The sequence below is a fragment of the Flavobacteriales bacterium genome, assembly GCA_020635795.1.
Classification (GTDB): domain Bacteria; phylum Bacteroidota; class Bacteroidia; order Flavobacteriales_E; family Vicingaceae; genus Vicingus.
Genome location: JACJZD010000004.1, coordinates 1 through 57671, shown reverse-complemented (window position 1 = coordinate 57671; position 57671 = coordinate 1). Strand labels below are relative to the sequence as shown.

Here is a 57671-nt window from a genome sequence, read left to right as displayed (position 1 = left end):
AGTGGTCTTGGTTTCTTCACCATTTTCAAGTTTCAAATAACCCCTGGAAGATACCAATACTTGTTGAAGTTTTTCATTAGTCATATTAATCAAGTAAACATTCCACTCATCTTGATTAAGTTCATTCACTTCCTTTACAACGGTAATAGCAACGTCTTTTATTTGGGAAGGATTAATATCTTTCTTCATTATTTATTGGTAATATTAAAAGTAGAAATTGCCTCTTGCACGGTATTATCTTCATCGTTGATGATAACGTAGTAACCAAAATTACCGAACAAATCCTTACTTATCGATGCTCTCAAAGCTCTAACGATGATTTCTTTCGACAACTTAATTTCGCCTAAATTCCTAGGCAATTCGTTTTTCTCTGCAAATTTAATTAAGCTATTAAACAAGTCGTTTGAAACTCTAAATTGCTTCTTAAACTCAATAGCATTTTTGTATTGGTCTTTGAGTTTTTTTCTATTGTTATCTACATACTGTAAAGAAAAATCTTGTAAAATTCCTCGATAACGTAACTCGTAAAAATAATTAGTGTTTCCAACAGTATCAATTGGCACAAAAACATCAGGCATAATACCTCCTCCTCCGTAAACAATTTTTCCAAGTGGGGTGTAAAATTTTAATGAATCAGGAAAATGAATACTATCGGCACTTAACAACTCTCCATTTAAATAGCGATTGTACGATTCCATATTATAGTTATCCATCCCATCATCATAAGGTTTTTGAATACATCTACCTGATGGGGTATAATAACGAGCAACTGTTAAACGAAGTGCCGATCCATCTGGCCACATTACTTGCTCCTGTACTAACCCTTTACCAAAAGAACGACGACCAATAATTGTCCCTCGGTCGTTATCCTGAACAGCTCCAGCTAATATCTCACTTGCTGAAGCTGAATTCTCATTAATTAAAATGATGATATTCGTTTTTTCCAATATTCCTCTATCAGTAGCATAAAATGCTTCTTTATTTCTTGATTTACCTTGGGTGTAAACAATCATTTTATCTTTAGCCAAAAACTCATCGGCAATGCTTGTAGCGGCTCCCATCACACCACCACCATTGCCTCTTAAATCAATAATAAGGTCTTTCATTCCTGATTTTAAGAGTTTTTTAGTTGCCGACATAAACTCTCCATAAGTGGTTTTAGCAAACCTATTTATTTTAATAAAACCAATTTCGTCATCAATCATATAAGGTGATTCAATACTAAAAATTGGAATTTCATCTCGGGTAATGGTATAATCAATCAGTTTTTTTATGCCTTTTCGAGCAACACTAACATTTACTTTTGTTCCTTTAGGTCCTTTAAGTAATTTAATCACATTTTCGTTAGTTATACCATTTCCTGCAATTGTTTTCTTACCTACTTTTATAATTCGATCACCTGCTTCTAAACCAACTTTTTCTGATGGTCCGTTTGCGATAACAGAAAGAATCATAACCGTATCATTATTTATTCTAAACTCCACACCTATCCCTTGAAAATTCCCTTCCAATGGATCGTTCATTTCATTAAATTCTTTTGCAGGAATATAATAAGAATGAGGGTCTAACTTTGATAAAATACTTGCAATAGATATCTCGGTTAATTCTCCTTTATTAACAGTGTCTACATACATGTCTTCAATGAAATTTAAAATCTCATTGAGTTTGTTTGAATTTTTGAGTTTAGCATTTACTGGAAAAATGATGGTTTTATCAACCGAATTTTGAGATAGATATGCACCTAAATAAACCCCTATAACCACACAAAATGCAATTACTGTTGGCAATATAAAATAGAGAAAGGTTTTATTCTTATTCATTCCTTAGTAATTGTTAGGGCTAATCTAAATTTGAAATTTGGTCAACTTGTATTCCTGATTCTTTCAAAAAATGGATACCAGCATCGTCTTTGTAAGAATTATAATAAACTACTCTTATAATACCCGCTTGTAGTATTAATTTACTACATTCTTTACATGGAGATAAGGTAATATAAAGTGTTGCTCCATCAGCATTATGTGTAGATTTTGCTACTTTTAATATTGCGTTAGCTTCGGCATGTAAAACATACCAATGCGTTTTTTCATTTTCATCTTCGCAACAATTATCAAATCCTGTTGGTGTGCCATTGTAGCCATCTGAAATAATCATTCTATCTTTTACGATAATAGAACCAACCTGCTTTCTTTTACAATGCGATAGTTTTCCCCACTCTAAAGCCATTTTTAAATAAGCCTTATCATAGCGTAATTGTTTTTGCTGATCGTATTTTATGTCCATGCTTTTTATTAGAGTGACAAAAGTATGAAATTGGCAACAAAATACACTATAAAAAAAGAGGCGGTAAAATAACCGCCTCTTTTTTATTGATGTTTAACTACTGAATAATAGTAACATGTCCTATGCGTTCGTGTTTTTTATTGTTGTAATCTTTAAAGAAGAGTTTCCATACATACACTCCCTCTTGTACTCTGGTGCCTTTGTAAAATCCATCCCATGGCTTAAACAATACATCTGTATCAAACAGTTTCTCTCCCCATCTATCAAATATCATAAAGTGATAATCCTCTGGTGAGATACCAAATCCTGTGGGCCCAAACATATCGTTCTTAAAGTCAAAATCTGGGGTAAAGGCATTGGGTATATAAATTCCATATTCTGCTGTTATCGTTACTAATTTTGTAATGTCATCTGTACAGCCATTCATGTCTATTACTGTTAAGGTTACTGGGTACACGCCATTGGTGTCGTCTGGAAATATATATATTGGATTGGGGTAGTTGCTTGTATCTAGTCCTCCAAAATCCCAATGATAATTATCTATAGCACTTCCACTTTGGTCGGCAAACTGAACCTCTGTTTCAAACATGCTTGTTGGGTTGGGTGTTGAACTAAAGTCTGCTACTGGCAATGCGTTGATGTCTATCTGATTCACCACCACATTTGTTTTTGAGCATCCTCCTCGTGGCGCTTGACTGTATACGGTCATGCTTACTGTATATGTTCCTACTTGATTGTAGGTGTGTTGTATCGTATCCCATGGCTGTGTTGCTGTTGTACCATCTCCAAAATTCCATGTCACTCTATTGGTATCTAACATCCCATTTGTGGTATCGGTTAAGTTATAAAATGTTATCGCTTCTCTTGGTTCTATACATAAACTCAAGGTATCTGCACTTGCTTGTGGGTTTGGTAAGTTATACAGGTAGATTCTTATTGTGTCTGTTACTGATGGTGAACAGCCATCATTTAATGTTACTGTATAGGTAGTAGCTCCTGTTGGGGTTACTGTTGGGTTTGATGTGTTTGACCCTGTCATGTTGGTTGTTGGTGACCAACTATAGGTGTATGGTCCTCCATTACCAAAGCTTGCTAGTGCATTTAGGGTTGTGCTTACTCCTGGACAAACAGTGTCCTTCGTAGTGGATGCTATTACACTTAATGATGGGTGTACTATCACCGTTACTCGTCCTGTATCTGATGGACAGCCATTGGCATCTACTGCTGTTACTTCATAATTCGTGGTCGTGTTTGGTAATGGACTCACTGTATGATTTTGTCCTACTCCCAATCCATTGTTCCATGTGTATACATATCCTGCTCCAGAACCGCCTGTGGCTGTGGATGTGATGTTTGTTGTTTGTCCTGCACATATCGTAACATTTGGACTTACACTGCTTATGGTTACTCGTGTTGGCTCGGTTATTATTACACTATCACTTGCTGAACATCCTGTTGCTTGATCTGTAATGGTAACATAATATGTGCCTGCTGACAGTCCTGTTGCTGTTTGTGTCAGCTGTGCAGGTACGGTTGACCAACTGTAATCGTAGGTAGTTAATGGGTCTGAACCTGTTACTGTTGCTGTACCATCTGCTCCTCCTTTACAGGTCGCATTAGTACTACTTGTTACGTCTGCTGTAATGCCTGGGTTATTACCTATTGTTAGTGTAAAGGTAGTATCGCATGTATTTCCATCTCTTACTGTTACTGAATAGCTACCTGGAACTTGATTAAAAAGGGTATCGTTTGATGTTGGTCCAGCTCCCCAATCGTATGTGTATGCTCCTGTTCCTCCCGCAAAATTTAATACTGCTGTCCATCCATCTGGCTGATTACAGTTCGCATTTTGTGTAGCTGTTGTATAAGTAAATGCCGCTGGTTCGGTTAAGGTAAAGGTTGAGTCTAGTGTACATCCCTTTGCATCTGTAACGGTTACTGTTGTACTTCCTGTTGGCAAGTTATTCTCTACTGGTGTTGTGTTTGTTGATGTTGTCCAACTGTAAGTGTATGGCGATGTGCCGCCTTGTGGGGCAACCACTACTTGTCCATTTGTTCCTCCTGAACAACTCACATGGGTTAATACATTCGGTATGCTTAAAGCCAATGGCTCTGTTAAAACTCTTTGATCAGTTAATGAACAACCATTTGCATCCCGAATCTCTATATCATACGTTCCAGCAGTAAGGTTAGAGAATAAAGATGTTGTTACAAATGACACTCCATTATCAATACTATAATTCAATTGACCTGTTCCTCCATTTGCATATATAGAAATTGAAGCATTATCACTTTCATTACAAGTTTCATTTGTTGTTACTATTGAATCTAAAACCATTAATGGTGGGTCGGTCAAAATAGTGTCTTTTGTAACCTGACAACCTAAATTATCTTCAACTAAAATGGTATAAGGTGTTGCAGCACACAATCCCGTAAAATTATTACCTAACTGTAATGCTCCTCCATTAATACTATATTGTAATGGGTTGATACCTTGAGAGGCATAAACTAAAATTTCACCATTACAATCTCCATTACAAAGAGGTGCAGTTAACACCAAACTATCTATAATAGGTGAATTTGAATTATTTACATTTTCAACATTCGAAAATTGACAACCAACAGCATCCTGGATTACAACATCATATGGACCAGATACTAAATTTACAAATGAGTCTAATACTTGAAAAGTAATTCCATTATCATTACTATACGTATAAGGTGAAACTCCATTTGAAGCATTAACTGTTATTGACCCGTTAGTTTGACCACAAGTTGCATCAACTATAGTAGTTGTAAATGATGGGTCAGAAAACGTAATTGTAACAGTATCTACATCTGTGCAACCCAAGGTATTATCTTCAGTCCAAAATAAATTATAAGTACCCGAAGTAGTAGCTGTAACTGTTGCCGTTGGAGAGTTTGCTGGTGCAAAAGTAATTCCAACTGGTCCAGTCCAAGTACCTGTACCAAAACTCGGTACTGCATTTAAATTATAAGTTAATGTACAAGTTGTGTCATCTACACCAGCATTTGCTTGAGGTAATCCAATAAAAGGCCCTCCTGAAATGGTTAGTGGACACCCATTGGTATCAGCCACATCAAAACTATACATATCTCCGTTTTGCAAGCCATTTATTTGTATTGTTCCACCATTAGTAGTAGTTGTATTTACAAAGCTTGCAGTTGCAGGTAATAAATTTGAAGCAGTGTATAGAGACCCATCTATTTGAGGTGCTCCACCGTTAATAGTAATAGTAAAACTACTATCTTGGCAATTTGGAGTAGGGTTTGAACTTACCAATTCAGGTAAATATTGGACTGATACAGGTACTCCCATTGAATAACAATTACTTACTGTATTAGTAAAACTGTAATAACCTTGAATCGTATCATAAAAAGTAATTGGAACAAAATACAATGTACTGTTTGTAAATGGAGCTCCAATTGCACCTGTATTCAAATCACTAAAACTATTTCCATACCCAACTAACCCTAATAAACATGGATCTATAGGGTTACCCATAGCATCCCATAAATCATTTTGAGGAAACACTGCTGGTAAACAGCTATAAACTAGGTATCCAATTCCGGGATTGTACCCTGCAGCAGGATCGTATGTTGTAATTGGTGGTGAAGTTGCTTCTGCTGGAGGAATCATATCTCCATTTGTAGTCATTGTGAAACTTTCTCCAAAACACAACTTTACATTATTTGTTGCAGGAGTCCCATCCACATCATTAGTAAATGTTCCAACATTAGCTGAGCAATCACAATTCGGTGGAGCAGTATCTCCAATACTTATAGTACAAGCTAAATCATCTGAAAAAGTAGATGTAACGGTATATGCACCTCCACCTGTTGGTATATCAGTAGTCCAACTTGCTGGCGAACTAAATGGAGCATTAATTATTGTGTCGTAGGTAGTTGTTCCATCATCAATTGTTATTGTTAATGTTCCTGTAGTAGGTGGATCAGTAAAATATGTATTAGATGTAACACTAAACAAGTTATTGATACAAAATCCTCGTGATATTATTATCGAATCCATGTTACATGGAACTGAACAGCTCGGTCCTGTAGACAATACAATATTTTCAACTGTATTACCGCATACTGCATCTGTTACAGTAACTGAATAATTATTAGCACACTGACCTGAAATTGAAGGAGTTGTTTCTCCTCCTGGAGCCCACAAATACGAATATTGTCCACTTCCTCCAGAAGTAGTTAATGAGATTGAACCATCGCAATCTCCAGCACATGTTTCTGTCACCGTATCAGGAACAGTAGTAACCGGGCCAAACAACTGAACAAATTCAGTTTGAAAATCTGAGCAAGCTCCTGCAATTGTTGCAGTAATAGCATATGTACCAGGAGTTGTATAATTATGAGCTGGAGGATTATTTCCTGTAAAAGTAGATCCATCTCCAAAGTCCCAATCAGGAATACCTGTAGAGTTATCTGTAATGGTAACTAAAACAGAGGCTCCACATGTAACAGTCGTAGGGCTAATCGTAAAATCAACATCTGGAGAAATCTCTGCTGTCATCCCTGGTCCAAAAGAAAAATCTAATCCTGTTACAACAGTATTGGTATAGTTATCAATTTGAATAGCATAAGTTTGACCTGCAGTAACTACAATTGGGTCACAATATTCTAAAGCAGGATCATTTGAAATAGCACTCTCAGGACAATTACCTGCAGCTCCAGTCAACATCCCTGCAAGGCTCGCTTCATTTCCATAATTATAATTACAAGCAACCTCAACTTCATTCCCAGTTCCTACACACCCATTCGTTATATCATAGATTGTCCAATCCCACTCAACACCAGACCCACCTATTGTTGCAGCTGCCTCCCATTCTAATGTTCCTGTTTGAGTTACAGTAAATTGAAACCAAACATCTTGATTTCCCCCACCAGGAAAACAAGATGGAGCAGCTCCTGAAGAGGTAAAAATTGACATATCAGGAATATTTGTTGTAGCATTTTTATCACATAAAGGGATAGCTCCTGCACAAGCGTTACCTCCACCAGCTGGAGGATTATACGAATTTACACATAAGTCAAACCCACCATCATTACCAGCATTAGACATAACTCCAACCCATACTTGAGTACCAACAGTAAAACCCCAACTTAAATTCAACGTATTTGATCCTGTAACAACACCACATGTTACTAATGAGCCTGTTGTTGAAGGGCAACCACCTGTATAAAGAACAATTTCTGAGTTTGTTAAACCAGAAGGAGTTAAAGTAAAATCATTTTGTGAGCCAGATACCACATAAGTATACCAAACTTCATTTGCTGGAGCAGCATTACAAGCTCCAAACATTATATTTTCAGAAGTTGACCCTGTAGTAGTTCCTGTTGCACAACCATTACCTGTGGCATCTAAATTTAAAATGGTACCAGTCACACAATTATCTGACTGAGAAAATCCATTTATAATCAATAATAGTAAGGGCAGAATTATTAATTTCTTCATAAGTTACTGTCTATGTATATTTTATAGTCGATTTTTTATGCAACAAGGTTGCCTTAATATTAAAAATCAATTAAAATTGAACATTATTAGTGAAATTTAATTTTACTTTTTGTGAAATTAGTTGTTTTTTGTTTTAGTAACCAAGCAATATTCAATCTAATATTATAATCTTAACAAGTAGATTTCTTAAATACTTTATTAAAACATACTTGTTAATTGTTTCTTATAATTTACTTCTAGACCGCTTTATTTACATGTAATTTTATTACATAAAATTGAAATAAAATGACTAAAAAAATTCTAGTTATACTACTGGTTTTGTTGTTGATAGTAATATCAATATTTTCCTATAATTTTTATAAAAATGTTAAACAACCACTTAACACTAACTCATTAGTGGCTGTTCCACTTAATGCTTCAATTATTGTTCAAGGAAAAAACTTTAAAGATTTAGTTAAAAAATTAACCTCATCAAATATTATTTGGGAAGAATTGGTTGCTAATACCGAAAGCATTAATGAATACAATAAAAAAATCCAATTTTTAGATTCGTTATCTAACGATCAGCTAATCCATCAACTCATTTTAAACCAACCAGTACTAGCATCCGTTCATCAGCTTGGAGCGACAGGTTTTGACGCTATTTATTATTTTTCCACCTCATCATCAATTGAAGAAGAACAACTAATTAATCATTTAAAAACGATAACAAAACGTAATCCTGAGTCGAGAATTTATGACGAAGTCTCGATTTACAATTTTAAAATTGATGAAACATCAAAACTGGCATTAGTTTACCACAAAGGAATAATTGCCATTAGTTTTAGTGCTATTTTAATTGAAGATGTAGTTCGACAACTTAATACTTCTACTTCATTATTAGACGATGTTTCTTTCGGAAAAGTACTAAGCACATCTGGAGAATCTGACTTTGGAAATATTTTTGTAAACCCTTCCAATTTCAGTAAAATACTCAACTCTATATCCAACAAAACATCTAAATCTGCTTTAAAAAGTATAGAATTATTTAGTAGTTGGATGGCTCTTGATGCTTCAATAAAAAGCAACGCTTTAATGTTAAACGGTTTTTCTTTAGCAGAAGATTCGGCTAGTTTTTATCTTAGTTTATTCAACAATCAAAAGCCACAGGAGATGGATTTGGTTAATATTTTACCAAGCAACACTGCTTATATTTATTACAACAGCTTCAGCGATTTAAAAAGTTTTTGGAAAAAGAAAAAAACAATATTAACCATTCAAAATCAAGCAACGGCATTCGAAAATTTAGTGAATGATTTTTCAATAAATAATCAACTAGATATTGAAGAGGAATGGCGTGGTTTTTTAGGTAATGAAATGGCATCCATTATTACCGAACCTTTTGCTGATTTGGATTATACAGATAATCAATTTCTAGTTTTTAAAGTAGTAAATAGCGAAAAAGCACTTGTTTCTTTAAATAATATTGCTTCAAAAATTAACGAAGAAAATCATCCTACTACAACTTTTAATGATTTCACCATTTCCAAAATAGATTTTAATAATTTCTTCTCTACTTTTTTTGGAAAACCTTTCTTGAACATTAACAACCCTTACTACACCATTATTGATGATTATTTAGTTTTTGGAAATTCTGAAAGTGCTGTACAACAATTTATTGCCGACAATAAAAATCAAAAAACATTGCAATACGATTTAAATTATCAGGCATTTAAAGAAAATTTATCTTCTAGCTCAAACATTTTTATCTATAACAACATTGCCCGTTCGGTTAAATTGTATCCAAATTTTATTGAAGAAACTCACCATAAAACCATTGAAAGTAAAGTTGAGTTGTTAAGAAAATTTGAAGCTATTGCCATTCAAATAAACAGCCAGAAAAACAATTTGTATTACAACAACATCTATTTAAAATACAACCCTGTTTATAAACAAGATACCAGAACGGTTTGGGAAACTGCACTTGAAGCTACTGTAAGCAGCAAACCCGAAATTGTATTAAACCACAATGATAATACTAAAGAAATTTTTGTTCAAGACGACAACAACAAAATATATCTTATCAGTAATACTGGTAAAATACTTTGGTCTAAACAATTAAGCTCAAAAATTATTGGCAAAACTCATCAGGTAGATGCATTAAAAAATAACAAACTACAATTGTTGTTTAACACCTCCGAAAAACTTTATTTGTTAGACAGAAATGGTAAAGATGTTGGAAAATTCCCTATACAACTTACTACTCTAGCCTCAAATGGAGTAGCACCAATGGACTATGAAAAAAATAGAAATTACAGGCTGCTAATTGGTTGTCAAAACAATATGGTTTACAACTACGACATAGAAGGAAACTTAGTTAAAGGTTGGGAATACCAAATGGGCGAAGCTCCTGCTCATAGTAGCATCTCTCATTTTCAACTTGCTGGTAAAGATTACATTGTTATTCCACTAAAAAATGGTAAACTAAAAATTATTGAACGTAGCGGAAAAGACCGGTTAATATTAAAAAACAAGCTGCCAAAAACAAACAATCCTATCTTTATAAAAGTAAATGCAGATTTGAAAAAAATATATGCTTCAACTTTAGATTCGTTGGGGAATGTAGTGAAGCTTTATTTTAATGACGTTATCGAAAATAGCCCAATAAACAATACTGAACCAACGTCCTATTTCGATTATTTTGATGTAAACAACGACAATACCAATGAATATGTTTTTGCCAATAAACAATCGGTAAAAGTAATTGATGCCGAAAAAAATGAATTGTTTAAACTTGATATCAGCAGTGAAATCTCGAGTTTTCCTTTGTTTTTTAAAATGCCAGATAAAACCAATAGAATTGGTATTGTGGCTTCAAACTCTATTTATTTGATTAATCATACAGGTGAAATTGAACGAGGCTTCCCTTTAACTGGTTCTACTCCATTTAGTATTACACATCTTTCTAACGACAAAACACTTAATTTAATAGTTGGCGACAAAAACCTTATTTACATGTACAACTTGGAATGAAGATTATGTTTTTTTAACATCTTCTTTAACTATTAAGTATACGCTTTCCGTTATATTTCATTCCTTTGTTATATAATTAATAGAAGTGATTGCAAATTACAACCTCATATCTACTCGAAGTTCGTTTCTCAAACCAACATTTTTAGTTGCACTATTCTTCATTTTTTTAAATGGATTTAGCCAAATAAAAAAAGAAAACAAGTTGTTGATTGGACGTATTGAAATGTCGAATAAAAACTACCAAGAAGCTATTGAAAGCTTTAATATTGCCTCAAACAACGACCCTTTAAATTACGAACCTTATTATTTTCGGTCGATAGCAAAAATAGAACTAGGTGATGTAATTGGTGCTGCAAACGACATAAACAAAGCCATTGAATTAGAGCCTAGAAATGTTGATTTGTATATTTTACGTGGCTCAATAAACGACAGACAATCGAATTATCAAAAGGCATTTGAGGACTTCAACAAAGCTCTTTCAATTGACGCAAGAAACCCTGATATTTATATTAATCGTGCTATAACTTATAGCAATTTAGATGATTTTACCAATGCGGTTAAAGATTGTGAGAGCGCGTTGAGGTATCGTTCAAAAAAAGAAATCATCTACATTGTAAGAGGAATGGCTGAAATTGGTTTAAAAAACTTCGACAAAGCTATTAGCGATTTTAATGTAGTTATTGAAAATAGTCCGTACAACTCTACCAATTATGTGAGAAGAGCAACCGCTTATTATTTTTTAGAAGATTATGAATTGGCATTAAATGACATTCAAAAATCGTTGTATTTAGATTCCAAAAATAGCTATGCGTATTTCCAACGATCAATGATTTACAATAAACAAAACAAACAAAACGAAGCTTTAGCTGATTTAAACAAGTTGATTGAATTATCTCCAAACTCAGCTTCAGGATATTACAATAGAGCATTATTACATACTGAAAAAGGAAACACGAAAACCGCAATTAAAGATTACGATAAAGTTTTAGAAATTAACAATACTAACATTTTGGCTTATTACAATAGAGCTATCTTACATCAAAAATTAAAAAACAACAAAGCTGCTAATGCAGATATTGAAAAAGCCATTGAACTGTACCCTGATTTTGTTGATGCCTACAAATTAAGAGCAACCATAAGATATGCCATGGGTAATTACAAAGGTGGAGATGCCGACAATCAAACGGCTGAAATTATAAACAAATCAAAACTTAACATCACTGACAGCTTAAAACAAGCTGAAGAACTTTTAATTGCTAAAATAACTTCGTTTAATAGTGGCAATAACTCCAATAATGCTGAGAACTTCAAAACCAATAGTATATCACTATTACCGAGCTATTCTATCCAACTATTTTCCAATTTAAAAGAAAAAAGAATTATTGATTCTTGGAATAAAACAAAGAAGAGTTTTACTTCCTATTTCTTAATTCATAGCGATGAATCTGAAACTTCATTAGAACAATTTAACTTATCTGAAATAGCCGATTTAAATACAACAATAGCGCAAAACAACGATGATGCTGAATTGTATTTAAAAAGAGCCATATTATACGCCTCTATTAACGAATATAGCAAGGCATTAGCCGACTTTGATAAATCATTAAAACTAGATTCTACCAATTACATTAGTTATTTTAGTAGAGCAAACCTACTTTACAAACTAATTGAAGAAACGGAAAAAGAAACTGTTCAGTATACTTTAAAAATGGTTTTATCCGACTACGCAAAGTGTATTAAAGAAAACCCAAATTTTAGTTTTGTTTACTTTAATCGAGGTAATTTAAAGTTTAAAGATGGAAAATATCTTGAAGCGATTGACGATTATACTGCATCAATTAAAGTAAATCCAAATTTTGCAGAAGCTTATTTTAATAGAGGATTGATTCTATTGGTTTTAGACAACAGAGAACAAGCTTGTAAAGATTTTAGTAAAGCTGGGGAATTAGGTTTTTTAACTTCTTATGATTTGATTGCGAGGTATTGTAATTAAGAAGTGTAAGTTTGAAGTTGGAAGTCAGAAGATGGAAGTTGGAAGACAGAAATTTAGAGGCAGAACTTTGAACTGAGAATTGAAAACTGTGAACTGAAGACTAAATCTTCACGCACATCACAAGCACATCATCAATCTGTTCATTATCACCCATCCACTTAACTAATTCATTTTTTAATAATTCTTTTTGGTGAACTGGTTCTTTTTTATAAATCTTCATAAACACATCTTTTAATTGTTTGTTCATGAATTTTTTTCCTTTAGGTCCACCAAACTGATCAGGGAATCCATCGGAGAACATATAATAAACATCATCTTTTAAATATTCAAACTCACTCAATTCATACTCAAAATCGATAGGAGCACTACCCCCAATTGGCTGACGACTACCTTTAAGCTCATGTAACTCATTATCTCTAATATATAAAAGAGGTCTGAAAGCACCAGCATAAGAAATTATTTTTTTATCTAAATCGAAACAAGAAATAGAAATATCCATACCATCTCTACTTTCACTATCCTCGTCTTCTTGCTTTAATACTTTTTTAATTGCAATATTTAACTCTTTTAAAATTTTATCGGGGCTGGTAATTTTATTTTCGACAATGATTTGATTCAAATTGTTAACACCTATCATACTCATAAAAGCTCCAGGAACACCATGACCAGTACAATCGGCTGTTGCAAAAATTAATTTGTTACCTACTTTTTCATACCAATAAAAATCACCACTAACCACATCTTTAGGCAAGTATAATATAGCTACACTATCCTTTAATTCTTCTAATTTGGTAGGTTTAGGCAAAATCGCTTCTTGTATCTTTTTTGCATAATTGATGCTGTCGGTAATGTTTTTATTAACCACCTCAACTACTTTTTTCTGCTCAGCCAATTCTGAATTAACACTTTCAACTTTTTCTTTTTCCTCGCGTAATTCTTTTGTTCTCTCTTCAACCTTAGTAGTTAAAATAATTTGTGTTTTTTTAAGATTTCTTGTTCTAACAACTAAAATAGTATAACCTAATAACAGCACTGTTAAAACTACAGTAATATAAAACCAAGTAGTTTTATACCAAGGAGGAGAAATTGAAAAGCTAAATACTTGTTCAGCTTCAGTCCAAACTCCATCACTATTTCTTGCTTTAAGTTTAAATGAATAATTACCATGTGGTATTGCAGTGTATACCGCTTTTCTATCTTTTGTTAATGGCAACCAGTTTTCATCTAATCCTTCCAATTTGTATTGGTAATAAACCTCATTTGGATTGGTTAAAGAAACCCCTACAAATTCAAATATTAAATTATTCTTGTTGTATTGTAATTCTAGATTTGTTGGTAATCCATTATTATCATCTATACTTGAAGAATAGTTATTCCAATCAACATCTTCAAAATTCAGTTTAATCGTTTTAAATGATACAATTGGTGCCTGATGATTGATTTCATCATTTTCAGAATGATACTTATAAACACCGTTAATAGTACCGAAATAAAGTTGATTTTTTTTATTTCTATAAACAGCATTCAGGTTACATTCTACACCATTAAAGCCTTCATTCTTACCATAATTCCTTATTTCAATCTTATTATTTGAATTATTCCAATATTGATAAACACTCTCAATATTTATTCTATCTAAACCTTTATTAGTTCCTATCCAAATATTCCCTTTCCCATCCAATTCCATTAAATAAATATTTTCGGAAGTTAACCCACTAGATTCATCAATTTTTTTAAAGCTTTTACCATTGTATACATAAGCTCCCTCACTAGTTCCAATCCACAAATTATATTTAGAATCTATTCTAAAACACTTCACCCTATCACATACCAATCCTTGTTCGCTCGACAAAAATTCAAAACTATTTTTATTGTATTTATAAATCCCTTTATTTGAAGCTAAATAAATTGCCCCTTTGTACTCTACAATATTATAAACAAACTCTTTTGGTGAATTTAATACACTATGTAAAGTGTCATCTTTCAACACATAAAACCCAGTTTTACCACCTACGTAAAAATTATTCTTATGCCTATAAGTATGGTAGATATTTTCGTCTTTAATCTCCTTATCAGAAAATGGTATTGGTTTGGTTTTATCTCCAAGTAACTTAAACAATCCATTATTAGTTCCTAATAGAAGTTCATTTTTAAACTCATTAATATGATAAACACTACTAAATCCTAATTCTTTAAGCGTTTGAAATGTTTTTATAGAATTGTTCTTTTCAATAATATTAAACCCACCATTGATTCCTACAAAAATTTCGCCTTGATTATTTTCATAAACAGCATTAATATAATTGCTTAACAAACCATTTTGGATATTATAAAAGGTGAAAATTGGATTAAACTTTACTAAACCCTCACCTATAGAACCTAACCATAAGTTTTCTTCCTTATCTGTAAAAACCGACCATATTTTTTTATAGATAAATCCATTATTTTGGGTCATCCAAATAGGTGCATAAGTATCTTTGTTTAAAACATATAATTGATTGTTTAACGCCCCAAAAATGATTTGATTTTTATAGTTGGTTGACGATGTAAACGTCAAGCTAATACCAGGTAATTTTGGCAAATCGATAATAGATACTTCTTCTTTCTTTATTAAGTTAAGTCCATCAATTGTACCAACAATAATTTCTCCCGTTTTACCCTCTATTATTGTTTTAATATAGTTATTGGACAAACCTTCATTGACAGAATAATTAGTTACACCTCCAGATGGATTTAAAACGAATACACCCGCATTTTTTGTTCCTATCCAAACATTATTGCTACTATCGGTATAAATACAATTGATGAATGATGTGTTTAAAACCTCATTAATTGTTTTGATTGATTCAACAGAATCTAGTTTTGGAAAATACTTATACAAACCTTTGGCAGAACCAAACCAAACTTCTTCAGTTGATTTATTCACATGAACCCAATAAAATGAAATATCCTTCGCAAAGTTTTTTGAAACTTTAGTTACCTCATGATTAAGTAAACTTATCCCTTCTCTAGTTGCTGCCCAAACTCCCCCATCATTTGCAACGTCAATTGAAAAAACAACATTATTAGCTAAGCCATGCTTTTCTTTTATTGACTTGAAAGAATAGCCATCATAAATACCTAATCCACCACCATTTGTTCCATAAAGTAAAAATCCATTTTTAGATTGTGATATGGTTAAAACATCTGATTGTTCTAACCCTTCTGCAACGTTATAATTTGTATAATTATAGGTTTGTGAATAGGATAAATTATACCCTATTAACACACACAACAATATAAAAATGATATGCTTTTTCACCTTGGTAAATATAAAAAAAAGCCTCGCAAAAACGAGGCTTTTTTTTTATTGCTTAACTATTTTCTTTATAAAATGTTGGTTTTCATAGTTTATTGAAAGGAAATAGATTCCTGCTGGTTGATTTTGGAGTTCAAAGCTTATTCTATTCAATCCTATATTAATATTTGGAGACTTAGTTAATACAACTTCTCCTATACTATTCATTAATTTAACTTCTATTTTAGAATTGCTTATAGAATTTATTTCTAAATTAAAAGATGATGCGGTTGGATTTGGTCTAATACTTACGTCAATATCCTCTGAATTAATCAAATCAATACCTGTAAATATATATTCTGGTAAAATATAAACTCCAACAGTATCTACATAGAAATTTAACGAATCTAGCGGACCATCTCCTGGGTTAACCGTAAACGTATAAATAGAATCATTAGGTAACCCTGGTATATCAGCTCTTACAACAAACGTGGCATTATTGTTTAATCCTGTAAATTGAAAAAATCCATTTTGATCAGTAGTAGCTGAATTTATTGAACCCCCTGGAGATTGATCAATTGTAATATCAATATCTGGTATTGGTTCTCCAGGAGCTCTTCTCAACCCAGAATTATATCCATAATACTCTAAAACATAACCATTACATTGCCATGAACCTGTTTGAGGTAATTTTGGTATTAAGCTTATATCGACAGCTATTGTATTGTTACCACATGCTAAGTTTAAAACAAATGCACTATCCCATTGAGTTGTTGGTGTTGAAAAATCAAAATAGGATGGTAAATAGTTGGGGTATTTAATTGTTGATGGAACTGCCTTTACAACATAAGCACCATCAGGTAAATAATTAAATTGATAATATCCTGCAACGTCTGTTTCTACTGAATCTCTTTTTACGTATTTACCTGTTTCGGTTATTTGGTAAAGAAAAACCATCACACTATCAGCAAAAGTACTAGAGTAATCAATGTTTCCGTAAACATTCAATTCGCAAGAACAATAATTGTCATTTATACTTTCTATAGAATTAGAAGGCGTTAGTACGGTGGTAGATAATTCATTAACTACTACATCATAAACTGTATCAATAAAAGAATAATTTACAAAACCCAAAGTATCTTCTATTGGCAATGAAAAACTCATGGTTTCTGGGCAGTTTGTATTTAAATACCCATCCGTTTTAAACAACATAACACCACTACCGCTGTTCCGATTTGCAGAAGTTATTACTCCACCATCACTCGTATTTGCAATTGAAACATAATAAGTATTTCCATTTCCTATTGGCAATTCTTGGTTGGTTCTCATTTCTAAAAATTGACCAGTTGTGTTTAGTTTAAAAAGTACACTTCCATACGTATCGCTATTGAAATACCCGGCTAAATGTCCTGTAGTAGTTTGGATTATTTTTTCTACGTTAAAATTTCCTTCTCCTGCATTCAGATAATATGATTTTTTCCAATTTGTATTCCCATTTAAAGGGTCTACATTTAAAAGAACCAATCTTCTTGTAAATAAAGAAGTATCAGATATTGTAGCTGAAATTATTACATTATTGCTATCAATAACATTTACTGATACTATACCTGCACCACCATCCATATTTTCATAAGGAGCATCAAAACTCAAAGCATTGCTCCAAACAATATTTCCAAGTTCATCAATTTTAGTTAATTTCATTAAAGATGCTCCCACCTCGAAGAAATCACTATACTCCGATGAGGCAAATAAAAATCCACCATCTTTAGTTTGTTCTAAAGTTTTTATGTCATTTTTAAAATCAACATCACCAGCATTTTTACTTCCATAAAATTTTGACCAAATAACACCTCCAGAACCATCTGTTTTAATGATGTAAGACATGTTCATCGTAGTCCAATTAGATGCAAAGCCATAAATAACATAACCCCCATCATCAGTTCTTATCCCACCCCTAACTTCAAAATTTAAGGTATCTATTTCATAATATTTATTCCAATTGTGGTTTCCATATAAATCAAAATTGGCTATAAATGGCTGATTTTTATAGTTTGTATTCTCATAATTAGAAAAAATAGTAAAGTCTATATCTGATGCTACTGTAGCATTTAAGTAAGGGTAAGGCATTGATGAAACGGTGGAAAATTCAATTACTGTATCAAAAATTACAGCACCTTGATAATCCAGATTAGCAATATAATAATTCATCCCGTAACTTAAATTATCATAAGTACCAGCTAAAAAATAGTCGTTTGAATTTGGAACAGCATTAATTCTATAATTATTTACATACCCAAATCCATTAACATCAACCTTTATTGAATCGGTAAAAGTGATGTGTTTTATCTGACTAAATCCAAAAAAACTAGTAAAAACAATGCAAAAGAGTAATAATATTTTTTTCATAACTATTAATTTAAGTTGTTCATTTAAAGGTATAAAACTAAATAAAAAAGTAAATACGAAACAAAAAAAATTAAAGATATAGTTTTATCTATTATGTTAATAAACATATTATTTCAATTGCTAAAAGGGATATTACTTGAAGGATGTTCTAAAATTCTATTTTTAAAGTAACATTCCCTTAATCCCTCTAGATTGCGGATACGTAAAAGATTAATTGTTAGAACTCCCTTTTATAATCAACTTTTGATTATAGATTTGATTTTCTGAAGATGCTGTAACTAAATAAATTCCTGAAGGAATAGTTTTATCAATTGGTATCGCAATTAAGGATTTATCTTCATAATTTAAAACTACCTTTGAGAAAAACTCTTCTCCCTTTGTATCTCGCAATACGATTAAAACTTCGCTTTCAATTATTTCAGAGAACTGAATTTTTAAATGCTCACCTGATTGTAATGGATTTGGAAATAAACTAAACTCACCACTTTGTTTTTTTTCAACCCTAACAGGAACTATATTAGAATAAGTAAAAGCCCCATCAAAATCTGTTTGTTTTAATCGGTAATAAGATATACCTTGAAAAGGGGAATAATCTACATCTAAATATTCTATTGTAGTATTACTATTTCCAGCTCCGCTAACATTAGAAACAATTTCCCAATTTTTTAAGTCTTTACTTTTTTCAATAGTAAAGTAATCGTTGTTTATTTCTGATGCTGTAATCCATTTCAAATCAACTTTATCTACATTAAAATTAGCTTCAAAACTTAAAAGTTTTATTGGCAAAGGACTTGAGGGATTAGATAAAATAAATTCAGCTCTATTATTATTTCCAGTCTTGGTTAATGTGTTTAATCCTGTATTCAAAGTTGCTGATGCATCAGCCCAAGTTGTTATTGAATTGTCAATCCTCGAATTTAATATCAAAGTAGCTTCATTTGTATTGGCATCTGGATAATTACTATAATCAAAAACACTTGTGTATGTAGGAGATGTTCCTCCAACAATAAAAACTCCAAAATAAGTATTGTTATTTCCTAATCCACTTAATCCTGTTGTATAATTTGGAACATTATCAACCCTATAAATGTGCACTGAAACTGGTGTTCCTGATACTGTCTTAACCTCCATATTACCTTTAGAAGTAGAACCTAGTGTTAAACTAAATCCCGCCCAAGAAACAGGGTAAGAGTAAGCACTTGCAGTACCAAGTGGAATAGAAGAAACAACAATCTCTGTTGCATTCATATTTTTCATTGTTCCGGTCAACCCATTACTCGATAAATCAGGAACATTGTTCACTCCCATTCCAGCACCATCAAAATTCCAATAACCATAAAGATTAGGTTCACTACCTATTAATGATTTACACATTAAATCACGAATTTCGGTTTGAGACAATGCTTTATTCCAGTAGCTTACTTCATCTATTTGTCCTTGAAATCTATTTGTTGATTCTGCCGAACCATCGGATTCTCCTCCAATAGTAACAGGTCCAGCATCAACTTCACTACTTGTCCATTCACCCACTCCATGAGTATGAGAAGCTGCTACTACACCATTTACATAAATATATCTAGTTCTAGAACTTTGATCCATAAACCGCTGCAACATGATACCAAATATTATTAGATAATTGGTTAGCACCAGAGGGAACATCAAGACTAACAGTTGAAAGTCCTCTTACATAAAACCTTAACAATCCAGAACCAGGATCTCCTAATGATAAAGCATATCCTTTTGTATTATTTTCATCATCACACAATACTCTTTGACCAGCTTTTCCAACATTGGTAGATTTAATCCATGCACAAAAACTAAAACTTTTGGTTCCATCTTGATTTTGAAAAGTGGATTTCAACTCTACATTATTGTTGGTGCCATCAAAAACTAATAATTTTCCACCTCCCTGGCCAAAACTATTGGACAAATAAAATACAAATACTAAGGTAATAACAATTGTAAATTGCTTCATATAATGTAATTAATATTAAAATTTAAGAAATTAAGTTTGTAGAGATTACGTAAGTTTAGTGTTTATGGTTGCGTATTTGTACTTAGATTTTTCTAAAATATTAAAGTATTATCCTAATAGATATTAATTAAATTTGGAAATTAATGAGTCTGAACACTTTTATAAAAAACCTACCGAACAAACCAGGTGTCTATCAATATTACAATACTGATGGAGAAATTTTATATGTAGGCAAGGCTAAAAATCTCAAAAAAAGAGTTACATCTTATTTTTCCAAGAACCATGAAAATAATAAAACTGCCATTTTAGTTAAACAAATTGCAGATATTAAAACAATTGTAGTTGAAACTGAAATTGAAGCGTTGTTGCTAGAAAATAATCTGATTAAAAAATATCAACCCAAATACAATATTTTATTAAAAGACGATAAAACTTACCCTTGGATTTGTATAAAAAACGAACCTTTTCCACGAATATTTTCCACTCGAAATTTAATTAAAGATGGCTCCGAATATTTTGGTCCGTATGCCTCTGGGAAAATGATGACTACCATTTTAGATTTAATTAGGGAACTTTTTCCTTTACGAAATTGTAGTTTCAGTTTAACTCCTGAAAATATAAAATCCCAAAAATTCAAGGTGTGTTTAGAGTATCATATTGGAAACTGTAAAGCACCATGTGTTGGATATCAGCAAGAAGATGAGTATCAACAATACATTACCGATATAAAAAATATTATAAAAGGAAACATTCATAGCGTTACCAAGCATTTAAAAAAAATGATGGCTGAAAGTGCTGAGAAATTAGACTTTGAAAAAGCTCATTTGTTAAAGGAAAAGATTAAAACCTTAGAAAACTACCAGAGCAAATCAGTTGTAGTAAGCCCAACCATTAACGATGTTGATGTTTTCTCCATTATATCAGACGAAACACATGCTTTTATCAACTACTTAAAAGTAATAAATGGAGCAATTATACAGGGGCATACTATTGAATTAAAAAAGAAATTAGATGAGACTGATGATGAACTTTTGCAAATTGGAATTATTGAACTCCGCTTACGTTTCGATAGTCAATCGAAAGAGGTTATTGTTCCTTTTATTCCTGACATAGCAGACAAAAATCTAAAGTTTATTGTACCAGCTATTGGTGATAAAAAACATTTACTGGATTTATCAGAACGAAATGCAAAATATTATCGATTAGAACGGAAAAAACAAAAGGAAAATGTAAATCCTACCAAACATAGCGACCGTATTTTAGAACAACTACAAAAGGATTTACGAATGCCCGAAAAACCCATTTATATTGAGTGTTTTGACAATTCAAACATACAAGGGACAAACCCTGTTGCAGCATGCGTAGTTTTTAAAGATGCCAAACCAAGCAAAAAAGATTATCGTCATTTTAATATTAAAACGGTTGAAGGTCCTGATGATTTTGCAAGTATGGAAGAGGTTATTTTAAGGCGCTACAAAAGATTGTTGGAAGAAAAGCAGCCGTTACCCCAATTGATTATTATTGATGGAGGAAAAGGTCAGTTGAGTTCAGCATTAAAGAGTATTGACGAATTAGGTTTAAGAGGTAAAATTACCATAATAGGTATCGCTAAAAAATTAGAAGAAATCTATTTTCCAAACGATTCCATTCCTTTGTATCTAAATAAAAAATCAGAATCGTTAAAGCTAATTCAGTATTTAAGAAACGAAGCACATCGATTTGGAATTACACACCATAGAAACCGCAGGTCAAAAGAATTAATAAAATCAGAATTATCAGAAATTGAAGGCATTGGATTTAAAACTTCACAGGAGTTATTGTGGAAATTTAAATCGGTTGCCAGAATAAAACAGGCTTCGTTAACAGAATTAGAAAAAGTAATCAGTAAAACAAGAGCTAAACTAGTATTTGAACATTTTAAAAAAGAAGTTTAAAAGTTTGGTTAAACCATAAATACAGCCTCTAAACTTCTAAACCAATAATCTTATAAACTAAAAGAAATGAAAATTTACCACAATCCAAGATGTAGCAAAAGCAGACAAACATTAGAATTGCTTCAGCAAAACACTAAAGAAAAAATAGAAATTGTTGAATATTTAAATAATGTTCCGACAGTAAAAGAACTTACCGAAATAATAACACTATTAAAGATTAAACCAGAAGAATTGGTAAGAAAAGGTGAAGATGTTTACAAAGAAAAATTTAAGGGAAAAACGCTGAAAGATTCAGAATGGATAAAAGCAATGGTTGAAAATCCAAAATTAATTGAACGACCAATAGTAGTAGCCAATAATAAAGCTATTATTGGACGACCACCAGAAAAAGTTTTAGAACTACTTTGATTTTTCGTCCTCTAAACCAGCCAACTCTCTAATAAACTTAGGAGCCATTTTGTTTAGCATAAATAACTTAATAGAACCTGGAACAACAACTGTGAATAGGAAAATCAACATCCACAAAGCCATTAAGAAAATTACAAAGAAAAATATCCAACCTAGAGAAACCATTTGTTTGAGTTTTAATTATTCACTGTAAAAGTAAAAAAAACAAGTCAACTTACAATGTTTTTTATCATAAAAAGAATCCATCATTGATGGATTCTTTTTTTACATATTTTCAAAAAAATCATTCCCTTTATCATCACAAATAATAAAAGCTGGGAAGTTTTCTACTTCAATTTTACGCACTGCTTCCATGCCTAATTCAGGAAAATCAACTACTTCAACCGATTTAATATTTTGTTTTGCCAAAATTGCAGCCGGACCACCAATTGAGCCTAAATAAAATCCTCCGAATTTTTTACAAGCCTCTCGAACTTGTGGTGATCGATTTCCTTTAGCTAACATAATCATTGAACCACCTTGTGCTTGAAATTCTGCAACATAAGAATCCATTCGCCCAGCAGTTGTAGGTCCAAAACTACCTGAAGGCATTCCTTCTGGCGTTTTTGCTGGACCAGCATAATAAATAGGATGATTTTTAAAATATTCTGGCATTGGTTTTCCGCTTTCTAACAATTCTTTGATTTTAGCGTGAGCGATATCTCTAGCAACAATCAAGGTTCCTCTCAAATTCAACCGTGTTTTTATCGGGTATTTAGAAAGTATTTTCAACTGTTCAGCCATTGGCATATTTAAATCTATTTCAACTGCTGGTTGTAAATGTGGTGCTTTTTCCGGAACAAATCTTCCAGGATTAGTCTCCAATTGTTCTAAGAAAATACCTTTTTCGGTAATTTTTCCTTTAATGTTTCTATCCGCCGAGCAACTTACTCCAATACCTACTGGGCAAGATGCTGCATGTCGTGGCAACCGAATTACTTTAACATCGTGCGTAAAATATTTACCTCCAAACTGAGCCCCTATTTGACTTTCTTGACAAATTTTATGAATTTTTTCTTCCCATTCTAAATCACGAAATGCTTGCCCTCCGATATTTCCTTCGGTTGGTAAATCATCATAATAGCCAGTAGAAGCTAACTTTACTGCTTTTAAATTAGCTTCGGCAGATGTTCCACCAACTACAAAAGCTAAATGATAAGGTGGGCAAGCAGCAGTACCTAAATCTTTTATTTTATTGATAACAAATTCAGTCATACTTTTCTCGTTCAACACTGCTTTAGTTTGTTGGTATAAGTATGTTTTGTTTGCAGAACCTCCACCTTTCGCCAAAAACAAAAATTTATATTCGTTACCTTGAGTCGAATATATATCAATTTGTGCGGGCAAGTTGTTTCCTGAATTTTTTTCTTCAAACATCGTAATCGGAACAACTTGAGAATAGCGTAAATTTTTATCTTGATAAGTTTGATAAATACCTTTTGACAAATATTCCACATCATTAACACCGGTATAAACATCCTCTCCTTTTTTTGCCATCACTATAGCCGTTCCAGTATCCTGACAAGAAGGCAATTGTCCTTCAGCAGCAATTTGAGCATTCACCAGTAACGTATAAGCAACAAATCTATCATTATCGGTAGACTCTGGGTCGTCCAAAATTTTGGCTACTTTTTCTAAATGTGCAGTTCTCAACATAAATGAGACATCAACCATGGCTTGTTGTGCTAATAACTCAATAGCTTTAGGGTCAACTTTTAAGATTTTTCGACCATCAACTTCAACAGTAGAAACAAATTCACTAGAAATTAATTTGTAATTGGTTTTATCCTTGCTTAACGGATATGGATCTTGATAATTAAATGTTGACATGGTATTTAAAATTGATGTTTTACAAAATTATACAAATAAAAAAGCCTCATTAAAAATGAGGCTTTTAAATATATTAATAGAATTTATATCTTTCGTCTTTCACTCCAAATTTGCTTTGTAGAGCTTCGTATGCTTTACTAGCATTATTAGAATACATTTGTTCTAATTGAACTTTATAAGGAGCAAAATCTTTTATTTCTGGAGCTGGAACAACTTCTTCTACAAAAACAACAAACACTCCAGCTTTTCCTTCAATTGGAACACTTAACTGTCCTTTTTGTAAAGTAGGTATAACTCCCAAAATTCTTGGTTCATTTCCTAAAAACGGAACTGAAAAACTAGCAAAAGTAACATCAGCTGTAGATTCTACTTGTCCACCAATTTTAGCAGCCAATTCATCTAACGATTTAAATCCTGACATTTCTTTGGTAAACATTTCTACTTTTTTCATTTTCTTAGCACCCAATTCTACTTGAATCTCAACTTGTTCCATTGGAGCTATTCCTTCTTCTTTTACTTCGGCTAAATGAGCTACAACAAAACTTTGTCCGAATTGAAATGGTGCAGAAACTTCACCTTTTTCATTTTTGTAAGCCCATCTAATTAATTCTCTAGGAGAATCTAATCCGGCAATTGTTTTATCACTTGCTTTAACTTCAGCAATTCGTTTCATAAACTCACCATCTTCAGTTGATTTAGTAAAGTTCTCTGAGGAACTATTTGCTGAATAAAAGCCACTAGCTTTTGCGAAAACCTCATCAAATGTCGCGTTACTAGGCTCAATAGCTCTATACAATTTAGCAACTTGAACTTTTTTCACTTTATCTCCTTGGCCAGTAATTTCAATTAAGTGAAATCCAAATTGTGTTTGTACTATTGTTAAATCACCCTTTTTACCATTAAAACAAGCATCGTTAAACTCAGGAACCATCTGACCTTCTCTAAACCAACCTAAATCTCCACCTTCAATTGCTGAACCAACATCTTCTGACATTGCTTTTGCCAATTCATCGAACTTACCACCTTTTTGAATAACTGTTTTAATACTATCCAATTTAAAATATGCAGTTGAATCACCTGGTTGAGCAACTTTCAACAAAATGTGTCTTGCTTTTACTGAGTCAGAAACCAATTTTGTATTAACTAATTTTGCTAAAACAAAAGAATTATCTTCTTCAAAAAGCTCAGAAACTGTACCTACTTCAACATTAAAGAAATTAGAATCTTCAACATAAGGCATATTATCTTGCGTATAGTAATTAGCATCAAATGGAACATCAGAGTTAAACATTACATACGCAGAATCGTTGGTAGATGCTTTAAATTCTTCTACAGCTTCAACCATCCATTTTCTTGCTTCCTCAATATCAACAGCTGATGGAGTTACGTCAAACTTAACATACTCTATCGTTCTAGATGCATCTTGTTTGTATTCGTTTTTATGTTCTTTATAGTATGCTAATTTTTCAGCATCTGTAACTGTTACCGTACTATCAGGAACTGTAAAATATCTTTTTGCAACAAATTTGATGTTACGTTTTTCGGTTTGCTCGTTGTAAACTCTTTTAGCAAAAGCTTGTGGAGCATAAAACCCTTTTTTAATCAAGTTAAAATATTTTGAAGTCACTCTTTCTTTTTGAATACCATCTTCAAACAATAACCATTGATTTTTATTTTCAACAGGCATTGTTTCTAAACTTTTTAAGAATTGTAAAACTTGTGCAGGACTAAACTCTCCTGTTTGAGGATTAGAAAATGCTTGTTTTACTTGAGGATGTGGCTCATTACCTTGAATCATATCAAATAATTCTTGTGGAGAAACCGCAATACCTAATTCATTAATTTGGCTTACCACCACTTTTTCTCTAATAATATCATTCCATACCTGCTCCAACAATGACTCTCTAACTTGCTCATTTGCAGTAGATTTATTTTGCATCTCCCATCTGCTAATAGCCACTTCGTATTGGTTATTGAAATCAATTGCAGAGATTTTATCTTCTCCTATTTCACCAACATTGTTGTCGCCACCAAAAAATGATTGTCCTGATTGGAACAAGTCACCTAAGATAAAAGCTAACATCGCTACACCTATAACAATCAACAATAACGCTGATTTTTCTCTAATTTTTCCTATTACTGCCATTTTCTAAAAAATATTTGGGCTGCGAATATACGATTGTTGCTCGAAATATAAAAGCAGTTTTTTGTTTATTATTTGTGATTATTTTTTTATTTTCAAAAGTAGTTTAAAACACTCCCTCAGTTCTTATTCATCAGAAATTTGAAGGGTAATTAATTCTATTTTATTGTTGCTTACTTCGTCTATAGTTAAAACAAATTTTTCAATGAAAATTTTATCGTCTTTTTCAGGTATACTTTCGTGATAATAAAAGATTAATCCCCCTAAAGTTTCATATTCTTCAGATTCAGGTAATTCTAGTTTATATTTATCGTTGATGTAGTCTATTTCTGTTTTAGCAGAAAATTGATACGTGTTATCATCCAATTGTTTATCGATTAATTCCTCCACATCATGCTCATCATCAATCTCCCCAAAAATTTCTTCAATAATATCTTCGGTAGTAATAACGCCAGATGTTCCTCCAAATTCATCAACTACCACCGCCATACTCCTACGCTGATTAATAAACTGTTTTAAAATTTCGCTTGCCAACATCGATTCAGGAACAATTGAAATGGGCAACAAAATCGACTTGATACTTTCTGGTCGTTTAAATAATTCAATAGAATGAACGTAACCAATAATATTATCGATAGAATCTCTATAAATCAATATCTTGGAAAGTTCGGTTTCTATAAATTTTTGATTCAATTCTTCAATAGAATCATTAATATCCATTGCAATTATTTCGGTTCGGTGAATCATGCATTCACGGGCTTTTACATCGGTAAACTCCAATGCATTTTTAAAAATTTGGATTTCGTGTTCAATTTCTTCTCCGCTCTCTTGTCTCTCTTGGATATCCATAACAAAATGCTCCAAATCTACTTTTGTAAATGCCAAGCTACTATTAGAAGTATCTACTTTAAACAAAAATAGAATTCCATTAGAAATTTTACTGGTCACGTAAGTAAAAGGAAACAACACCAAATAGATTAATTTTAACGGAATTGCCGCAACTTTTAAGGCAAAATTTGGGTTTATACGAAGTAGTGCCTTTGGTAAAAACTCTGCAAAAAACAATACTATTAAGGTTGAAATTAATGTTTGAACTAACAAAACCACTGTTTCGCTTTTGGTATAAACCAAAATATGTGGTTCTAGCAATTGCGACATCATTATACTATAAACAACCAATGCGATGTTGTTGCCAATTAACATGGCCCCAATAAAACTTGCGGGTTTTTGTATAAAACTTGAAAGAATTTTAGCTGAAAAATCGCCTTGTTTTTTTTCTAACTCTATTTTTAAACGGTTGGCAGAAATAAAGGCAATTTCCATTCCCGAAAAAAAAGCTGAAAAGAAAATGGCAATTAAAACGTAAATTAAACTAATGGTCATTTGTGTTTTGACATAATTACAGCATCAAAATAAATCATTTTTTTACTGTTGTGAGGAGTTTTCCATGTTTTTTCGCTGTCTTCTTCGTAAAAAGTAAAGTATAACAGCTAATCCACAAAAAATATAGAAAAACAACGCATCAGCAATATCAGGGTTAGTAAAAAGCTTATATGTACCTATTATTATACAAAACACCGCTATTAACAGCCACATTAGTTCTAAAAATCGTATTACTTTTTGCATCGTTTTATTTATTGATTTATTTCTTCGTCTTTCAGGTTAATAGTTCCTTTAATCTTTAAGATTTTATACTTGGTAAACTTCTCATTCGACTCCAACCCTTCTCCCATAATAATTTCATCTTTCGTAGTAATTTTTACAAACTCATTGGTGAAAATTTTAGCAGAATCTTGAAACCAAATCAAATGTTCGGTATTTAACTTATCTCCTTTTTCGTTTGTAACTACTACATCGTTTTTGGCTTCCATGATGTTTTTAGAAGCTCTATGTATTGCATAATTTGATGTTAAAGTAGTAGTCACGTTTTTAAGCGAATCAAAAAAATTGACTTCGATTCCTTTGGTCATTTCAGTGTAATTGTCTTCTCCAGCATATTCTTCAAGTAACGGAGCATTTACCTTTACTTTTACATTGGCATTCTCTGAATAAATCAACTCTACATTTTTACCTCTTCGAATAGGCTCTTTAACTTTATTCGTAAGCGCATTAACTTCATCCATATTATTTTCACATGAACAAAGAATCCCGATTAATATAATCGGGATTACTTTACTTATATGAATGAAAATTTTATTTATCATTAATCACTTGTTCTAACAGATGTACCTTCGTTTATCCAACAAGCAACGGTATAAGCATCGCCTTTTTGTTTACCATAAAAGAACAAATCTTTGGTTGTTGGGAAACTAGAAGAAACTCTTGCTATTTTTTTATTTGCTTCTTCTCCTGCTGCTTCGTCAACAGATCTTGCTTTTTGGTATTTATCCACTGCTGCCCAGTACGCACCCCATTTACCTAACTCTCCATCATCACAAGAACTTGCACTGTATAAATAAGCATCACCAATTACAATGTAAGCATCACCTAAATTACTTTTTAGTGCTAATGCTTTATTTGCATAACTACGTGCTGAAGAGTAGTTTTTTGCATATAAATAAGCTTCTGCAATACTCAACATAAATTGAGCTTTTTCTTCATCTTTTTGAGACATCTCTGCAGCTTTATTAAAGAACTCGATAGCTTTAGTATAGTCTTTTTTGCCTAAAAATAATTTACCCATTCCTTCTGCTCCTTCTGCACTTGGTTCAAGAGCAAAATATGATTCAGCAACTTTAGCAAAAACAGCAGCATCGTAACATTTTTTGTAACGTAACAGTTTCATGGTTCTTCTTAACCAATCTACATTACCTTTATTAGCTTCGAAGTTTTTTTCAGCCATAGGTACTAATATTTCGCAATCTAAATATGGAGCAGCTAACGCTTCTACTTTTTTCTGTGCTTCGCCATAACTATCATCAGTGTTTTTAGCAATAATGTCTAAACATTTCTCGTACATTTCAACTACATCAGATTTTGCTTTTTTTCCATCTTTCTCCAAATTAACTACGGCAAACATAACAGCAACCATTGTTCCTGGCTCAGTTTCGTTTTTACCTAAATCAATTGCTTTATTTAACACGTCAAATGTAGCTTGTGTTTCATTTTTACTAAATACTAACATGGTTTGACCTTTAATACCCAATACTTTTGCTTCATCACCAAATACAGCAATACGTTGGTCAAAAATAGAATACATGGTATCTTTATAAGCTTGTTGGGTTTTTGCGTCTTTTGCATCTCTAATTAAATCTTGATACATTTTAACACCATTAATATAAAGCGTTAACTGAGACTCAGGACAAGTTTTGTAAGCCTTTTTCCATAAGCTCATTGCTAAAGCTGGGTCGCTTTTTAAATAATCTTTATAAATTAAACTTTCGATACAAACAATACTATCTTCGGGAGTTTTACCGTATTTACCTTGTGCAAAGGTTAAACTTGCTATTGCTATTGCTACTAATGTTAATGTTAACTTTCTCATTTCAATCTGTTTTTATTCTTAATCGTATTTTCTTTTTATAAACCATCTGTCGTTTATTGTTATTCCAACATTAAAGTTGACAAATGTTTCTTTTACTAAACCATTACTTTCAACACCTCTGTTACCATATTCGATTCCTAAATTTAAACCAGGCATCGAGGTGTCAGTTCGTTTGATTGGCAAACCTATCCCAAAAGTTATGCCATACTCTGTAATATCTGTATTATTTATTGATAAATAAGCAGTTGAGTATCTAGCGCCGAATTTATATTTTACTCGTTTAAAATAATTATTAAACGCATCGTACTTAGGAATAAACTCAAAACCAGAAGAAATCGTATAATTGTTTTTGAAACTTACATTTGGCTCTGTTGATTTGATATCTCCGTAATTAATGGTTTTAAAATCTACTGCCAAAGTCCATTTGTTAGCTTTTTCTAATGCAATACCACCACCCAAGCGAGAAGGTATAGATGTTACATCATTTGCATCTGCAACATATTCAACAGTATCTTTTATTGCTCCAAAATCGATATTACCAGTAAATGTTCTCACATTATGTGTTCTTTTTGTCTTTAAATCTGCTCCTAACGCATAAGTTGCCCCAATGGTTAAAAAGTATTTTTCGTCTTTTGCATTAGTAAATGTTTTTTGATATTGCAACCCAAAATCGGAAGTAAAATCGGCTAAATGGCTATTGGTAACTTCCCACAGATTGAATGAATTTGACACACTACCTAAAATAATTTTTTTATCTGCATTAATGTTTCCAAACAAAAAAGATAGATTATGTCCAGCAGAAATACTCGATGTCGAGTCAATTTTAAATTTCAAGGCATTCCCAAAAAACACTTTAGTGATACCTCCATCGCCTTGGTAATAATAGCTTACATTACCAGCAATAGAATCGGCTTGAACTGTGTTATAATTATAACCAACGCTCGAGTATGGTTTAGCTCCAAAAGCCATACCCCATTTGTTACTAATAACTGGAAAGGCAAAAGCTAAATAATTGATGTGTGGATTATTGTTGTACTGTGTTTGTTTACCATCAGACAACCATAAGGCATTATTTGTTCCAGCCACTTCGAAGGTAGTAATAGTAACTTCGGAATACGAAGCTGGATTGATTAAATTGATGTTGTTGTAAGAACGTAAACCTATACCTGTTCCTCCTAAGCCAAAGTTTTGATTAAAGCTTTCGGAGCGTAAAAGACCTATTCCGAAACGAGAATATGGCGAATTAGTAGTGGCTTGAGAAAAACCCTCAACACCTAAAAAAGCTACCATCAAAAACACTAAAACCCTACTAATTTTTTGCATTATATTCTAAAATTTCGTTTAATCCTTTCAGCAGAAAAAATTTGTCTGCAAAGATGCGATTTTTTGATTCTAAATCAAACATTTCGGCATTTCCTCCTGTTAAAACCACCTGAATATTTTCGTATTGCTTGTTATAACTAGCAATGGTGCCTTCCAATTCGGTTTTAACACCATTATAAACTCCCGATGTTATGGAGTTGATTGTTGAATCTCCTATTAAATTTGGCTTTTCGTTTTCGGTAAATTCAACCAAAGGTAAATTGCCTGTGAATTGGTTTAAGGCTTTAAACCTCATGTTTAGTCCCGGAGAAATAGCACCTCCTAAATATTTTTTATCTGCTGTTACAACATCGTAAGTAATACAAGTTCCCATATCAACCACTAAAACGTTTCGTTGTGGAAATAAATTACATGCTGCTGCAATTAAAGCCATGCGGTCTTTACCCAAAGTGGTTGGTGTAGCATATAAATTTTGAAAAGGCAATAAAGTTTGTTCGTTTAGTTGATAAAAGTTTGTGCTTGTATTCAACAAATTTTCTAAATTGATGTCAGTATTTCGCACATTAGAAATTATTGAATGAACAATATTAAACCGTTTAAGGATTTCTTGCACCTCTAAAGGTGTTAATGAATCATAATTTTTGTTAAAAATGAGTTCATTTTTGTTGAACACGGCTAATTTAACCAATGTGTTGCCTATGTCGATGACTAAATTCAATTGATTTTCAATGCTTAAGACCTAAATTGAACATCAAAAGTACAAATTGTATCCATTTTTTTTTTGATGATTGATTTATTTTAATACATTTGCCGACCGTAAATAACTGGTGCCTTAGCTCAGTCGGTAGAGCAAAGGACTGAAAATCCTTGTGTCCCTGGTTCGATTCCTGGAGGCACCACCATCAAAAACCTCTGTTTAACCACAGAGGTTTTTTGGTTTTTATGCTTATGCTTTTTTATGTTTACATATTACAAAGTAATGTTGATGGCAGGTTTTATATCGGTCAAACAGGTAATGTTGTAAAAAGATTATATGACCATAATAATGGTAAATCAACATATACATCAAAATTTTTACCTTGGAATCTTGTTTGGTTTATTTGTGTTGAATCTAGAAGTGAGGCTTATATTTTAGAGCAAAAGATAAAAAAATTTAAATCCCGAATTAAAACCATTCAATTTATTACTGAAAATCCTTGTGTCCCTGGCTCCGAAAATCTTCAAATTTCCAATTTGTTAGATTTTCGAGAGTCCTCATAAATACTGGAAATTATAAATTTCCGTATTTATGGGATTCGATTCCTGGAGGCACCACCATCAAAAAGTCCCGCAATACTGCGGGACTTTTTTGGTTTTATACCTTTTTACATTTTTACGGAGTGGACTACTAGGTATTTCCATAATTAATTTCATTACCTCTTATTTTTACTTTTAGAGTACATTACAATAACTATTGCAACAACCATAATGACAAGTAAAATAATTAATCCAAGCTTTAACTTGTAGTCAAAATTATCCTCTTCTAAAACTTTATATTCTTCATCAAGTTTCTTTATCTTTTCTTGTTGTTGAATCATGTTGTTATAAAATTCTAAAGAATCATTACTTTGAATCAGAAAAATCTTACTAATAATAATGTCGATGATTAATTGTAACATATTTGTTTTTTGGGCTTATTAATTCAATTCATTCACTAAAAGTAATAAATTTTCAATTATTGCCGCAGAATTTGTACATTCGAATAGTAATTAATTTTATTTTATACACACTTGTTATTATGGAAAATAATCAACCTATTTCGTTTACTCCAAAAAGCTTTATCCAAAGAATTACAATTATACATTTAGCACTAATAATTGGGCTATTACTTTTTGCAGGTGTAACATATTCTACAGTTGAAACCAATGTATTGGTTTTCGATTTTGATAGTAACTTTTTCACTGTAATTGTTCCAGCAATGGCAATAAGCATGGCATTTGCTAGTAATTTTATTTTTACTAAAAAAGTAAATGAATTATCTAATGTATCATTACTAAAAGACAAACTAATGGGTTATCAAACAGCAAGTATAATTAGGTTTGCTTTACTTGAGGGTCCTGCCATGTTTAGTATTGTTATTTATATGCTAACAGGTAATTTACTTTTCCTAATTATGGCTGGTGTATTAATTGTATATTTTATAACAATAAGACCAACAAAAGAAAAGATAGAAATGGAACTGAATTTAAACTTTGAACATAAAGCTACTTTTAACCAAATGGATGAAGAAATTAAATAAATTTATTCAAATTTTGCATTCAACTGTTTAATAACGTTTTCTTTTGCTTCTAAATTTCGTTTAGATGATCTGTATTCTTTAAGGATTTCGGGATAAGGTTTGGTATAATTTACTAAATTATAATCAGTTAGTCCTTTCAACTGACCTGTCTCGGTATCCAAAACAAGTCCGTTAATAGGAGCATTATTTCCTGAACCACCACCTGCTGGAAGAAAAACTACCCCAGTTAAAATTCCAGTAATAACACCAGCTACAACAAATCCAGCAGCTGCAGCAGCATCTATTTCTGGATTAGTAGTTGGTGGAAATTTACCCTGAAAATAAATATATTTCCCAATTACAGTAGATTTTGCAAATTCATATTTGCTAATGTGTAAATAAATATTTTCTCCATCAGAAGCAAACTGAACATTTTTTGGAAGGTCAGTATTATTTGACTTTATTGCATAAATTGGGTTCTTTTTTGAAGCATTATATTGCCTAATTTGTAACTCATTACTATCGATTGGAGTTCTTCGAAGCATACTTTGAAAGTTTAAGTAAGCTCCTTTTGGTGGCACACTTTTGTAATCATAAACTAATTTATGATGGATATCGTCAATAAGTATTTCTTGGGCATTCTCCCAATTGGTTTGATCTAATTTTAAAACACATTCTTCCAATGCCATTAAAATTCTTTTGTCATGTGAATCTGTGATTTTTAATCCTTTACTAACAATATGGGCATCAAAAACACCTAATGAAAACAATAGTGTATCGACTTTCTTTGCAAACTCTATTTCAAGATTACAAAATCCAAAACTATTTATTTCGTCAACCCTTTCTGAAATCTCTAATTCCCTAATAATAAAAACTAGCCCTAATTTATTTTCTTGTTGAGGCAGCATTTTTAAAAGCGTTGTTTTTAAACTTTCTGTAAAACCACCTTCTAATTGTGCAACAGCTCCAGCAGGACCTATAGAGTTACCAATATTTTCGGTATTTGTTCTAGCATCTAATACATCCAAACAAGAAAAACGAATATTGTTTAACGCCGAGTCGGGGTTTAATCTTATAAAATGAATAACATCTTGAGCATGGATAGATATGCTACCAATTATCAACAAAAAAAGTAATATATGTTTTCTCATTTATATGTTATTTTAAACCCTACAACATTTCATTTGCCAAGTTAGCCAACTCGCTACGTTCACCTTTTTCGAGGGTAATGTGTGCAAACAATTCATGTCCTTTTAGTCGGTCAATTAAATACGATAAACCGTTACTTTGTTCATCTAAATAAGGTGAATCAATTTGATTGATATCGCCTGTAAATATTATTTTAGTGTTTTCTCCTGCTCTGGTAATAATGGTTTTTACCTCGTGTGGAGTTAAGTTTTGAGCCTCATCAACAATAAAATACACATCGCTTAAACTACGCCCACGAATGTATGCCAATGGAGTAATTACAATACGTTCGTCCTTTTGCATATCGTCAATTTGTCGGTAGCGTTTTTCGTTTTCGCCAAATTGGTTCTTGATGTATTTTAAGTTATCCCACAATGGCTCCATGTACGGTCCAATTTTATCGTTGGCATCGCCTGGTAAATAACCAATGTCTCTGTTGCTTAATGGCACAATTGGTCTAGCTAATATTATTTGTTTGTATTGATTACGTTGCTCCAACGAACTTGCCAATGCCAACAAGGTTTTACCCGTACCTGCAACACCTTGTAATGCTACCAATTTTATGTTGTTGTTCAGCAAAGCGTGAATTGCAAAAGCTTGTTCGGCATTTTTTGGTTTTATACCGTAAACGTATTCTTTTTCAACACGTTCTAAAGTATTGTCTAACGGATTGTAAAACGACAATGCCGAATTTTTACCGTTTCGTAAAATGTAAAACGAGTTTTTTTGAAACTTAAACCCATTTATTTCTGGGTTTTCGATTTTACCACCATTAAATATTTTCTTGATGATTTCTGGGTCAACATCTTCAATGTTTTCCTTTCCCTTTACCACTAAATTGTTAACGTCTTGTATTTTACCTGTTAAATAATCTTCTGACGGTAAATCTAACGCACGAGCTTTTAAACGTAAGTTAATATCCTTAGTGACCAAAACTACTGTTCTATCGGGGTATTCTTCTTGCAACGAAAGTGCTGCGTTTAAAATTTTATGGTCGGCTTTGGTGTCATCAAAAATAAATTCGGCATCACGTTTGGTTTTTTCGTGGTGCATAATAATTTTAAACTTTCCTTCTTTGTTTTTATCCAACTTTATCCATTGCTGAAGGGTATTGTCTTCGCTTATTTTATCTAAAAATCGAATAAACTCTCGAGCTTCAAAGTTTTTAGTATCGTTACCTTTTTTAAAATCATCTAACTCCTCTAAAACTGTAATTGGAATAGCAATGTCGTTATCCTCAAAATTATTAATTGCGTTGTGGTCGTGAAGTATTACTGATGTATCTAAAACATAAATTCTCGATTGTTTCTTCTTTTTCATAGACTGGGTTTTCGGTTTATAATTTCACTTAAAGACGATAGGAAATTAAGTATTAATTACAGCGAAATTTTATCTATAATGATTAATAATTAACCGAGTTACCAACAATCGTTTTAATTAGCTAATTGAATGATGTGATAATGTAGTAATTACAATATCAATGAATAGAAAATTGTATGAAATGTTAGATTTACTCCTTCAAAAATTTGAAGATTTTTTTAGCGTTGTTGTCGTTAACCTCTAAAAAGTAAAGCCCATTACTCAAAACCGAAACATCAATTTTTTGTCTGTTTGAATTTTGTAGGGTATGAGTAATGACTTCTCGATTTAATACATCTCTAACAATTACAGTACTATTTGCTCTCAAGGCTTGGTTAAATTCTAAGTACAACAAATCTTTTACTGGATTTGGATACATTTTTACTTCGTTTTCATCTATCTCATTGATGCCTGTAATCCAATCAACATTTACTAATTCCTCTGCAATGGTTGATACATTTTTAGCATTGTCAATTACTATCGATTTTATTTTACCTGCTGGAGTTCCTTCGTACCTAACGTCATCATTTGGTCCGTTTCCAATTTTTATTAATGCAGTACTGTTTCGGTCGTGGTAAATTTTTAAATTGTTTACTGTATAAACTGCATCACCGCTTCTAAACGAAACAAAATCGCCATTGGTGGTATGTGGTGTAGCATCTTGCCACGATGCTTTAAACACATCGTTAACAAACACATCAATTTCACCATTGGTTTTATCAAACGTAACTTTAAAATCGTAAAAAGTAGCTGCATTAAAATTGTACGAAACATCTTGCTCTAAAGTAAACACATCGTTTATCACTTTGTAAATCTGAATTTTGTCGTTATCCAATCTAAACCAAACAAAGTAGGAATTTCCACGATTGGTTAATGAAGCGTTATCGGAATAAAAATGAAAGCCTGCTCTTCGATTTGTTCCTGAACCTTCTAATTTTCCTTCCCAATGATACAAATACTTGTTGTAGGTATTTTGATTCACTGCTGCATAAATATTGGTGTTGGTATTGGTGTCTTCCGACTGCACCAAGTAAGCCCCTGCAATGTTCCAAATTCCTGTTACAGCAGTCCAATCAGGGTGAATAGCTGTATCAAAATTATCGCTAAAAAATCCGTTGTTATTGTTGGCTCTCCATTCTACACCATCGTTATCAATAACCTGATAAAACTGGTGTTTTACTCCACTACCTCCAACATTATCGGCATCGGTAAAGGTACTAGTAAAATCTGTATTTGCAGGATTTGGAGCTGCTGAAATAGCTGTTGTTGGCTTTATAGCATCGGGTGCAACCGAGTTCCAAGTAATTTCAAAACCTGGTTTTGTAGTAGAGCAATCCGAACGAAACTCAATCAACACATTTCCACTGTTTACGGTAATGGTTGATGGAATAGTTGTTCCTGTATAAAAACCGATTCGATTTGTAAAAGGAGTTATTCCATCATAAATATACAAGTAATCCCATGTAGATTCAACATCAAAAACAGTAATATTCAAGGTAATTGAAGATGCTCCCGTTGGTTGAATCAAGAATAGCGTTCGTTCATCATTACCATAGTTTCCACCACTTCCACCTAAATCGGTTACCGTTCCAGTTAAATTGGTATTGGTTGTTATTGGTGTGGTGTTGTTAATTAGTTTGTAATAATAATCCCAATCCCAATTTGCTCCTGGGTCGGTATGGCTTTGGTTTGGATAATGTTGATGACCTTTAATTTTTACACAACTTCCGGGAATGCTTGATGCATTGTAGTTGGTTGTAGGTGCCCAAGGGAAATAAGCAGTTCGCAAGGGACTAATTCCATAACCACTTTGTGTAATGTCTCTTACTAAATCAGCAGATGATTGATACATGGCAACGGTGTACCATGCTGGGTCGCTCACGTAACCTTCATGTTCCATACCAATGGTATAAGGATTTTCAGAACCCACATGCCAAGCTTTGTTACTTTCTAAAACCACTTGTGTTACTTGTCCATCCGACGACCTTAAACAATAATGGTAAGAAACACTTGATGAAGCACAATTTGCTGCCCAGGAAATTGCTCCTGCATAAGTTCCTTGAATAGTGTGAACAGTTACTGCTGAAATAGCAGTACCATTTCTAGAACTAAAATTACATGGTGTTAGTTGTGTTAATGCAGGAGGATAATCCACAGAACTAATAGTATGCCCAGAATTGGAATAAGTTTTACCAGTTTCTGTTGCTATAGTGTTTTCAGAAATAACAATTTTAGACGAAGATAAAATTGCTAAATTTTCTGCTCCAAAAACATTAACCATGTTGATGTTATGATTTGGAAAATTGAATTTTTTTTGAGCTTCAGCATCCGTCATAAAATTGAATACGGAATACAAGTGTGAGTTCAATGCAAAATCTTGAGCCAACCCATCGTATGGCAATTCGCTTAATGCAATTAAAACAGGAACATGGTTTTCAATGTTATTTTTATCAAAAGTAGATTGATTTAATAAGGTTTGATAAGCACTAGCATAAGCCAAAACATGTTGGGTAGGGTTTTGTAAAATATCATTTACGGGAACTCCCGAAAGCTGTGAAACATAATTTAAATTGTTTCTAAAATAATTTTTTCCATCAAGGGTTAAACCCATCACTCCATAAGCTAAAGGAATACCTGTACAAGCTTCTTCGGTATTATCTAAATGCTGAAAACGAGTATTGGTATAAGCAATAGCCTCTAAAACTCCTCTTGGCACATCAGGATATTGCAAATAAGCTTGATTAAATTCATTTTGAAATTGGTTGTTTGGATATTTATTTTGTTGTGCAAATAGTGTAAAACCAAAAAAAGTAAACACAACTAAAAAAAGTACATTTTTTATCATAATTGGATATTTGTTTACCCAAAAATAAAAAAATAAACTGGAAAAATTAGTGTAGTTTATTAAATTACAAACCTATAGAAATACCCCCTCGGATTATAGGGTTAGGATAAAAAGAATCTTGAGTTTCGTTGATATCCCACAATACTAAAATTGAAATGTACGATCTACCACCGCCCATCTGTTGCTTTAAACCACCACCCAAAAACACACCTACAGCATTAATTCTTTCTTGTCGGTTGTATGAAAAATAATTCATCAGATTGGTTTCAGCATGAGCCAAAATAGGAATGTCTTTAAATAGATACTGTGTAAAAATACTTCCTCCATAAATATTGGTTTTGTACTTATATACATTATCAGAATAGTAAATGTATGTTCCACCAATACCTGCTAAAATGTTATCGGTTAAATAATACCCCACTGTTGGAGAAATCTCAAAATACGTTAAATCACCAAAAGTTGCTCCTAAACCTCCACCAACAGTAACTCGTTTCCAATCAAATTTTCCTTTCGATGATTCGTCATCTTTTTTAGCTTTTGGGGTATCTCCATACACATAAGAATCTTCATCTGCTTGAGCAAAGATGAATAGCGGAAAACATAAAGTAAGAATTAATGCGAATTTTTTCATACCAACCAAAAATACTAATTTTTATAACTTTCGATACTTGTTAGTTCTATTTTTGTTTTTACAAAAACTCCTGAACCCGAACCCATTAAATTACCCTCCTCATCAAACAAGTTAGCACGAGCTTCTAATTTGTTTCCTAAATTCTTCGTCATTTCTCCTACAGCAAGAAGTTTACCTCCCAAAATTGGTCGTAAAAATTTAATTTCAAAAGAACCTGTAACCACAAATACATCATCAACAATTGAATTGGCTGCAAAAAAAGCTGCATCGTCTAGTAATTTAAAGTACACAGAGCCATGCAAGGCATTTGCAGCATGAAAAAATTGCGAGTCGACGTCCATTTTTATTTCACACTTTCCGTCCTTTACTTGAATGGTTGGTTTCATTAATTTATTTATTGGAGCAGCATAAAACATGTTCTCCAAACTTTTAAAATGTTTATTGCTCATGAATCGTATTTAATACAGGTTGAAGATTACAAATGGTGTTATAAAAGTCGGTAATTTGGTTTAAAACGAAGGTTTGTTTTTGCAAATGAGGCGAATGTCCACACTTTGGTATCATCACATTTCTGTTGTATTTACTTTTTGATTTTGTTACGATAGATTCTACTTGTAACGCTGTTCCATATTCATCCTCAAACCCTTGAATAGCAATAATAGGAGCTATAATATTGGTTAAATAATGTTCTATATTCCAATCTTTAAAATTAGGATGAGTGATGGTTTTTGAAAAAGCGTAAAACGTACTATCTGTGTGGTCGAAATGATATTTTTCAAAGCTTTTTTTGAGTCGAGAATCACTTTTGTAGAGTGCTTCTAATTTTTTAATGCTATCGACACTAATTTGCTCGTTAAAAACATGAGCTGCCATGCTAACCACCAACTTTACATTTTCAGGGAATAATGAAGCGTAAATCAAAGATATACTTGCTCCATCACTATGCCCGACAAGTATAAGTTCTCTGTTGGTTAAATTTAATTTTTCAATTAGTTTGGGTAAAAAATAATTCCCTTCTACATCTAAATAATTTGAATCTCTTTCCTCTTGCAAAGGTGTTGAATGACCGTAGCCATAGCGTTCGTAAATCAATCCTGGCAAACCTAATGTTTGACACAATTTTTCAGGAAAATCCTTCCATTGTGCTATGCTGCCCAACCCCTCATGCAAAAAAATAACTAATGGTAAAGAGGTATTAGTTTTACCAATTAACTGATAAGCCAATTTCACCTTTTCGTCTACCTGAACATATTTCAACTCTTCGCTCATGCTTGCAAAATTAACTTTATTCGTGTTTTTTATGAAACAAAATCCGAACTTTGATTGATAATTAAATTTCTGCCACTAAATGTCTTCAAACGTTTTAATGATATTGGCTCACCCAAACATTGAGCAATCTATCGCAAACAAACACATTAGCAATATTGTTTCTGCTTACGATAATACTGAAGTAAGAAATTTAACTTCACTATATCCTGATTTTAAAATTGATGTAAAAGCTGAACAAGAAGCTCTTTTAAAAGCTGATATCGTAGTTTTTCAATACCCTTTGTTTTGGTATGGAGTACCGAGTTTGCTAAAAGAATGGATTGATAGCGTTTTTACGTTTGGTTTTGCCTTTGGAAAAGGAATATATCAACTTGAAGGTAAAAAAATTATTGTTTCGTTCACAACGGGCAGTTCTGTAAAAGATTACCCAGTAGAAGTGGTTGAAAAAATAGTTTTTCCGTTTAAAGGTTTGGCAGATTATTGTAAAATGGAATACATTACCACGTTAGTTTCACATGAAATTGGCGGATACTCTGAAGAGGCTAAAACCAAATCGATAAACAATGCCGACATCCACGCAAAAAAAATGCTAGAAATAATTTGATTACCTTAACACCCAATATTTTAAATACCACATTATAAATGAATTTTACCGATTTCGGTTTTGAACCTCAAGTAATAGAAGCCCTAGATGCCATGGGTTTTACAAAGCCTACCCCAATACAAGAACAATCTATTCCACATGTTTTACAACGAAAAGATGTAATTGCTTGTGCACAAACTGGTACTGGAAAAACAGCAGCTTTTATACTCCCTATCTTAAATTTAATTTGTAAAAACCCGAATCAAGGAAAAGTTAGTACAATTGTTATTGTCCCGACTAGAGAGTTAGCCATACAAATTGATCAACAAATTGAAGGGTTGAGTTATTTTACCAATGCTACTTCTATTGCTATTTATGGAGGTGGTGATGGCAAAAGTTTTGACTCAGAAAAAAATGCTTTGTTAACCGGTGCCGATATTATAGTTTGTACACCTGGTCGTTTTATGTCGCATTTAAACATGGGGTATTTTGATACTTCTGGTGTAAAACACTTTATTTTAGATGAAGCCGACCGTATGTTAGATATGGGTTTTAACGAAGACATTATGAAAATTGCCGAACAGCTTCCAAAAAACCGTCAAAACCTATTGTTTTCGGCTACTTTTCCACCCAAAATTAGGTCGTTAGCCAACCAACTGTTAAAAGACCCTGTTACAATAAATATTGCCATTTCTAAGCCCAACGAGGGCATTAAACAAGGAGCTTATTTGGTTCATGATGGTCAGAAAATTGCACTTATCAAATCCATACTTACCAAAACAAATTTTGAGCATGTTTTGATTTTTACAGGTAAAAAAGTGATGGTAAAAGAAATTACCAATGCCTTGGCTAGAGCAGGAATCCAAGCAAAAGGTATTCAATCGGATTTAGACCAAAAAGAACGTGAACAAGTTTTACTTGATTTCACCAACAAAAAAGTACGCGTTTTGGTTGCTACCGATATTTTAGCCAGAGGTATTGATATTAAAGGAATAAACTTGGTTATTAACTATGAAGTACCCCGTGACGAAGAAGATTATGTTCACCGTATTGGAAGAACAGCTAGAGGTGATAACAAAGGTGTGGCATTAACATTTATTAATGCTGAACAATGCTACGATTTTGCTAAAATTGAAAAACTGATTGAAAAAGAAGTTCCAAAAATAGCTTTACCAGAAGGGTTTGATGAAGGTCCAACCTATGACCCAACAAAAAGACCTTCTTTTAAGAAAAAGAAATTTCACACCAAGAAAAAATTTACCAAACCAAACTAATGTATCACTACCCTATTAATTATGATGAGCCTTTGTTTCGTCCACCAAGCGAAGCCTACTCCTTAATTATACAAGTTACTTTAGGTTGCTCTTACAACAAGTGTGCTTTTTGTGAGATGTACACTTCAAAAAAATTTAAACCTCGAAAAGAGGAAGATATTTTTAAAGATATCGACGCTTTTATCCCTTATAAAAATGAAGTTAGAAAAGTATTTTTAGCCGATGGCGACCCTATGGTACTTTCTACCGATAGATTATTGAGGATATTAAATAAACTACGTCAAACCTTCCCAAAATTACAACGTGTATCTACTTATGCTACGCCAGAAAACATTAATCGAAAATCTGCTACTGAACTACAAGAACTGCAACAAGCTGGTTTAACCTTGCTTTATGTTGGAATAGAATCGGGCGATAATGAAGTATTAAACGCTATACAAAAAGGAGAAACATTTGACTCGATAGTTTCGGGAATTAACAAAGCCAAAAAAGCTGAAATAAACAGTTCGGTAATGATAATAAACGGAGTTGGCGGAAAGATGTTAACGAAGCAACACGCTATAAATTCAGCCAAAGTGCTTAACGAAACTCAACCTAAATATGCTTCAACTCTTGTTTTAACAGCCCACAAAGGAATGGAACATTTTAAATCAAGGTATCAAGGAGAATTTATTCCACTCCATTTACCTGAATTGTTTGATGAGATGAAAATTTTTATGGAGCATTTAGAATTAAATGAAACCATTTTTAGAAGCGACCACGCCTCTAATCATTTGGTGCTTAAAGGTGTTTTAGGAAAAGACAAACAACTTTTTTTAAATCAAATCGATTTAGCTATCAACCATCCAGAAATCGCTAACTTAAGAAAACAGTATCAAAGAGGTTTTTAAGCCATTTTTAAGCCTAATTTCGCATTAACTAAAATCCGCTAACATGAAAAAAACATTCTTAATTATCTGCCTTGCATTATCGTCAGTATTATTTGCTCAAAATCCTATTGCTGTTGGTCAAGCACAGTTAAATGCAGGTTTTGGATTTTCTACTTATGGTTTGCCAGTTTATGTTGGTTTTGATTATGGTGTACACGAAGATATTACTGCTGGTGCCGAGTTCTCATACCGTTCATATAATGACGAATATTTTAATACCAAATACAGCCACAAAGTTTACGGATTCTCTGCTAATGCCAATTACCATTTCAATGGATTATTAGATCTTGAATCAAAATACGATGTGTATGGTGGGTTAAATGTTGGTTTTTATGCTTGGAGTTCTTCTAGCGGATACAAAGGAAAACGTACATCAGGCTTAGGCTTAGGTCTACAAATTGGTGGTCGTTACTACTTTAACGATAAAATTGGTATTAACCTAGAGCTTGGTGGTGGAAATGCTACTTCGGGTGGTAAGATTGGCGTATCGGTGAAGTTTTAAGAATTATGCTTCAGGGTAGAATGCATCTTTGATGTGTTCTATTTTTTGTTCATTATTGTTTTTTACAATGGCAACAACATCAAATCTGCAATCTAAATCAATTTCGTTAGTTTCGAGGTAATAATTTGCTCCTTCAATCAAATGTTTTTGTTTCGATAAGTTTACTGCTTCTGCTGGATTTCCAAAATAATTGGTTGAACGTGTTTTCACTTCTATAAAAACCAACTCGTTATTATCACGAGCAATAATGTCAATTTCAAATTTCTTTTCGTGCCAATTGGTTTCTACAATAGTGTATCCCAATTTTATTAGGAAATCTACTGCCAATTCTTCCCCTTTTTGTCCTAGAGTATTGTGCTTTGCCAAATCAATTTTATTTAAAACTCAATTCAACTTCATTTTTACTAACTTTTAAATCAACCTCTGCACCCATCATTAAAGCTCTGTTATCCTTAATATGCCCAGCAGGAAACTCAAAACAAACTGGGTAGTTGTACTCTTTAACAACATCAAAAATTATTTGTTTAGCTGTTTTTCCATACGGAACCGTATTATCGTTCATGTCACTCATGCCTCCAACAATCAATCCTTTCAACTCTGTTAATAGTCCAGCTAGTTTTAAATTCATCATCATACGGTCAATATGATAAAGGTATTCATCCAAATCTTCCAAAAACAGTATTTTTCCTTTCGTATTAATTTGCGACCGCGTTCCAGTTAAACTGTAAATAATTGACAAATTTCCTCCTACCAGCTCTCCAGTAGCATCTCCTAGTTTATTCAATTCATCAACATCGCAAGTGTAAATAGGTAAAGCTCCAAATAAGGTTTCCTTTAAACTTTCTAATGCCTCTTTAGTATTTGTAGCAAAATTAATTGGCATACTAGCATGCAAAGTTTGTATGTTAAAATTGGTATTGATGTGATTATGTAAAACCGTTACATCGCTATAACCAACTATCCATTTCGGGTTCTTTTTAAAATTGGAAAAATCAATTTGATCAATAACTTGAACTGTTCCATAACCACCTCTAGCACAAATAATCGCTTTAATTTCTGAATTGTCCAACGCATTTTGTAAATCAGCAACTCGTTCTTTGGTTGTACCCGAAAATTGATGGTTTTCATTAAACAAGTTTTTGCCAAAAACGGGTTCTAATCCCCACGATTTTATAATAGCTACTGCAGGTTCTAACTCTATTTTAAAGATTTTACGAGCAGTAGAAATAATGGCGATTTTATCTCCTTTTTTTAAACTTGGTGGTTTTTCCATATTTACATTATTAAATTAAAATACTAAATGTAACTTTGCAATCGCTTTTAACAAAAAAGGTCGTTCCGAGCAAAGCCAAGAAATCTTGTAAATAATACTTTCCAAAGTAACAAGATTTCTCCACAAGGTCGAAATGACAAGCAAAAAATTTATGAACACACCAAAACGATATACTGTTACTGCTGCATTACCTTATGCCAATGGTCCTTTACATTTGGGGCATATTGCTGGTGCTTACTTACCAGCTGATATTTTTGTTAGATATTTAAAAGCAAAAGGCAACGATGTGGCTTTTATTTGTGGTTCTGATGAGCATGGTGCTGCTATTACATTGCGTGCAAAAAAGGAAGGCTGTACACCACAAGAAATTGTAGATAAAAATCATATTTTAATCAGAGATTCGTTTGCCGATTTTGGCATTCATTTCGATATTTATCACCGAACTTCATCACCTTTACACCACGAAACAGCTGCAGAATTTTTTAAAACCTTATACGATAAAGGAGCTTTTACCCAAGAAACCAACGAGCAATTTTTTGACGAAGAACACCAACAATTTTTAGCTGATAGATATGTTACCGGGACTTGTCCGAAATGTAGCTCTGCTGGTGCTTATGGCGACCAGTGCGAAAAATGTGGATCTAGTTTAAATGCCAACGAATTAATAAACCCTATTTCTACCTTGAGTGGTAAAACTCCTGTTTTAAAAGAAACTACACATTGGTTTTTACCGATGAACAAACATGAAGACTGGTTAAAAAAATGGATAGAAACTGGGATATTAGATGGAAAGCAACATCACAACCCGAACGAATGGCGTAAACAAGTGTTGGGTCAGTGTAAAAGTTGGATTGACAACGGATTACAACCTCGCTCCATTACACGCGATTTAGATTGGGGGGTAAAAGTTCCAGTTGAAGGTGCTGAAGGAAAAGTGTTGTACGTTTGGTTTGATGCTCCAATTGGATATATATCTGCAACCAAGCAATGGGCTGCCGACAACAATAAAAACTGGGAAGATTATTGGAAAAATGAAGATACTCAGTTGATTCATTTTATTGGAAAAGATAACATTGTTTTTCATGGAATTATTTTCCCCATTATATTAAAAGAACACGCTGATTTTATTTTGCCAACCAATGTTCCTGCCAACGAATTTCTAAATTTAGAAGGCGATAAAATTTCTACATCACGTAATTGGGCAGTATGGTTACACGAATATTTAGAAGATTTTCCGAACAAACAAGATGAATTGCGTTACGTTTTAACTTCTATAGCTCCAGAAACCAAAGACAGCGAATTTACTTGGAAAGATTATCAAGCTAGAATTAACAGCGAATTGGTAGCCATTTTCGGAAACTTTGTAAACCGAACAGTTGTTTTAACTCATAAATATTACGAAGGGAAAGTTCCTAACCAAAATACATTAACACAAAACGACAAAGACGTATTAGGAGCTATATCAGCCGCTCAACAAAAAGTAAACGAACTTATTGAAAGCTACAAATTTAGAGATGCTCAAACCGAAGCCATGACTTTGGCTCGAATAGGAAATAAATATCTAGCCGATAACGAACCTTGGAAATTGTATAAAACCGATGAAGTTCGAGTGCAAACCATTTTGAATGTTTCCTTGCAATTGTGTTTGGCATTAAGTGAAATTTTCAAGCCATTTTTACCAAAAACTTCCGAAAAACTTATTCATATTTTAAATGCTTCAGATGCTACTGAACTGAAAACTGGACATCAAATAAACCCTACTGAATTACTGTTTGAAAAAATAGAAGATGAAGCCATTGATGCTCAAATTGAAAAATTAAAGAAAACAACCGTTAAACAATCTAACCCAAAAGCAAAACCAATGAAAGACGAAATAACTTTTGATGATTTTACCAAAATGGATATTAGAGTAGTTACCATTTTAGCTGCCGAAAAACATCCTGATGCTGATAAATTATTAAAACTTACAGTTGATACAGGGATTGATGTTCGTACAGTAGTTTCTGGTATTGCACAACACTACAAGCCTGAAGATATTATTGGTAAACAAGTTTCTATTTTAATGAATCTTGCCCCCCGAAAAATTAGAGGAATTGAATCGAAAGGAATGATTTTAATGGCAGAAAACAACGAAGGAAGCTTGGCTTTTATTTCACCAGAAAAAGCCATAGATAATGGCGGAGAAATTAGGTAAAAGCCTCCCCAACCCCTCCGAAGGAGGGACTAAAAAACTAAAAACGAAACACTAGTTACAATACACGAACTACCAAAATGGAAAACCGAAAACGAAACGATAAACCCAAATCATTGGATAGAAAAAAAACTATTACCAAAGACAAAGGCAAACCAAAATTTGCTGATAAAAAGAATTCTTCATCAAAAAGTTCAGATAAACCTGAATTTTCAGATAAAAAAGAAACCAAAACTTCTCGCCCTCCCTTCGGGAGGGGTGGGGAGGGCTCTAAATTACCATTTAAACGTAAACCATTAAGCAAGCCGTCAACAACCCCTGCTGCAAAAACAGTTAAACGAGTTGATGATGGTACTATGCGTTTAAATCGTTACATAGCCCACGCTGGAGTTTGTTCTCGAAGAGAGGCTGACACCTTAATTTTATCAGGAGCTGTATCGGTTAATGGAGTTGTAGTTACTGAGCTAGGCACACGAGTTAAAGAAGATGATAAAGTTAGTGTTGGTAACGAATCGATAAAACAAGAACAAAAAGTTTATTTGTTGATGAACAAGCCAAAGAACTTCATTACATCGGTAAGCGACCCACAAGGCAGAAAAACGGTAATGCAGCTGGTAGGCAAATTAAAACAACGTGTATATCCAGTAGGAAGATTAGATAGAGACACCACAGGAGTATTGATGTTTACCAATGATGGTGACTTGGCAAAAAAACTAACTCATCCTAAACACGGAATTAAAAAAATCTACCAAGTTACCCTCGATAAAAATGTGCCTCAAGCTCATTTAAAACAAATTGCGGAAGGAATTGAATTAGAAGATGGATGGATTAAAGCTGACGAAGTGAGTTATGTTGGTAAAAAAGAAGATAGAAGAGAAATTGGCATTGAAATTCATTCGGGTAAAAATAGAATTGTACGACGCATTTTTGAACATTTAGGCTATCAAGTTATTAAACTTGATCGTGTATATTTTGCTGGTTTAACCAAGAAAGATTTATCTCGCGGACAATGGCGTTATTTAACCACTGAAGAATTGAACATTTTTAAAATGTTGCCGAAATAGTTTTTTAGATTAACCATTTCTTCATTAAGGCTTTTTTTGAATTACAACCTTTATTAAAAATATTTCGTCCCTGAATTGATGAAATGCTTATTAAATTTTCTAGTATTATTACTTTTTACTCTTCCGATAAAAAGTAATGCAACAATCCATGAAAAAATAATTACGGATTGTAGTGACATCACAAACGTTTGTATTGGCGATACTATTCGCTATATTGGTGACAGCTTAAATAGTAATGCGTATGGAGTTACTTATATATCAATATTTAATTCTATTTCACAAAACAATACCTATTACACCGTCACATCAAATATTGGTGTAGCTACTACACAAGACCATGTTATAATTAATGGTGATGAATCTTTTGAACTACAATTATGTGGAATTACTACTTTATATTTTGTTTATAATTGTCCACTAAACATTGAAAGTATATCCAACCATTCTTATCGAAATCAAGTAAATCCTAACCCTACAACAGGTATCTTTTCTATTGGTTATCAAAAACAAAATATTGAATTATTTTCTATAGATGGTAAAAAGCTTTTTGAAGTTTATGATAACAAAATGGACATTACGAATTTTAATTCCGGCTTCTATCTTATCATAACAAAAGATATTTTTGGGGAAATAATATCTCGAGATAAAATCATTAAAGAATAATTTTTCCTAACCGTTAACGAACCTTTGTTAATTAAAATCTTCTAAACTTCACAAACGAAGCACATTCGACACTAATTTTGAAATAGAAACGCAATTTTTCCGTTTCATTTCAGATGTCGGCTCTAAAAAAATTTTCCATAACACTTGCCATAATTGTTGCATTGTTTGCTGCCATTGGTCTTTACATTTCTTCTGTTTACGAAGACGAAGTAAAAAACTACCTGATTACTGAAATCAATAACAACCTGAATACTCCCGTAGATATTGAAGAAATCAATTTTTCAGTATTTAAAAAATTCCCTTACGCTTCGGTAGAATTTAAAAATGTTACTGCCAAAGAGATGTCTTTAAAGGATAAGAAAGACGATTTGTTTTCGGTGAAATCGATTTTCTTTCAGTTTAACATTTTAGACATCATTAAAAAAAATTACATCATTAAAAAAATTGCCGTTGAAGATGGTTTTGTGAATTTAAAAATTGATAAAAAAGGGGACGATAATTTTCATATTTGGAAAAAAGACACCACCCAAAACAAAGAAGCGTTTAAACTGGAACTAACTCAATTGCTGTTTGAAAACATATCGCTTTCTACAGTAAACGATTTTAAAGCCATTGATTTTTTAATTCTTTTTGAAGATGTTAAACTTTCAGGAAATTTTTCGGACCAAAATTTTGAATTGGACACCAAAGCAAAATTGTTGTTTCAGCAGTTAAATAGCAATAAGCAATCGTGGATTAAAAACAAACGAGTGGCAATAAACACCGCCTTATCGGTTAATAACGAAACCAATAAATGTGATATAAAAAAAGGAAATATTGCCATTGAAGATTTAAAATTTAATTTACTCGGAAGCTTTACTGTAAAAGAAAACACTACGTTATTATCTATCAAATCTGAAGGTGACAACCTTTCTATTGAATCTATTTTTTCACTGTTTCCTCCCGAACAACAAGAAAAATTAAAATCGTACAAAGCAAAAGGAAACATTACCTACCACGCCAATTTAAAAGGCAACTACTCGTTTACTCAAAACCCCGATTTTGATGCTACGTTTAAAATTGTAAATGGCGAAATTCTCGAAAAAGAATCTGATTTATCGTTAACCAAATTAAGTGTTAACGGTAGTTACCTTAATAGGAAAGGAGCATTAACCAAACTGGTATTACAAAATTTTAATGCCAATTTCGGTGCAGGTAATATTGCTGGAAATTATACCATTACCGACTTTAACAATCCCTACATTGAATTTAGCTCAAAAGCTATAGTTGATATTGCTGCGGCGAAAACATTTTTTAAACTCGATACCCTTGAAGTTGCTTCAGGGCAATTAAATTTAAATCTAGATTATTTGGGTTATTTGCAAGAAATTAGAAATGTTTCTGCTAAAGATTTACAAAACCTGAAAGCTACCGGAAATGTTACTATTTCTAACGGTAATTTAAAATTGGTGAATTATCCTTACTTATTAGCTGGTTTAGAAAGCTCGTTTCAATTTAACAACAACGAAATTATTATTGATTCGTTGGCTACCAACCTAAACAGTAGTTACATCGAGTTAAAAGGCAGTTTTAAAAACTTGTTGGCATATTTGTTTGTTGATAATCAAAAACTGTTGGTAAATGCCACATTTTATTCAAAAAAATTGATTTTAGATGAGCTTTTAATGGACGATAAAAGCACCAAAAAAGATACCATTTACAATCTATCTCTACCTCAAAATGTTTCGTTTAGCCTTAATACCCGAATAGACCATTTTCAATTTAGACAGTTTAAAGCAGAGCAATTTTCATCACATTTAACGCTACAAAACAAGCAATTTACAGCATCAAACATAAGTTTTAATGCCATGCGTGGTAAAGTGAATGGCGATTTTTATTTAGACGATACCGAAGCCAACGATATAACCATAACAAGTAATACTACAATAACAGATATTGACATTAAAGAACTGTTTCACCAATTCGAAAATTTTGGACAAGATTATTTTGTTGCTGACAACATAAAAGGTACAGCAACCACTCAGGTAGAGCTTGCTGGTGTTTGGAATAAAAATTTAGAATTAAACAAAGACAAACTTTTTGTTGTTGCTGATTTAACAGTAAACAGAGGTGAATTAGTAGATTACAAACCAGCAATGGCTTTAGCTAAGTTTATTGAAATTGACGAACTCAAACACATTAAATTTTCTACACTACAAACTCATATCGAAATAAAAAATCAAGTCATTAGCATTTCAAAAACCGACATTAAATCATCTGCTATTGATTTAACCATTGCTGGTACGCACTCATTTAACAACAACATCGACTACCGTTTTAGAGTATTGATGAATGATTTGTTGTGGAAAAAAGCCAAATCGAAGAAAAAAGAAAATACGGAATTTGGCTATATTGAGGATGATGGTTTGGGAAAAACTGCCCTATTCTTACACATGACAGGTACAGTAAAAAACTACAAAATAACCTACGACACCAAAGGTTTGAAAGAAAAATGGAGCGACGATTTAAAAGAAGAAAAACGCAATTTAAAACAGATTTTAAAAGAGGAATTTGGTTGGTTTAAAAAAGACAGCACCTTAACCGACCAAAAAAAACAAAAGAAAGACGGTTTTTTAATTGAATGGGAAGAAGACACAAGGAAGTCCGAAGATCGAAGTGGGAAGACGGGAGATGGAAAAAAGACCGAAGAAAAAAAAGGATTAGGAAAGTTAATTGATAAAATAGCCAAACCTGATGCTGAAGAGTACGAAGAAAATGGAGATTTTTAAAGTCTTGTCATTCTGAACGAAATTTGTTCCCCGATTAATCGGGGTTAATAAATGAAGTGAAGAATCTTTTTAAAGCCGACTACTTTTTCTAATTTAGCACTAAACTCCTAACCTTATAAACATTTAAACTCAATTGACTCCTCAAACACCATTAGCAGAACGATTACGCCCTACCACATTCGATAATTATGTGGGGCAAGAGCATTTGGTTGGGCAAAACGCTACCTTACGCCACGTAATTGAAAAAGGGATTATTCCTTCCATGATTTTTTGGGGACCTCCAGGTGTTGGTAAAACCACGTTGGCTAATATTATTGCTACACACACCAAGCAACCTTTTTATACATTAAGCGCAATAAATTCCGGAGTAAAAGATATTCGCGAGATTATTGAAAAAGCAAAGTCGCAACCCTTATTTGGCACCAAAAACCCTGTTTTGTTTATTGATGAAATTCATCGCTTTAGTAAATCGCAACAAGATTCATTACTTGGTGCAGTTGAAAAAGGAACAGTTACCTTAATTGGTGCAACAACCGAAAACCCATCATTTGAAGTTATTTCGGCATTGCTTTCGCGTTGTCAGGTATATATTTTAAAAGAACAAACCAAAGAAGATTTAACCAAGTTATTGCACATTGCTTTAACCACAGACGAGTTTTTAAGCAAGAAAAAAATCAATATTTTAGAGTACGAAGCTTTGTTGCAACTTTCGGGTGGCGATGCTCGAAAACTACTCAATACCTTAGAAATCGTCGTTAATAATTTTGAAACCGAACCGATAGACATTACTAACGATTTGGTAATTGAAATTGTACAACAAAACATGGTACGTTACGATAAAACAGGCGACCAACATTACGATATTATTTCTGCCTACATCAAATCCATTCGTGGTAGTGACCCCAACGGTGCAGTTTATTGGTTAGCTCGTATGCTCGAAGGTGGCGAAGACCCGAAGTTTATTGCTCGTCGATTATTGATTTTATCTTCCGAAGACATTGGAAATGCCAACCCTACAGCATTGGTTATTGCCAACAATTGTTTTCAAGCCATTAATGTAATTGGTATGCCCGAAGCGAGAATCATTTTATCTCAGGCCACCGTTTATTTAGCAACATCGCCAAAAAGCAACGCATCGTATCAAGCAATAAATACCGCAATGGAATTGGTTCGTAAAACGGGTAATTTGTCGGTACCGTTACACATACGTAATGCACCAACCAAATTGATGAAGGACATTGGTTATGGAACGAATTATGCTTATTCGCACAGTTATGAAGGCAACTTTAAAGCTCAAGAATATTTGCCCGATGAAATTAAAAACACCAAGCTTTACGAACCAGGTAAAAATGCCAAAGAAGAAGGTATTCGAAAGTTTTTAAAAGATAATTGGAAGGATAAATATGACTATTAATTCCTTTTTTATCCCCTTGAGGGGATTATAGGGGTGATGTATTAACTATTAACATTAAAAATCATGGACTACAATTTAGACGAAAAAACGTACAACGAAATTGCCAATTTAATTGGTAGTGATGCCAGTCCTGTTGGGATTGATGCAAAGAAAACGCACATCATTATTATCAAAGCTTTAGCTGATTTACATGCTAAAATTGATAACTTGGAAAAAGAAATTGCTGAATTAAAAAAGTAGAGACAGATGATTATCCGTCTCATGTTTGAGACGATAATTATCTATTTCATTTTTGAGACGCATAATTATGCGTCTCTACGGCAAGTAAGGTATTTTTCAATAAACTGGCAATAGTCATTGGTCCTACTCCACCCGGAACTGGAGAAATAAATGCACATTTTGGTGCTACCTCATCAAACTTTACATCACCAATTAATCGAAATCCTGATTTTTTGGTTGTATCTTCAATACGATGAATACCAACATCAATAACTGTAGCTCCTTCTTTAACCATATCGGCAGTTAAAAATTCTGGTTTACCAATTGCTACAATAAGAATATCAGCTTTTAAGGTAAATTCTTTCAGGTTTTTTGTTCGGCTGTGAGTAAGTGTTACCGTACAATTACCAGGAGTGGTATTACGAGCCATTAATATGCTCATGGGCGAACCCACAATGTTACTTCTACCAATAACTACACAATGTTTTCCTTCTGTTGGTATGTTGTAATGACGCAACATTTCTACAATACCGTAAGGTGTTGCCGGTAAAAAACTTGGTAAATTCAATACCATTTTACCCAAACTCACTGGGTGAAATCCATCTACATCTTTTATAGGAGAAATGGCTTCGGTAACTTTTTGTTCGTTGATGTGTTTTGGCAATGGCAACTGCACAATAAAACCATCTATTTCACTATCGTTATTTAATTTATGGATTTCGTTAAGCAAATCATTTTCAGAAATGGTCTCTGGCAATTTTATCAACGACGAACCAAAACCAACCTTTTCGCAAGCTTTTACTTTAGCATTCACATACGTTTGGCTAGCTCCATCGTTACCAACCAGCACTGCTGCTAAATGAGGAATTTTTCCACCTTTCAATTTTATGGCTTCAACTTCTTTTGCAATATCATTTTTGATTTTGTCTGAAACCTCTATTCCACTAATTATTTTCATTTTGAATATTGTTTATGGTATTTGGTGTTTTGTATGTAGTATATCAAAAGGCTAGACACTAGACACTAGACACTAGACACTAAATTACCTTTTCGGCATACTCTTCATCAGTTTAGCCATTTTATTCTTATCGCCCATCATTTTCATCATTTTGCTGGTTTGCTCAAACTGTTTGATTAATTTGTTTACCTCTTGTATGTTTGTTCCACTTCCAATGGCAATTCTTTTACGTCTGTTACCATTCAACACTTGCGGGTTTGAACGTTCGTGAGGAGTCATTGATTGGATAATAGCTTCTATTCCTTTAAAAGCATCATCATCTATATCAACACCTTTTAATGCTTTACCAACACCTGGTATCATACCCATCAAATCTTTAACGTTACCCATTTTTTTAATCTGACCAATTTGGTCCATAAAATCGTTAAAATCGAACTGGTTTTTAGCAATTTTCTTTTGTAATGCTCTCGCCTTTTCTTCGTCGTATTGTTCTTGGGCACGTTCAACTAAACTTACCACGTCACCCATTCCCAATATCCTATCCGCCATACGTTCTGGATAAAACACATCTAGCGCTTCCATTTTTTCTCCTGTACCAACAAACTTAATAGGTTTATCAACTACAGTTCGAATAGATAAAGCCGCACCACCTCTCGTATCACCATCTAACTTGGTTAATACAACACCATCAAAATTTATTTTATCGTTAAATGCTTTAGCCGTATTTACGGCATCTTGCCCAGTCATGGAATCTACAACAAACAAGGTTTCTTGAGGGTCAATTGCTTTTTTTACCTCAGCAATTTCGTTCATCATTTGCTCATCAACCGCTAAACGACCAGCAGTATCAACAATAACTACATTGTAACCTTTACTTTTAGCATGAGCTACTGCTCTTTTAGCAATATCAACAGGGCTTTTGTTTTCTTTATCACTCCAAACCTCAACGCCTATTTGCTCACCCAGTACATGTAATTGGTCGATTGCCGCAGGACGATAAACATCGCCGGCTACCAACATTGGAGTTTTGCCTTTTTTGGTTTTTAAATAATTGGCAAGCTTACCCGAAAAAGTAGTTTTACCCGAACCTTGTAAACCAGCAATTAAAATTACAGCAGGGTTACCTTTAATGTTGATTTCCTGCATTCCACCACCCATCAACTTTGCAAGTTCATCGTGGGTAATTTTAACCATTAATTGGTTAGGCGAAATGGCGTTAATTACATTAGCACCTAAAGCTTTTTCCTTTACCGTATCAGTAAATTGTTTGGCCACTTTGTAGCTAACATCGGCATCTAGTAACGCTTTTCTAATTTCTTTAACTGTTTCAGCAACATTAATTTCAGTTACTTGTCCTTGTCCTTTTAAAACTTTAAAGGCTCTCTCTAACTTATCGGATAAACTATCAAACATTTTATTCTAATTTTTCTATTTGCGAATTTAAGAAATTTTTGTTGTTGAAAAATAATAAATATTGAGCGAAAACGGTATAGTAAGCTTATTAACTTTACTAAAAATACAAAGAAAAATTTTAACCAATATTTAATCTTGCTTGTTAGCTTATTTATTGATTATATCATAACCTTTGTACTGATTTTATTAAACTTTTAAATTAATTGTTATGACTAGCAAAAAATCAATTTCAGGAATTTTTATTATTGCAGGAGTGCTATTTTTAACTTCTTGTGTACCTACCTATAAATGTGGCGACCCTATACCAGATAAAAAAATTATTGGCGGCAAAAAATTGAAAAATTTGGTTGCCGAACGCGATGAACTTTGTACCAATTTAAAAACGGAAGAAACACAAAATGCAAAATTAAATGCCGACTTAAACACTTTACAAACCGACCATGATAACCTAAATGCTAAATACAAAAGTTTAATTGATGTGAACATGTCGCAAACCGACCAATACAACAAATCGTTAAAAGAAAAATCGGACGAATTAAACAAGAAAGAAAAATTACTTGCTGAAAGAGAAAAAGCATTAAAAGAATTGCAACAAACCATTGCAAGAAAAGACTCTATTACGAACAGACTAAACGAAATTTTAAGAAATGCCTTGTTAGGCTTTAACTCAGACGAACTTTCGGTAGAAATTAAAAACGGAAAAGTGTATGTTTCGATGTCGGATAAACTGTTGTTTAAATCAGGTAGTGCTGCCGTAGAAAGCAAAGGAATAGAAGCCTTAAAAGTATTAGCTGATGTGTTAAACAAAAATACAGATATCGACATTTTAGTGGAAGGACACACCGATAATATTCCAATTAAAACTGCATTGTTTAAAGACAACTGGGATTTGAGTGTTATCCGTGCTACATCAATTACTAGAACCCTTACCGACGATTACAAAGTGGCTACAACTCGTGTAACAGCTTCGGGTAAAGGAGATGTTTTCCCAAAAGCAGACAATGCTACTCCTGAAGGAAGAGCGAAGAACCGTAGAACAGAAATTATCTTGTCGCCAAAATTAGACGAGATTATGAATTTATTGAATAGCAAATAAGATTTCCATTAAAAATTAGCCGTAGAATAAACGTTAATTAAACGTTTATTCTACGGTTAAACATACAGTTAAATTCTTATACTGTTGATTATCAAAACAATTGAACGGATTGTTTTTTTTATTACATTTGGAAAAAGATATAGTGCGAATAAATGCAATTGCATTTATTCGGATGTT

At 32.8% G+C, this 57671-nt stretch carries 45 protein-coding genes and 1 tRNA gene (1 of these 46 running past the window's edge); 18 read left to right on the top strand and 28 right to left on the bottom strand.

Annotation, left to right across the window (positions count from 1 at the left end):
* The 4 genes from H6589_10600 to H6589_10585 form a co-directional block, all read right to left on the bottom strand.
* Window positions 1-189, bottom strand: the beginning of a protein-coding gene (locus H6589_10600; protein MCB9175046.1) for a hypothetical protein. Its footprint begins 219 nt before the window's first position; 189 of the gene's 408 nt are visible here — the first part of the coding sequence; its start codon is at window positions 187-189; the stop codon falls past the left edge of the window.
* Entirely contained in the window at window positions 189-1820 is a 1632-nt protein-coding gene (locus H6589_10595; protein ID MCB9175045.1) for a S41 family peptidase, read from the bottom strand. Before H6589_10595 ends, H6589_10600 begins: the two co-directional genes overlap by 1 nt.
* A gap of 19 nt (window positions 1821-1839) precedes the next feature.
* Window positions 1840-2280, bottom strand: coding sequence for a dCMP deaminase family protein (locus tag H6589_10590; protein ID MCB9175044.1), 441 nt, complete (start codon window positions 2278-2280; stop codon window positions 1840-1842).
* A 97-nt stretch (window positions 2281-2377) separates the two neighbouring features.
* Complete coding sequence (locus tag H6589_10585) at window positions 2378-7774, bottom strand: gliding motility-associated C-terminal domain-containing protein (GenBank protein MCB9175043.1); 5397 nt, start codon at window positions 7772-7774, stop codon at window positions 2378-2380.
* 285 nt (window positions 7775-8059) lie between these two features.
* Here H6589_10585 and H6589_10580 point away from each other — a divergent pair, with 285 nt between their 5' ends.
* Both H6589_10580 and H6589_10575 read left to right on the top strand, forming a co-directional pair.
* Window positions 8060-10786 (top strand): PQQ-binding-like beta-propeller repeat protein, encoded by a 2727-nt coding sequence (locus H6589_10580; protein MCB9175042.1) that lies wholly within the window; start codon window positions 8060-8062, stop codon window positions 10784-10786.
* Between the two features lie 85 nt (window positions 10787-10871).
* Window positions 10872-12779 carry a tetratricopeptide repeat protein gene (locus H6589_10575; protein MCB9175041.1) on the top strand — a complete coding sequence of 636 codons (1908 nt, stop codon included), beginning with the start codon at window positions 10872-10874 and terminating at the stop codon, window positions 12777-12779.
* Window positions 12780-12879: 100 nt separating this feature from the next.
* On the opposite strand, the gene H6589_10570 is transcribed toward H6589_10575, so the two are convergent.
* The 4 genes from H6589_10570 to H6589_10555 form a co-directional block, all read right to left on the bottom strand.
* A complete protein-coding gene (locus H6589_10570; protein MCB9175040.1) occupies window positions 12880-16080 on the bottom strand; it encodes a SpoIIE family protein phosphatase in 3201 nt (1066 codons plus the stop codon).
* 45 nt (window positions 16081-16125) lie between these two features.
* Window positions 16126-18462 (bottom strand): T9SS type A sorting domain-containing protein, encoded by a 2337-nt coding sequence (locus tag H6589_10565; GenBank protein MCB9175039.1) that lies wholly within the window; start codon window positions 18460-18462, stop codon window positions 16126-16128.
* Window positions 18463-18672: 210 nt separating this feature from the next.
* Entirely contained in the window at window positions 18673-20076 is a 1404-nt protein-coding gene (locus tag H6589_10560) for a T9SS type A sorting domain-containing protein (GenBank protein ID MCB9175038.1), read from the bottom strand.
* Window positions 20045-20437: a hypothetical protein gene (locus tag H6589_10555; protein MCB9175037.1), complete on the bottom strand. Its 393-nt coding sequence runs from the start codon at window positions 20435-20437 to the stop codon at window positions 20045-20047. The genes H6589_10560 and H6589_10555 overlap by 32 nt, the downstream gene beginning before the upstream one ends.
* Window positions 20438-20580: 143 nt before the next feature.
* On the opposite strand from H6589_10555, the gene uvrC reads away from it, so the two are divergent.
* The gene (gene uvrC, locus H6589_10550) at window positions 20581-22371 is read left to right on the top strand and encodes an excinuclease ABC subunit UvrC (GenBank protein ID MCB9175036.1); all 1791 of its coding nucleotides are present in this window, start codon (window positions 20581-20583) and stop codon (window positions 22369-22371) included.
* Between the two features lie 66 nt (window positions 22372-22437).
* On the top strand, window positions 22438-22779 hold the full coding sequence (gene arsC / locus H6589_10545; GenBank protein MCB9175035.1) for an arsenate reductase (glutaredoxin): 342 nt from the start codon (window positions 22438-22440) through the stop codon (window positions 22777-22779).
* On the opposite strand, the gene H6589_10540 is transcribed toward arsC, so the two are convergent.
* The 9 genes from H6589_10540 to H6589_10500 all read right to left on the bottom strand — a co-directional run bounded on the left by H6589_10540 (window position 22771) and on the right by H6589_10500 (window position 32316).
* A complete protein-coding gene (locus tag H6589_10540) occupies window positions 22771-22944 on the bottom strand; it encodes a hypothetical protein (protein MCB9175034.1) in 174 nt (57 codons plus the stop codon). The two genes, arsC and H6589_10540, sit on opposite strands and share 9 nt — an antisense overlap.
* A gap of 99 nt (window positions 22945-23043) precedes the next feature.
* Window positions 23044-24648: a fumarate hydratase gene (locus tag H6589_10535; GenBank protein ID MCB9175033.1), complete on the bottom strand. Its 1605-nt coding sequence runs from the start codon at window positions 24646-24648 to the stop codon at window positions 23044-23046.
* A 73-nt stretch (window positions 24649-24721) separates the two neighbouring features.
* A complete protein-coding gene (locus tag H6589_10530) occupies window positions 24722-26794 on the bottom strand; it encodes a SurA N-terminal domain-containing protein (GenBank protein ID MCB9175032.1) in 2073 nt (690 codons plus the stop codon).
* A gap of 123 nt (window positions 26795-26917) precedes the next feature.
* Window positions 26918-28174: an HlyC/CorC family transporter gene (locus H6589_10525; GenBank protein MCB9175031.1), complete on the bottom strand. Its 1257-nt coding sequence runs from the start codon at window positions 28172-28174 to the stop codon at window positions 26918-26920.
* A 42-nt stretch (window positions 28175-28216) separates the two neighbouring features.
* The gene (locus tag H6589_10520; GenBank protein MCB9175030.1) at window positions 28217-28417 is read right to left on the bottom strand and encodes a hypothetical protein; all 201 of its coding nucleotides are present in this window, start codon (window positions 28415-28417) and stop codon (window positions 28217-28219) included.
* A gap of 8 nt (window positions 28418-28425) precedes the next feature.
* On the bottom strand, window positions 28426-28914 hold the full coding sequence (lptC, locus tag H6589_10515; protein MCB9175029.1) for an LPS export ABC transporter periplasmic protein LptC: 489 nt from the start codon (window positions 28912-28914) through the stop codon (window positions 28426-28428).
* A gap of 80 nt (window positions 28915-28994) precedes the next feature.
* Window positions 28995-30275 (bottom strand): tetratricopeptide repeat protein, encoded by a 1281-nt coding sequence (locus tag H6589_10510; GenBank protein ID MCB9175028.1) that lies wholly within the window; start codon window positions 30273-30275, stop codon window positions 28995-28997.
* A gap of 18 nt (window positions 30276-30293) precedes the next feature.
* Window positions 30294-31598 (bottom strand): hypothetical protein, encoded by a 1305-nt coding sequence (locus H6589_10505; protein MCB9175027.1) that lies wholly within the window; start codon window positions 31596-31598, stop codon window positions 30294-30296.
* Entirely contained in the window at window positions 31585-32316 is a 732-nt protein-coding gene (locus H6589_10500) for a type III pantothenate kinase (protein MCB9175026.1), read from the bottom strand. The genes H6589_10505 and H6589_10500 overlap by 14 nt, the downstream gene beginning before the upstream one ends.
* A 108-nt stretch (window positions 32317-32424) precedes the next feature.
* On the opposite strand from H6589_10500, the gene H6589_10495 reads away from it, so the two are divergent.
* Together H6589_10495 and H6589_10490 are read left to right on the top strand one after the other, a co-directional pair.
* A tRNA-Phe gene (locus H6589_10495) sits at window positions 32425-32500 on the top strand.
* Window positions 32501-32546: 46 nt separating this feature from the next.
* Window positions 32547-32858, top strand: a complete 312-nt coding sequence (locus H6589_10490; protein ID MCB9175025.1) for a GIY-YIG nuclease family protein — start codon at window positions 32547-32549, stop codon at window positions 32856-32858.
* 152 nt (window positions 32859-33010) lie between these two features.
* On the opposite strand, the gene H6589_10485 is transcribed toward H6589_10490, so the two are convergent.
* Window positions 33011-33256: a hypothetical protein gene (locus H6589_10485; GenBank protein MCB9175024.1), complete on the bottom strand. Its 246-nt coding sequence runs from the start codon at window positions 33254-33256 to the stop codon at window positions 33011-33013.
* A 119-nt stretch (window positions 33257-33375) separates the two neighbouring features.
* Here H6589_10485 and H6589_10480 point away from each other — a divergent pair, with 119 nt between their 5' ends.
* On the top strand, window positions 33376-33876 hold the full coding sequence (locus H6589_10480; GenBank protein ID MCB9175023.1) for a hypothetical protein: 501 nt from the start codon (window positions 33376-33378) through the stop codon (window positions 33874-33876).
* A 2-nt stretch (window positions 33877-33878) separates the two neighbouring features.
* Here the strand turns inward: H6589_10480 and H6589_10475 are convergent, their stop codons facing one another.
* The 6 genes from H6589_10475 to H6589_10450 all read right to left on the bottom strand — a co-directional run bounded on the left by H6589_10475 (window position 33879) and on the right by H6589_10450 (window position 41147).
* Complete coding sequence (locus H6589_10475) at window positions 33879-35006, bottom strand: hypothetical protein (GenBank protein MCB9175022.1); 1128 nt, start codon at window positions 35004-35006, stop codon at window positions 33879-33881.
* A gap of 19 nt (window positions 35007-35025) precedes the next feature.
* Complete coding sequence (locus H6589_10470) at window positions 35026-36363, bottom strand: PhoH family protein (GenBank protein ID MCB9175021.1); 1338 nt, start codon at window positions 36361-36363, stop codon at window positions 35026-35028.
* A 190-nt stretch (window positions 36364-36553) separates the two neighbouring features.
* Window positions 36554-39247 carry an N-acetylmuramoyl-L-alanine amidase gene (locus H6589_10465; protein MCB9175020.1) on the bottom strand — a complete coding sequence of 898 codons (2694 nt, stop codon included), beginning with the start codon at window positions 39245-39247 and terminating at the stop codon, window positions 36554-36556.
* 64 nt (window positions 39248-39311) lie between these two features.
* Complete coding sequence (locus H6589_10460; GenBank protein MCB9175019.1) at window positions 39312-39878, bottom strand: hypothetical protein; 567 nt, start codon at window positions 39876-39878, stop codon at window positions 39312-39314.
* Window positions 39879-39892: 14 nt separating this feature from the next.
* Entirely contained in the window at window positions 39893-40327 is a 435-nt protein-coding gene (locus H6589_10455; GenBank protein ID MCB9175018.1) for a PaaI family thioesterase, read from the bottom strand.
* Window positions 40317-41147 carry an alpha/beta hydrolase gene (locus H6589_10450; protein MCB9175017.1) on the bottom strand — a complete coding sequence of 277 codons (831 nt, stop codon included), beginning with the start codon at window positions 41145-41147 and terminating at the stop codon, window positions 40317-40319. Before H6589_10450 ends, H6589_10455 begins: the two co-directional genes overlap by 11 nt.
* 79 nt (window positions 41148-41226) lie before the next feature.
* Between H6589_10450 and H6589_10445 the strand changes: the two genes are divergently transcribed.
* The 4 genes from H6589_10445 to H6589_10430 are packed head-to-tail and all read left to right on the top strand — an operon-like array spanning window position 41227 to window position 44435.
* Window positions 41227-41751, top strand: a complete 525-nt coding sequence (locus H6589_10445; protein ID MCB9175016.1) for an NAD(P)H-dependent oxidoreductase — start codon at window positions 41227-41229, stop codon at window positions 41749-41751.
* 38 nt (window positions 41752-41789) lie between these two features.
* A complete protein-coding gene (locus tag H6589_10440) occupies window positions 41790-43004 on the top strand; it encodes a DEAD/DEAH box helicase (GenBank protein ID MCB9175015.1) in 1215 nt (404 codons plus the stop codon).
* Window positions 43004-43894, top strand: coding sequence for a B12-binding domain-containing radical SAM protein (locus H6589_10435; protein ID MCB9175014.1), 891 nt, complete (start codon window positions 43004-43006; stop codon window positions 43892-43894). The genes H6589_10440 and H6589_10435 overlap by 1 nt, the downstream gene beginning before the upstream one ends.
* Window positions 43895-43937: 43 nt before the next feature.
* Window positions 43938-44435, top strand: coding sequence for a hypothetical protein (locus H6589_10430; GenBank protein ID MCB9175013.1), 498 nt, complete (start codon window positions 43938-43940; stop codon window positions 44433-44435).
* 3 nt (window positions 44436-44438) lie between these two features.
* Here H6589_10430 and H6589_10425 read toward each other — a convergent pair whose 3' ends face one another.
* Both H6589_10425 and H6589_10420 read right to left on the bottom strand, forming a co-directional pair.
* A complete protein-coding gene (locus H6589_10425; protein MCB9175012.1) occupies window positions 44439-44801 on the bottom strand; it encodes a YraN family protein in 363 nt (120 codons plus the stop codon).
* A 7-nt stretch (window positions 44802-44808) separates the two neighbouring features.
* A complete protein-coding gene (locus H6589_10420) occupies window positions 44809-45708 on the bottom strand; it encodes an LD-carboxypeptidase (protein ID MCB9175011.1) in 900 nt (299 codons plus the stop codon).
* 151 nt (window positions 45709-45859) lie between these two features.
* Between H6589_10420 and metG the strand changes: the two genes are divergently transcribed.
* From metG to H6589_10390, 6 genes are all read left to right on the top strand, one after another.
* The gene (metG, locus tag H6589_10415; GenBank protein ID MCB9175010.1) at window positions 45860-47902 is read left to right on the top strand and encodes a methionine--tRNA ligase; all 2043 of its coding nucleotides are present in this window, start codon (window positions 45860-45862) and stop codon (window positions 47900-47902) included.
* A gap of 77 nt (window positions 47903-47979) precedes the next feature.
* Window positions 47980-48963: an rRNA pseudouridine synthase gene (locus tag H6589_10410; GenBank protein ID MCB9175009.1), complete on the top strand. Its 984-nt coding sequence runs from the start codon at window positions 47980-47982 to the stop codon at window positions 48961-48963.
* Window positions 48964-49041: 78 nt separating this feature from the next.
* Window positions 49042-49626: a hypothetical protein gene (locus H6589_10405; GenBank protein MCB9175008.1), complete on the top strand. Its 585-nt coding sequence runs from the start codon at window positions 49042-49044 to the stop codon at window positions 49624-49626.
* 113 nt (window positions 49627-49739) lie between these two features.
* Entirely contained in the window at window positions 49740-52394 is a 2655-nt protein-coding gene (locus H6589_10400) for a hypothetical protein (GenBank protein ID MCB9175007.1), read from the top strand.
* A 133-nt stretch (window positions 52395-52527) separates the two neighbouring features.
* Complete coding sequence (locus H6589_10395; GenBank protein ID MCB9175006.1) at window positions 52528-53808, top strand: replication-associated recombination protein A; 1281 nt, start codon at window positions 52528-52530, stop codon at window positions 53806-53808.
* Window positions 53809-53871: 63 nt separating this feature from the next.
* A complete protein-coding gene (locus H6589_10390) occupies window positions 53872-54048 on the top strand; it encodes a hypothetical protein (GenBank protein MCB9175005.1) in 177 nt (58 codons plus the stop codon).
* A 46-nt stretch (window positions 54049-54094) separates the two neighbouring features.
* Here H6589_10390 and H6589_10385 read toward each other — a convergent pair whose 3' ends face one another.
* Both H6589_10385 and ffh read right to left on the bottom strand, forming a co-directional pair.
* On the bottom strand, window positions 54095-54985 hold the full coding sequence (locus tag H6589_10385; GenBank protein ID MCB9175004.1) for a bifunctional 5,10-methylene-tetrahydrofolate dehydrogenase/5,10-methylene-tetrahydrofolate cyclohydrolase: 891 nt from the start codon (window positions 54983-54985) through the stop codon (window positions 54095-54097).
* Window positions 54986-55069: 84 nt separating this feature from the next.
* Entirely contained in the window at window positions 55070-56398 is a 1329-nt protein-coding gene (gene ffh / locus H6589_10380; GenBank protein ID MCB9175003.1) for a signal recognition particle protein, read from the bottom strand.
* Between the two features lie 208 nt (window positions 56399-56606).
* On the opposite strand from ffh, the gene H6589_10375 reads away from it, so the two are divergent.
* Complete coding sequence (locus tag H6589_10375) at window positions 56607-57494, top strand: OmpA family protein (GenBank protein ID MCB9175002.1); 888 nt, start codon at window positions 56607-56609, stop codon at window positions 57492-57494.
* Window positions 57495-57671: the final 177 nt, after the last annotated feature.

What these genes read in the sequence shown, in the direction of transcription:
- H6589_10595 (MCB9175045.1), bottom strand. Translation starts at nt 1,820, where the DNA reads ATGAATAAGAATAAAACCTTTCTCTATTTTATATTGCCAACAGTAATT.
- H6589_10590 (MCB9175044.1), bottom strand. Translation starts at nt 2,280, where the DNA reads ATGGACATAAAATACGATCAGCAAAAACAATTACGCTATGATAAGGCT.
- H6589_10585 (MCB9175043.1), bottom strand. Translation starts at nt 7,774, where the DNA reads ATGAAGAAATTAATAATTCTGCCCTTACTATTATTGATTATAAATGGA.
- H6589_10580 (MCB9175042.1), top strand. Translation starts at nt 8,060, where the DNA reads ATGACTAAAAAAATTCTAGTTATACTACTGGTTTTGTTGTTGATAGTA.
- H6589_10565 (MCB9175039.1), bottom strand. Translation starts at nt 18,462, where the DNA reads ATGAAAAAAATATTATTACTCTTTTGCATTGTTTTTACTAGTTTTTTT.
- H6589_10560 (MCB9175038.1), bottom strand. Translation starts at nt 20,076, where the DNA reads ATGTTGCAGCGGTTTATGGATCAAAGTTCTAGAACTAGATATATTTAT.
- H6589_10555 (MCB9175037.1), bottom strand. Translation starts at nt 20,437, where the DNA reads ATGAAGCAATTTACAATTGTTATTACCTTAGTATTTGTATTTTATTTG.
- uvrC (MCB9175036.1), top strand. Translation starts at nt 20,581, where the DNA reads ATGAGTCTGAACACTTTTATAAAAAACCTACCGAACAAACCAGGTGTC.
- arsC (MCB9175035.1), top strand. Translation starts at nt 22,438, where the DNA reads ATGAAAATTTACCACAATCCAAGATGTAGCAAAAGCAGACAAACATTA.
- H6589_10540 (MCB9175034.1), bottom strand. Translation starts at nt 22,944, where the DNA reads ATGGTTTCTCTAGGTTGGATATTTTTCTTTGTAATTTTCTTAATGGCT.
- H6589_10535 (MCB9175033.1), bottom strand. Translation starts at nt 24,648, where the DNA reads ATGTCAACATTTAATTATCAAGATCCATATCCGTTAAGCAAGGATAAA.
- H6589_10530 (MCB9175032.1), bottom strand. Translation starts at nt 26,794, where the DNA reads ATGGCAGTAATAGGAAAAATTAGAGAAAAATCAGCGTTATTGTTGATT.
- H6589_10525 (MCB9175031.1), bottom strand. Translation starts at nt 28,174, where the DNA reads ATGACCATTAGTTTAATTTACGTTTTAATTGCCATTTTCTTTTCAGCT.
- H6589_10520 (MCB9175030.1), bottom strand. Translation starts at nt 28,417, where the DNA reads ATGCAAAAAGTAATACGATTTTTAGAACTAATGTGGCTGTTAATAGCG.
- lptC (MCB9175029.1), bottom strand. Translation starts at nt 28,914, where the DNA reads ATGGATGAAGTTAATGCGCTTACGAATAAAGTTAAAGAGCCTATTCGA.
- H6589_10510 (MCB9175028.1), bottom strand. Translation starts at nt 30,275, where the DNA reads ATGAGAAAGTTAACATTAACATTAGTAGCAATAGCAATAGCAAGTTTA.
- H6589_10505 (MCB9175027.1), bottom strand. Translation starts at nt 31,598, where the DNA reads ATGCAAAAAATTAGTAGGGTTTTAGTGTTTTTGATGGTAGCTTTTTTA.
- H6589_10490 (MCB9175025.1), top strand. Translation starts at nt 32,547, where the DNA reads ATGCTTTTTTATGTTTACATATTACAAAGTAATGTTGATGGCAGGTTT.
- H6589_10485 (MCB9175024.1), bottom strand. Translation starts at nt 33,256, where the DNA reads ATGTTACAATTAATCATCGACATTATTATTAGTAAGATTTTTCTGATT.
- H6589_10480 (MCB9175023.1), top strand. Translation starts at nt 33,376, where the DNA reads ATGGAAAATAATCAACCTATTTCGTTTACTCCAAAAAGCTTTATCCAA.
- H6589_10475 (MCB9175022.1), bottom strand. Translation starts at nt 35,006, where the DNA reads ATGAGAAAACATATATTACTTTTTTTGTTGATAATTGGTAGCATATCT.
- H6589_10470 (MCB9175021.1), bottom strand. Translation starts at nt 36,363, where the DNA reads ATGAAAAAGAAGAAACAATCGAGAATTTATGTTTTAGATACATCAGTA.
- H6589_10465 (MCB9175020.1), bottom strand. Translation starts at nt 39,247, where the DNA reads ATGATAAAAAATGTACTTTTTTTAGTTGTGTTTACTTTTTTTGGTTTT.
- H6589_10460 (MCB9175019.1), bottom strand. Translation starts at nt 39,878, where the DNA reads ATGAAAAAATTCGCATTAATTCTTACTTTATGTTTTCCGCTATTCATC.
- H6589_10455 (MCB9175018.1), bottom strand. Translation starts at nt 40,327, where the DNA reads ATGAGCAATAAACATTTTAAAAGTTTGGAGAACATGTTTTATGCTGCT.
- H6589_10450 (MCB9175017.1), bottom strand. Translation starts at nt 41,147, where the DNA reads ATGAGCGAAGAGTTGAAATATGTTCAGGTAGACGAAAAGGTGAAATTG.
- H6589_10445 (MCB9175016.1), top strand. Translation starts at nt 41,227, where the DNA reads ATGTCTTCAAACGTTTTAATGATATTGGCTCACCCAAACATTGAGCAA.
- H6589_10440 (MCB9175015.1), top strand. Translation starts at nt 41,790, where the DNA reads ATGAATTTTACCGATTTCGGTTTTGAACCTCAAGTAATAGAAGCCCTA.
- H6589_10435 (MCB9175014.1), top strand. Translation starts at nt 43,004, where the DNA reads ATGTATCACTACCCTATTAATTATGATGAGCCTTTGTTTCGTCCACCA.
- H6589_10430 (MCB9175013.1), top strand. Translation starts at nt 43,938, where the DNA reads ATGAAAAAAACATTCTTAATTATCTGCCTTGCATTATCGTCAGTATTA.
- H6589_10420 (MCB9175011.1), bottom strand. Translation starts at nt 45,708, where the DNA reads ATGGAAAAACCACCAAGTTTAAAAAAAGGAGATAAAATCGCCATTATT.
- metG (MCB9175010.1), top strand. Translation starts at nt 45,860, where the DNA reads ATGAACACACCAAAACGATATACTGTTACTGCTGCATTACCTTATGCC.
- H6589_10410 (MCB9175009.1), top strand. Translation starts at nt 47,980, where the DNA reads ATGGAAAACCGAAAACGAAACGATAAACCCAAATCATTGGATAGAAAA.
- H6589_10405 (MCB9175008.1), top strand. Translation starts at nt 49,042, where the DNA reads ATGAAATGCTTATTAAATTTTCTAGTATTATTACTTTTTACTCTTCCG.
- H6589_10400 (MCB9175007.1), top strand. Translation starts at nt 49,740, where the DNA reads ATGTCGGCTCTAAAAAAATTTTCCATAACACTTGCCATAATTGTTGCA.
- H6589_10390 (MCB9175005.1), top strand. Translation starts at nt 53,872, where the DNA reads ATGGACTACAATTTAGACGAAAAAACGTACAACGAAATTGCCAATTTA.
- H6589_10385 (MCB9175004.1), bottom strand. Translation starts at nt 54,985, where the DNA reads ATGAAAATAATTAGTGGAATAGAGGTTTCAGACAAAATCAAAAATGAT.
- ffh (MCB9175003.1), bottom strand. Translation starts at nt 56,398, where the DNA reads ATGTTTGATAGTTTATCCGATAAGTTAGAGAGAGCCTTTAAAGTTTTA.
- H6589_10375 (MCB9175002.1), top strand. Translation starts at nt 56,607, where the DNA reads ATGACTAGCAAAAAATCAATTTCAGGAATTTTTATTATTGCAGGAGTG.